Raw genomic sequence first — 57,671 nt, 5'->3', positions numbered from 1 at the left:
AATCAAAATTTAATTGATAGAATAGGAAAAGTTTTAGGAAAAGATTTAAATGATCTTACTTTATCATTTGAAGAACAAGCTTACAAAGAGGAAAAGGAAAATAAGTTTAGCTATGAACCTAAGAAGGAAAAAGTAAGTGAAGTATGGAATGAGGCTTTTGGATCAGTTCTTAAAAATGTTCCTATTTATAAATATGATTTAAATAAAGCTGTAGGCTCAAAGCAGCTTCCATTAGTAGGAAATAAGATTGAAGGATATGCTCAAGATAAAGTGTTCTATGTAGAAATACAGGATGATGATATGATAGGGTTTAGAATAACTAAAGGTGATTTAGCTTTTGCTCATATAATTCATGAAGTTGAAAACAACTCTATATGTTTAATTGAGTATGGTAATGAAAGAAAGATTAGACAGGTGAAGAAGTTAGATAGTAATAAGGTACTTCTTATAAGCAACCCTAACAGTGTAAGAGCAGAAACTATTGAGCTAAGGGATATGAAAGTTATAGCGAGACTTGATAAACTTGAAATAATTTTATAGACATGAAACAATAACTGAAAAGCCATGATGCTTAAAAAATCATGGCTTTATGATTAATATATTTTATCTATACTTACGTCTTTATAAAACTTATTCAATATTTCGTTGTATTTTTTACTGTTTTTTGAAAGTTCTATGGCCCCAAACTGGCTCATACCAACACCATGGCCATATCCTCCACCGTATATTTTAAAGCCATCCTTAACCTTGTCTACAGAAAAAAATGATGAGGGAAGAAAGTTGTTATTCAATAGGGGATCTTTTTTGTGCCTTACTATTGGAATTGTTTCTCCAGAGAAATCTTTGTTACATCTTATAGCATTTCTTATGTTAAGATCTCCCTTTACATTTACTGTAGCATTGGAAAATTCAAAGGATATACAAATTATATTACCAAATTTACTTCTTTCTGCAATAGATATGTTTTTTAAATTACTTAGTTCAGGTACATTATCTATTTTTTTATTATTTTGAATTACTTCAATAAAATCTTTTCTTTTATTAAATATCATTTTTAAGGACTTATTTAAGCTTTTTTCCAAGTTCTTTTTAGGGAAATAAGCATACCATCTAAAATAAGGTGAGTCACTATCTATTGTTTTTAAATCTTTGTTTTTATAGAAATTTAACCAGTCAGCTTCGGATGCAGGAATTTTATTTTCTCCATAAACATAACTTCCATTAAAATAATATTTTTTGTTTTCACTAGTACCATCAGAATTAAACCAAACGTCCTCATAGGCAGTAGCCATGCCACTAGAAGATGAATAGTATTTTGCATCAATTGGGGTGTTATTATAAGTCATTATAAGCCCAGAAGTAGTCCTTACTGCGTCATTAGCTAGTGTATTAGTTTCTATGTTATTATAAACTTGACTTTGTGTGCTATCATCAACATAAAATCCTAAGTTAGAAAATCTATTTTGAAGCATATCAGATATGGCATATGTTCTAGCAGCGATAGCTTGACATTTGAGAGATTCAATGCCTCCAGAAGAAGGCATCTCAGAAGGAACAACTTTGCATAAATAATCTTCAATGTTAACTTCATTAGTCATTAAAATTCCATCTTTAGATGATGTAAATTCTATAATTCCAGAGTAACAAGGTATAAAGTGAGGATTGCCTCTTTTTAAGCTATCTATCTTAAGATTATTACCTTTTAGATAAGATCTAGATTTTAAAACTTTCTTTTCATTATGAACAGTAAATATAATTTCATCATCAGTCTTTTTTAAATTAACTTTAGAGCTTTTAGGTAATTTTAAAGAAAAGTTCTCTCTAAAGTTATAAAGTAAGGAGTCTTCCATACAAGTTATTTCTATATCATCATGATAAAGAGAATTAAAGTTATTATTAGAGATTCCTACTCTCATATATGAAAAATCTACAGGAGTAATTATAAAAGTTTTTAAATTATTTTTTTTATCTGTATAACTTTTTATATTATTTTGACCTACTATTAATTTCTTATCTGTGCAAGTTGTAAGTCTATTATTTTTATCTAAATAATAGTAATATGGATGCTTTGATAATTTTAGTTGCCCTAGTTTTTCCAAATCGTAAAAATCTCTATTCTTTATCATAATTCTTTCTTTTAAAGGAGAGACCTCTGTTACTTTTAATATCCTAAAAAAATTATATTTATAATCGATAATTGTACCAATAGGATATTGTTTTTGAAGTTTAATTTTATATAATTTATCTCCTAAATATACTTTTGAATAATCGGAAGAACTCTCGCATATTACTGCATGTTCTTTTGTTGTAGGTACAAATAGTATAAATAGTAGTAGTAAGGTAAGAAAAAATACTATGGTATAAAATTTTTTCATAGATATATCCCCCTTATTTTATTATATCTTTAATTTAACAATATTTAACACTTGTTTAAATTATAACATTTTATATTTTAAAAAACACATATAATGAGGTATAATCAAAATGTACTTAAATACTCCACAATATAAAAAATAATCTAAATTATAATAAAAATGTATTATTAAAGGAGGAAAGATGATGAAGGGAACAGTAGTTTCTACATGGCTAAGAACATGTAGAAAGCTTTATGATGATGACACAGTAAGTAAGGCTATGGAATCTATAGGATGGGATAGAAATAGGATATTTACTCCTATAGAAAATGTAGATGATAAAAGTGTAAAAGAAGTAATGGGATATATAGCAAAACAAAAGAATATAGATATAAAAAATCTTTGGAGAGAAATAGGAAAGGATAATATAACTGCTTTCCATAGAGATTTCCCTGCTTTCTTTGAACATGAAAATTTATATTCTTTTTTAAAATCAATGTTTGATGTACATGTAGTTATGACTAAAAAATTTCCAGGAGCTAAGCCTCCTTTGGTAACAATTGAACCAATATCTAATAGAGAAGCTATTTTTTCTTATAAATCTGACAGGGGAATGTTTGACTATTTTCTAGGTTTATTGGATGGTAGTATAAATTACTTTAAAGAAAATATAGATTTAGAGGAAGTGGAGAGAACAGGAAATTCCCTTAAGTTAAAACTAAAATTTCAAGAAAATATATATTTTAAAAAAGTATTTAAATTCAATAAGATAATGTCTTTGGGATTCATAAAAAGTGTAGGTGGAAAAATAGCTGTACTTACTTTTTTAATATCATCTATTTTTAATATTAGCATTATGGGATTGGATGATATTATTAAAGCAATTGCATCTTCTTTGGTAACAGCATTAGTAGCATATATATCAAGTTCTTTATTAATGAGGCCAAATGAATATATAAAAACTGAACTAGAAAGAATTCTAGAAAATAAATACCAAGAAGATGGAGAAATTGTAACTGGAGATTTTTTTGAGGAAATATTTAAATTAGTAAAAAGTCATAAGGATATTATTAAAACAGATTTTGTTGGATTTAAGGGTGTAACTGATGAAATGAACACATTTGCGGATAATTTAAATGTAATATCGGCATCAATGAATCATACATCAGAAGAAATATCTGGAGTAGTAGAACAGGTAGCAAATTGTGCAGTTAATCAAGCAGAGAATACAGAACATGCAGTTTCTGTTTTGAATAACAATATAGAAAACTTAAAGAATATAGTTAATAGTGAAAATAGTAATAAAGCGGAGTTAGAAGAGGCATTAAATAAAATAAATAATAGTTATCAATATGTTAAAGATACTAGTAAAAATATAATGGACACTCTTGTAAAATTCCAGGAAGTAAGAGATAAGGGCTTAGATTTGCAAAATAAGGCTAAAGATATAACTAACATAGTTTCCATAGTGTCCCAGATTTCAGAACAAACAAATCTTTTAGCATTAAATGCTTCTATAGAAGCAGCACGTGCTGGAGAACAAGGCAAAGGGTTTGCTGTAGTTGCAGAAGAAGTAAGAAAACTCGCAGAACAAACTAAAAATGCTGTAGAAGAAATTAATTCAAACTTAATAACTTTTGCAGAAGAAACAAAAATATTATCAAATAGAATAGATGCCCAGTATGACGTATTAGAAAATGAAACTAAGAGTCTTGAAAATGTTAGAGATATAAGTTACGAGGCCACCACTTCGGTACAAGCTGTTGCTGCTTCAATGATTGTTACAATAAATGATTTAAATAAGGAGGCAGACTCTATATCAAGTATATTTGGAAATATAGAATCCTTAGCAGCAATTGCAGAAGAAAATTCAGCTTCTTCAGAAGAAGTAAGTGCTAATGTTTCAAATTACACCAATGAAATAAAGAAGTTAATGGTTAACATAAATGAATTCAAGAAAATAACTGAATCATTTAAAAATGAATTAGGTAAGTATAAAATTTAATGTCTACATGATAAAAGGGCTTTTTTAAAGCCCTTTTATTTAAATTCCATTTAAATTGAATTTAGGTATAAAACTCTCTTTGACTGTACCATCTTCCTGTATGAAGCCATTTTTAATTCCAATAGATAAACAATAGTCAATAAAGGCCTCGTAATGTTTTGGATTTACAGGTTTGTTTATCTCCGGAAAGTTGGTTGCTTTATTTAAAGGAGTATACTGATTCATAATACTTACATATACAGTATTTCCAAAGGTAGTATAAATATAATCAACTACTTTTTTTGAATCAAATAGTAACCCAGGAAGCATCATATGTCTAATTATTACTCCTTTTTTCATCATACCATTGCTGTCGAATTTGCAAGGACCTACCTGACAAACCATCTCTTTTATGGCATCTGAGGCATATTTAAAATAATTTCTTGCCCCTGAATATTTTTCAGCATATTTATTATTATAATATTTAAGATCAGGTAGATAGATATCTACATATCCTTCTAATAATCTGATAGTATCAATATTTTCATAACTATTTGTATTATATACTATTGGTAAAGTTAATCCATTATCTTTAGCTATTTTTAGTGCTCCTATAATTTGAGGTACATAATGAGAGGGTGTAACTAAATTTATATTATGAGCTCCTCGTTTTTGTTGTTCTAAGAAAATTTCAGATAATCTCTCTATAGAGACTTCTTTACCAATATCTTCTTGACTTATCTGATGATTTTGGCAGAAAACACAACTTAAATTACAATTTGAGAAGAATACAGTTCCTGAACCATTAGTTCCAGAAATACAAGGCTCTTCCCAGTAGTGCAATGAAGCTCTAGCTACTTTTATACTTTTTCCACTTTTACAAAAACCTAATTCTCCATTTAGTCTATCTACCCCACAGCTTCTAGGACATAACTTACATTTGGATAGAATATTTAGCAAAATAACACCTCATTTGTTTAAAGGATAATTGGCCAAAACATGGTCAAAAAAATTTTTATTAAATTCCAATCATTATTTTATTCCATATGCCTAACTCTAAAAAATAATTATACAACTATATAGGTTCTTTCTCAATGAAATTAAAATAATGATTATCTATCTTTGATATAAAATATAATACATTGTATTATAAAAATAAAACTTATCAATCCAAAAGCAGGGTATAAAAATGTAATTAGATTTACAAAACCTACTTGAGATATAGGAATTGCTATAGCAAGTATTAAAATACAGCCCACTTTGTAAGATATTTTAAAAGTTTGCTCTAAGGTTTTACTTACACTAAATATATCAGAAACCTCTGTGGAGAACATTTCAAGCCAAATTATAACTAATAGCATAATTTGAATTAATCTTCCAAATCTGTTTGCTACATATAGTAAAGGTATTTCATATTCAAAAATATAGGGAATGTTTAGAAGTAATAGTAGATTTATTATAAGTGATAATATGGTTAGTCCTATAGAACCTAATGTTATTCCAGTAAAAATATATTTTTTGTTAGGGATTTCTTTAGTTAAAGGAACTATAACGCCAGTAGAAGAAAGAATGTTAAAACTGGAATATAAAAAACTAGAAAAAACCCAATGATTTTTATGATAGGGAACAGTTTTTACATAGGCAAAGCTCATATTTTCATAAAAAAATATATACAAGATAAATAAAGTAACAATAACTATAGTTAATGTAGGAACTATAACAGAATTAATTTCTATAAGACCTTTTGTATCTCTAAAAAGAACTATAAGTGATATAGTACTCATTACAAATATACCTATCCACTTATTTAATCTAAAGTATTGATGAATTAGAGCACCACTTCCAGCTAAAATTATGGCAGAGCTACTTATCAAAAACATTCCTGTTACTATGTCAGTAACTTTTCCTAGAAAGCCAGGACTAACAAGAGCAATAAGATCATTATAGGAATTTAGTTTGTATTTTATACTTAAATGAGCAACTATGTATCCTGTTACTATATAAAGAATACAGCAAATTATTATGCCTAGGAAGCTTTTGTATCCATATGTTGTAAAAAATTGAGTGATTTCTTGTCCAGAAGCTAGTCCAGCTCCTACAATTGTACCAATAAAAACCGCTGCAATTTGGAAAGTTAATCCTATTTTCTTTAACAAAATAATTCTCCTCTCAATCTTAATAAAAAGCTATTCTTTATAAATATATAAAGAATTTAAGAAATAATGATTTTACAAATTAAAAATTTATTTTTGTGACAAACTATATTTAAATATAGAATGGAGGAGTTAAAGATGAGAGGAAAGAAATTTTTGCTATATATTATATCATTATTATTAGTAATAAATTTTGCTGCATGCAAAACGGAAAATAAAAAACAAAGTGAAGAAAAGAAAACAGAAAAAAGTTTTGATATAAAGGCAGCAGAAAATATAATAAATGGATATATGAACTATTTAATAAAAGAAGACTATGAAAATGCAGCAAGATTTTATTCAAAGGAAATAGTAAAAGATGCACCTAATATAAAAAATCAACCTTTAAAGATAAAAGGATTTAATATTCAAGAAATAAATGAGATTGGTAAATCAGGCCTTTTTAAAGTAAAGGTAGCTAGAATGAATACGAAGGAAGCATATGCTTCGTTAGAAGAATATACAATAAAGGTTATAAAAGAAGATACAGATTATAAAATAAATGATGTGAATGTTATTGTTGATAAAGAGTCATTTGTAAAAAATAATAAGTTAAGGATAAGGAGCAAGAATAATGTAGATACAAATTTGCTTATAGATCCAAGTGGAATTCCAAGTTATGCTTTTTCTAAAGATGATAAGACAAAAACAAATAAAATGATAGTTCCTAAGGAAAAGTATGGTCCAATGATTTTTTCATATGGTGGATATACTATGGCAATAAGTACTCATAGTAAGGATGCTTTTGCAGGAATTGTGAAGATTGATGAAAGCATGGCAGTTCAAGGAGGAGGAAAAAGTGGAGGGTCACAAGAAGAAGGAGCTGGGGGAGGAGGAGCAGCTGGAGGAGGAGCAGAAGGTGGTGCACCAAGTGGAGTGCTGAAAGAGAAGCCTGTAGGCAAAGAATTTACTCAGTTGGACTTATTAAAAAACTCTAAAATTGAATATATGGTTTTTTCATCAGATGAAAAGTTTGTATTAATTCAATACACAAAAGAAGGTGAAGGTAAGTGTATTAGACTTTATAACTCAGAAGGTGGGGATATTATTCCTTATGAGTTCGATAAAAAGTTCCCAATAGGAAAAGTAGATGTAGTGTTTTCTTCATTTGATAAGGAAATTTTAAATTTTGAAGTGATTCCTAAATCTGCATCAGATAAAAGTGTGGGAGAATATATAGGTAGATGGCAAATGGACTTAAAGGAATTTAAGGTAAAGAAAATGTAGATATTTCATAGGTTGAAAGAGAAATACCTGTAGACTATAATGTTTATGGGTATTTCTAATTTTTAAAATAAAGGAATGGAGTTAGATACATGATAAAAAAATGGGGAGATAAAAGATACTATAGTTTAAATTACTTTTTAAGAGAAAAGTATGGATCAAAGGTTTTTAAAATATCATTAGATGCAGGGTTTTCATGTCCTAATAGGGATGGAAAAATAAGTAGTGGAGGATGTGTATTTTGTAGTGAGAGAGGGTCTGGAGATTTTGCTGGTGATAGGGAATATTCTATAACTGAGCAATTTAAAGATATAAAATTTATTATGAAAAAGAAATGGAAGGAAGGAAAGTACATAGCTTATTTTCAAGCATATACAAATACTTATGCTCCAATAGATATATTAAGGGAAAAATATGAGGAAGCGCTAAGTCAAGAGGGAGTAGTAGGAATAGCTATTGCGACAAGGCCAGATTGCTTAGAAGAAGAAGTGTTGGATCTTTTAGAAGAGCTGAGCAAGAAAACGTACTTGTGGGTAGAGCTAGGGTTACAAACAGTTAATGATAAAACAGCTAGAATAATAAATAGAGGTTATAAACTAGAAATTTTCGAGGAAGCATTAAAGAATTTAAGAAAAAGAAATATAGATGTAGTAGTACATAGCATATTTGGGTTGCCTGGAGAAAAGGAAGAGGATATGTTTAATACAATAAAATATTTGGCAGCTAATGATATACAGGGGGTAAAATTTCATTTGTTACATCTTATGAAGGGAACACCTCTAGTCAAGTTATATGAAGAAGGAAAGTTTGAATTTTTAGAAGAAGATCAATATGTAAAAATAATATGTAAAGCCATAGGATTATTAAGGGAAGATATAGTGGTTCACAGGCTTACAGGAGATTCGCCAAGGAATCTTTTAATAGGACCTAAGTGGAGCTTAAAAAAGTGGGAAATATTAAATTCCATAGATAAAACATTAGAGGAGAAAAACATATATCAAGGATTGTATTATTGAACAAATTATCTTACACAATATTGTGACCTATGTAAATAGAAATAAGATTATGGAAATGATACAATATTGGTATAAATATTGTATTAGGGGGAATGTTAAATGGCAAGCTTATCATTAAAGCATATATCTAAAGTATATTCTGGGAATGTTACAGCAGTAAAGGATTTTAATTTGGATATAGAGGATAAAGAATTTATTATTTTTGTTGGACCTTCAGGTTGTGGTAAATCTACGACCTTAAGAATGATAGCTGGCTTGGAGGAAATAAGCGATGGAGAATTATATATTGGTGATAATCTTGTAAATGATATAGCACCAAAGGATAGGGATATAGCAATGGTTTTTCAGAATTATGCTTTATATCCACATATGACTGTTTACGATAATATGGCATTTGGATTGAAGTTAAGAAAAGTATCTAAAGATGAAATAGATAAAAAAGTTAAAGAAGCAGGGAAAATACTTGATATAGATCATTTATTAGATAGGAAGCCTAAGGCTTTATCAGGAGGGCAAAGACAAAGGGTTGCATTAGGAAGGGCTATAGTAAGAGAACCAAAGGTGTTTTTGATGGACGAGCCGTTATCAAACTTAGATGCAAAACTTAGAGTACAAATGAGAACAGAAATATCAAAACTTCACAAAAAATTGCAGACCACATTTATATATGTAACTCATGATCAAACTGAAGCTATGACCATGGGAACAAGAATAGTAGTTATGAAAGATGGACTAATACAACAGGTAGACACACCTCAACAAATATATGAACATCCAACTAACATGTTTGTAGCAGGATTTATAGGAAGCCCTCAAATGAATTTTATAGATTCAAAATTACAAGAAGAAAGTGGAAAGGTATGTATAGTATTTGGAGAGGATTCCATATTACTACCTGAAGAAAAAGCTAAGATGGTAAAGAAAAAAGGGTATTTAGGTAAAGAAGTGATAATGGGTATAAGACCAGAAAATATCTATGATAAAGATGAGTTTATAGAACAACATAAGGAGGCTTCTTTAGAAGCAGATGTAGAAGTAACAGAACTTATGGGAGCAGAAACATATATATATCTTTCAAAGGATAAAATTAATTTAACTGCAAGAGTTAATGGAAATTCTAAAGCAAAAGCAGGAGATAGACTGAAGATAGCAATGGATTGGAATAAAATACACATATTTGATAAGGAAAGTGAATCTACGATTCTATAGGGGGCTAGCGAAGTGTACAATTTTTTAAATTATTTGCAGGGATTAAATGCAGAATCTAAAATTAACTTTAAACTAATATGGGAAAATGGAGAATGTATATATAATAGTTTATCAAAGAATGAAGATGAAGAAAACTTATGCTTTCAAGTAGAACTAGGAAATAAAGTAGCTAATATGTATGTGCCAGTAAAATATGAAAATTGTACACTTCTCTTGAAGTTCTTTTTAGAAAGTAAATTTAAGGAGTTAAATTCTGTTGAAGAAGAAATTTTATATAGTTTGTTGGACAACAAGGAAGTATTAGAAGATACAATAAAAGAGAAAATACCTTTTTTATATAATGATAGTAATATTTTTTTGGTAAAAGTTGAAGGTAACTCTATAGAAGCGTTAAATATAATTAAGGAATTATATTTGAATGAGGAGGCATTAAGTATAATTTTTGAAGATAACATAGTAATAGTAGGATGCTTTGATGAGCCGATAGAACATGCAAAGAGCATTAAAAATTCTATAGAGACAGATCTATATTGCAAGTGCATAGTAAGTGTCAATGGAAAGATAAATAATACTTTTGATTTGAGAAAGTGCTATAGTGAAGGAAAAGAAGGTTTATTTTTAAGTGAAAAGTTTTCATTAAAGAGAGATATATTATATTATGACAAAATACTATTTGAAAAGATAGTGTATAATATAAAGCCACAGGTAAAAAATGACTTAATGGGAAGATTTAGTCCTAAATTTAATAATTTTGATGGGGACATAATAAATACTATAGAAGAGTTTGTTAAATGTGATTTAAATATAAGCAATGCAGCAAAAAAATTATTTATTCATAGAAATACTTTAATATATAGACTAGATAAAATATATAAGGAAACGGGATGTGATATTAGAAACTTTAAAGACGCATCTGTGTTTATAATAGCATTTCTTGTATGGAAAGAAATAAATAACAGATAGCAGTATTTGTTTGTATAACAATTTTTAAAGTGTTAATATAATTATTAAAGTACAAAGTCTATTTAAGATGGGGGAATAATTATGAAAATAGATTTAATAATATCAGCAGATGATATAAAAAAAGAAAAGGTAATAGATAAATCTGTAGTAGTAATTGATATGCTTAGAGCTACATCTGTAATAGTAACAGCTATGAATAATGGATGTAATGAAGTTATACCTGTTATAACTATAGAAGAGGCATTAGCCATAGCCAATAATGAAGATAAATATATACTGGGTGGAGAAAGAAAGGCTTTAAAAATAGATGGCTTTCATTGTTCAAATTCACCATTAGAGTATACACCTGAGGTGGTACTAGAAAAATCTTTAGTAATGACAACAAGCAATGGAACTAGAGCTATAAAAGGTAGTGAAGGTGCTAGAAATATAATTATAGGAGCATTAATTAATGCTAAAGCTGTAGCAAAAAAATTGATAAAGTTAAATAATGACGTAGTAATAGTAAATGCAGGTACTTATGGAGAGTTTTCTATAGATGATTTTATATGTAGTGGATATATTATTGATTGTTTATTAAAGAAGCAAAAGGTGGAACTGAGTGATATAGCTAAAACTGCTCATTATATATATACTCAAGGACCAGACTTGAAGTTTATAGAATCCGCATCTCATTTTAAAAGAATAGAAGAATTAAATCTTTATGATGATTTAAAATATTGCTGTAAAAAGGATATAATAAATATAGTTCCAGAGTATAAAGAAGGAACAATAAGGCTATTTAATAATTTAAGTGAATAGATAAGAATGAAAAATAAAGAGAAATTTTTAAATAATAAATAAAAAAAATAAGGAAACTTTGTTTAAAAACAAAGGTTTCCTTATTTTTTTATAATTTAAATTTTTTTGTAGTTCTAACAGAAAAAAGTACAAATAACTATCAATTTAAAAATGTAGATTACTTTTTTAAACCACTTGGAATATATAGAATTTTAAATAATATGACTCGTCTGAATTCCATAGTATAGGATGATCAGAAGATTGAGTTCTAAATTCAACCTGTCTTAAAAGTCGTCTGGCATCCTTTGCAGCATCTGCAATGGTATCTCTAAAAAGCTGAGGATTCATAAAGTGAGAACAAGAACAAGTAACAAAGTAACCACCGGGTTTAACCATCTTAATTCCTCTTAGATTGATCTCTTTATAACCTCTGACAGCATTATTTATTGTAGATCTAGATTTAGTAAAGGCTGGTGGATCTAATATTACTACATCAAATTTTCTGCCTTCTCTATCCCACTTATGAAGTACATCGAAGGCATTATGACATTCAAATTTTACAACATCTGAAAGACCATTTAACTCAGCATTTTTCGTAGCATCTTCTACAGCTAGTTCTGAAATATCAAGACCTAATACACTTTTAGCCCCAGCAATACCAGCATTTAATGCAAAGGATCCTGTATGGGTAAAGCAATCTAAAACATCTGCATCTTTACATATTTTGTGTATAGCGTTTCTATTTTGTTTTTGATCTAAGAAAAATCCAGTTTTTTGTCCGTTTTCTATATCCACATGGTATTTAACACCATTTTCAACTATTTGTACTTTGGTGTCAAAAGGCTCTGTTAAGAAACCTTTAACTTGTTCCATTCCTTCTAATTCTCTTACAGGAACGTCACTTCTTTCATAGATACCTTTAGCGTTATATTCTTCTTTTAGCAATTTAACTATTATATCTTTATATTTATCAATACCTAAAGCAAGAGATTGAATAACATAATAATTTTCGTATTTATCGATTATTAAACCTGGTAAAAAGTCAGCTTCACCAAAAACAAATCTACAGCTAGATGTATCTATTATCTTTTCTCTATATTCCCAAGCATTTCTTAATCTCTTTCTAAAGAATTCTTCATCTATTTCCTCATCTATATTTCTAGTCATTATACGAATAGCAATTTTAGAGGCATCATTAATATATCCTTTACCAATAAAATCGTTTTTAAAATTATATACTTCTACTATATCTCCGTTGGTATATTCACCATCGTAGCCCTCTATTTCAGTAGAATATATCCAAGGGTGACCACCTTCTGATTTTCTTCCCATACCTTTATATAAATAAAATTTACAAGTCATTAAAATACCTCCTAAGTTTTTTCATCATGTAGTATACCACATTTAAATATTTAATAATACAATTTATATTAAATAAAATTAGGGGCTAGTAGAGTCATTCTCGTTACTGATCCATTGGATATTATTTCCTTCAATCCATCCTTTTGAATTTATTTTATCTAAAGAAGGTATTGAAATTTCAAACCATAGTTTATCATTTATTTCTGCACAATCTTGTACATGAACAAACATGTCTTTTTCTAAGTTTAAAATAGTAATAGCATTATCCAATGGATATAAATATAAATTGCATTTAAACTTAATTGATCCAGAAGTATATTGGGGAACTATATATTTTATCTTTAAGTTACTATATAGGTTATTTGTTTTATTAACTTTACATTTTAGTTCATCGTATTGTTTTTTTAAAATAACAAATTGTCTTCTTTGTAAAGATAATTTGTTATTAAAGTAATAAGTAACATATAGGGAAATACATATAAGAATTATTATGAGAAATATTATCAAGCTAATCTCCTCCGAGAAAGTATTTATTACTATTTTATTCATGATTTATATAAAATTACACAAATAAAGGGGATTAATAAAGATTTTATCTTTATTAATCCCTAAAATTATGGTATTAAACTGCTTTGGTTAATTCATCGTATTTAAAAATATATATATCTGCTAAACGTTCAATATCTTCTTTTTGGCTGTCGGAATATAAATCATGAACTCCAACAACTTTCATACCTGCTGCCTTTGCACCAACTACTGCAGGTAATATATCCTCAAAAACAATGCATTCATTAGGATTCACCTCTAATTTCTCTGCACATAACAAATATACATCAGGAAAGTTTTTGCCTCTGTCAACTTCGTTAGTAGTAGTAATACAATCAAAATAATCATATATATTGTTATTTTTTAAGGCTACTTCTAATAACATATTACAATTGCTAGTAGCAAGTCCAATTTTTATTCCATTAGATTTAAGTAAGTCTAAGAATTTTTTAGCGCCAGATTTTAATTTTACATTAGAACTATATTCCCTTAAGGCTATGTAATTCCACTCGTTTGTGATTTCATCTATACTTTCGCTTAAATTAAATCTTTCTTTAAAGTATTTAGCTGTTTCACTAAAACTTAGATGTTCTATATTTTCTTTTAAATCACTTGGAACTTCAATATTCCTTTTCTTTAAGTATTCCACATCTACAGTTTTCCAAACCCACATTGAATCTATGAGAGTTCCGTCCATATCAAATATAGCTGCCTTTATATTTTTTAACATAAATTTATACAATCCTTTCTTAAAAAAATTGTGATCAATCTTTTAGAGTACAGATAAGGAAGATTTTCTTTTTTAACATCATAGAAAATCTTAAATTTAATATTAATTTATTATAGCAAATATTAAATTAAATTACTAAGTTATTTAGTTTGCAATTTATAGATTGAAATTCTAGTATCTGTACTCTTTTTCTTTTGTTCTAAAAAAATTGATCGAAATGCTTTAAAACTCTCTCTCGAATATTTTGATCTTATCTTTATTTTTAAAGTCTTCTATAGAATTAATTCCAATATTGGATAGCACATCCTTCATGCAGTTACTATCTACAGCAACTTTTATGTGTGCTTTATCAGCAAAACTATCTACAGCATCTTTACCTATTTCTTTTTTTATGATAGCTTTAGGACCACCAACGCAACCACCAACACACCCCATACCTTCTATAAAATTAGCAGTGATTTCTCGACTTTTAATTTTCTCCAGCATATCCTTACATTCTTTAACTCCGTTGGCCTGAGTAGTTTTCAATAGTTTATATTTGTTTGGAAATAACCTTTCAATAGCCTCGCTAACTGCTATAGAAACGCCGCCTGTTCTACCGTAAAGTCTTCCTCCTTTAGAAGCGTATTCCGAAAATAAATCTTCTTCTAGTTCTTCTGGACAAATACCCAAAGAATCAAATATGTCTTTAATTTCTGTAAAAGTAAGAACGAAATCTATATCTCCCAATAGATCTTTTTCTTTTGCTTCACCTTTTTTTGCTACACAAGGTCCTACAAATACAACTTTACAATCAGGATTAAGCGTTTTTAATACCCTTCCAGAAGCTATCATTGGTGATATTGATGGAGATACATGTTTTATGAGGTCATTATAGACTTTTTTTAACATTCCAACCCACATAGGACAACAACAAGAAGTTATCATAAAGTCATCTTCACTTTTTACAAAGTGATCATATTCAACAGCTTCCTTCAGAGTTAGCATATCAGCAAAAAATGCCACTTCTACCATGTCAGAAAAACCTATTTTCTTAAAAGCTGTTCTTAGTTGATTTATAGTTACATCTTGCCCAAATTGCCCAATTATTGCAGGAGCTACAGCAGCAACTACTGTAGATTTACCTTTAAGTAAATCCAAAAGAGGTAAGAATTCAACCTTATCTAGTATGCCGCCATTAGGGCAGCTTTCAAGGCACATACCACAATCCATACATAATTCATTGTTAATGTATATATTGTTATCCTTTGGGTTTCTAAATATGGCGTTTATTGGACATGATTTTTGGCAGAGAGTTTCACCAGATTCTTCTACACAACTCCCTGAACAACAACTAAACTTATTAACTACTTTGTGATCTGGAGTATATTTTTTTATGGCTTCTTTTAAATTAATTGCAAAGTTTTCACTTGACTGAATATCAACCCCACAAAGGGAAGAGATAACATAGGCAAGTTTATCCTTATCAAAGTCCTTATGTGAAAATAAATCATTAACCTTTGCATCAAAGTTATCTTCATAATAAGCTTTTACAAGATCTTTGAAGATTTTTCTATAATCATCCCTCATGATTAATCTCTCCTTTTTTATCTATAGTTAATAATTATTGCTATTATATCATAAAAATAAATAAAGTGAATGTATAGTCCATTCACTTTATTTTGTAGAAGATTTATAAAAAATATTCAAATATTTTGGTCGGGGTAACAGGGATTGAACCTGCGACCTCATGGTCCCGAACCATGCGCGCTCCCATCTGCGCTACACCCCGTTACCAATATTATACATAATTTTGCCATTAACTTCAATACAATGATAATAATAGTGGAATTTATAATAAAAAAAAGCTACTATTTACATAGTAGCTTTTGGTCGGGGTGACAGGGATTGAACCTGCGACCTCATGGTCCCAAACCACGCGCGCTCCCATCTGCGCCACACCCCGAAGAACAAGTACAATTATAAATTATTTGTCCAAAAAAATCAATAGCAAATTTAATTTATTTAATAAAATAAAAAAGGGGCATCACCAAAAAGTAGTTACCCCTTATTTTTATTGTTGTTTTTATCACCACTACCTCTAGTTGGCACAGTAGACATTACAAACCCGACTAATATAGATACTAAGGCTGGTGCAACTACGTTCACATATGCTATGAATCTAGTTTTATATAGTGCAAATGCCGTTAAGCCAGTTATTAGTACTGTAATGATAAAAAGATATATTATAAATTTTGCAAAAGAGCCAAAAAAGTTCTCGTATAACCTATGCCTTGTAGGCCCACTAATTATACCTTTAAATACAAAATAAGATGCAAAGATTAATACGATGTTTGCAGCTGATGAAATTAAAAAATTTCTCACAAAAAACACCTCCAATAATACTTGTATTTAGTGTTACCATATTGAAGGTGTTTTACACAGGTAATATAAAAAATATATATTAAAAAATTACTCTTTAATAAACATTTCGCCTACTTTATATATGTCGCCTGCACCAACTGTTAATAATAAGTCTCCTGATTTCAGAGTGTCTTTTAAATATTTTACTATATCATCAAAGCTATGAAGATTTATACAATCTAAGTTTTTTTCTCTTAAATTATCGCCTAAAGTATCAGAACTTACTAATCCGGTATCTTTTTCTCTAGCAGCATAAATATCTGCAAGTATTAGTTTATCTACTCCAGAAAAACATTCAGTAAATTCCTTAAATAAAGTATAGGTTCTTGTATAAGTATGTGGCTGGAAGACACAAAATATTCTATTATGTGGATAGTTTTGGGAGGCACTTAAAGTTGCTTTTATTTCAGTAGGATGATGGGCATAATCATCTACAACAGTAACTCCATCTTTGATGCCTTTAAGTTCAAATCTTCTGTGAGTTCCATAAAAGCTTTCTAAACCATCTACGATGAATTCTTCTTTTATATTAAGTGTCAAAGCAATACTAATACTAGCTAATGCATTTAATATATTGTGATTTCCAGGAACATTGAGTTTAATTGAAAATAGTTTTTTGGTATTTTTAATTACATCAAATGAAGAACAACCTTTATCATCAAAAGTTATATTTTCTGCTCTTATATCTCCATGGTTTATGCCATAAGTAATTATGTTGCAGTTAGCTTCTGATAAAACTTTATCCATTTTATCATCTTCTGAGTAGGCTATTAAATATCCATCTTTAGGGATAATTTTTGCAAATTTTATAAATGTATTTTGTATATCATCAATATCCTTATAATAATCTAAATGATCTGCATCTATATTTAGTATTACACCAATATAAGGGAAAAATTTAAGGAAAGAAGCTTTGTATTCGCAAGCTTCAGTTATGAAATATTCACTTTTGCCAGTTCTAACATTACCATTTATAATATCAAGTTCTCCACCTACTAATATGGTAGGATCAAGATTTGCTTTTATAGTTATATGAGAAACCATAGATGTAGTGGTGGTCTTTCCATGGGTTCCTGAAATTGCTATGTTAAATTTATGGCCTTTCATTAATTGTCCAAGAAAATCTGCCCTGTCCATAATTGGAATATTTGCTTCTAAGGCCTTTATAAGTTCAGGATTATCTTTTGATATGGCTGCAGTATAAACTATAAGATCTACATCTTTTATATTTTCACTTTTATGGCCAATATAAATTTCAGCACCCATTTTTGAAAGTTTATTAGTTATTGGGGATTCATTCATATCAGATCCAGATACTTTGTAACCTCTTTCTAGTAAAATCTCAGCAAGTCCACTCATACTTATTCCGCCTATACCAATAAAATGAATTTTGCTATTTGCATTCTTTATAAAATCAAATGACAACATAATCAACTCCTTATAAATTAACTCCATTTAATAATTATATACAAAAAAGAAGTAAAAAAACACTTTTATATTATTTATATTATATTTTTTGCTAAGTATTGATTATAATTATGTTTTAGAATAGAATATGAATAATAAGATTATTTGACTATAAAATAATTCGTAAATTTAATAGATAGGTGATTTGAATGGAGAAGTTTACAAGAAACCAAAGGATATCTGCTATAACTAAAATGTTAATTGAAAATCCCAATAAGATAATTAATTTAAATAAGTTTACTGAGATGTTTAATGCTGCAAAATCTACTATTAGCGAAGACTTAATCGCAATAAAGGATATTTTAATTAAGCTTTCTATAGGTAGAATAGAGACTATACCAGGGGCTGCAGGTGGAGTTAGGTATGTATGTGGTATATCAAAAGAAGAAAGTATAAAATTTGCAGAAGAATTATGTATTATTTTACAAGATAGAGAAAGAATAATACCAGGGAACTTTCTCTACGTTACAGATTTGATGTTTAACCCAGAAGTAATACATAAGGCAGGAACTATACTAGCCGCAGCTTTTAATAAATTGGATGTAGATTATGTAGTAACTGTTGAAACAAAAGGTATTCCATTAGCTTACGAAGTTGCCAGAATGATTGGAGTTCAATTAGTGGTTGTAAGAAGGGAGAACAAAGTTACTGAGGGACCTACTGTTAGTATAAATTATGTATCAGGATCTACTAATAGAATACAAAATATGTCTCTTTCTAAAAGAGCTATTAAACCTAAGAGTAATTGTATATTTATTGATGACTTTATGAAAGCAGGAGGTACGGCTTTTGGCATAATAGATCTTTTAAAGGAATTTGATAGCCAATTAGTAGGAACAGGAGTACTTGTAGATAACATAGATATAAAGCAAAAGCTAGTGAGTGATTATGTATCTATTATCGAGTTTAATGGATTAGATGAAAATAATAATGCTGTTCTACAACCATCTAAAAAAATCAAATTATAAAATTTTCGAAAAATTTAATAATTTTTTTAAAATAAAGAAGGAAAAAGCAAAAACGTAGAGAATATTATATGTACATAAGCATCTCGGAGGTGGATTAATATGGAAATAACAGATGTAAGGGTTAGAAAGATAACTGCTGAAGGAAAAATGAAAGCCATTGTTTCAGTAACCTTTGACAATGAGTTTGTTGTTCATGACATAAAGGTTATAGAAGGACAAAATGGTCTGTTTATAGCTATGCCAAGCAGAAAAACTCCTGATGGAGAATTTAAGGACATAGCTCATCCAATAAATACTCAGACAAGAGAGAAAATACAGAAGGCCATTTTAGATGAGTATGAAAAAGTAAAAGATGAAGTGGAAGTAGTAGAACAGAATCCAGAACAATAAAAAGGAGTAGAAATACTCCTTTTTATATTTGGGGAATTTTCTGAAAATGCGCTATAAGGTTGCAAATATTATACATATAAAATATAATATTATAGAATGATTTTGAAATGAAAAAGCAGAATTATGTAAATAAGTGCCTATGAAGAGGTGGTAAAATGTATAATTGTGCTGTATTATTAGCAGCCGGTGAAGGAAAAAGAATGAAATCTGCTATACCAAAAGTTCTGCATAAAGTATGTGGAAAAGAAATGGTTAATCATGTTATTGATGTTTTACGTAGAGCTGATATTGATGATGTGAATGTAATCGTTGGTAAAGGAGCAGAAAAGGTAAAAGAAAGTACAAACTCTAGAAATGTATCATATTCACTTCAAGAAAAACAGTTGGGTACAGGGCATGCAGTTAAATGTGCAAAGGAATTTTTAATGGATAAAAAAGGAACCGTTGCAATATTTACTGGGGATGCACCTTTAATAACTGCTGACACAGTAAAAAAACTAATTGCTTTCCATGAGAGCAACAACTATAAAGGGACAATGCTCACTTCAATAGTCGATAATCCCTATGGATACGGAAGAGTAATAAGAAAAGATAATGGTGAAGTAAATAAAATAGTAGAACATAAAGATTGTTCAGAAGAAGAATTAAATGTTAAAGAGATAAATGCAGGTATGTATTGCTTTGATATAGAGGCTCTTTTAAATAGTATTGATAAATTATCTAATAATAATGCTCAAGGTGAATATTACTTAACAGATGTAATTGAAATACTAAAAAGTAATGGCAAAAAAATAGGTGCTATTTCTGTAGATTTTGAGGAAACTATGGGAATTAATTCTAGACTTCAACTAGCTGATGTAGAAAAAATTATGAGAAAAAGAATAAATAATCAGCATATGGAAAATGGAGTAACTTTGATAGATCCAGAAAATACCTATATTGATTCAGAAGTCCAAATAGGAAATGATACTATAATATTTCCTGGAAATATTATAGAGGGAAAAACAATTATTAGAGAAAATTGTATGTTATATCCAAATTCTAGAATAAAGGATAGCGTTATAGAAAAAGGAGTTACAATACAAAGCTCTGTTATATTGGAAAGCTGTGTAGGAGAAAATACAACAGTAGGTCCTTTTGCCTATATAAGGCCTGAAAGTGTAATAGGAAAATCAGTAAGAATAGGTGATTTTGTAGAAATTAAGAAATCAGTTATCGGAGATAATACAAAAGTATCACATTTAACTTATATAGGTGACGCAGAAGTAGGAGAAAAGTGTAATTTTGGTTGTGGAACCGTAGTAGTTAATTATGATGGAAAAGTAAAAAATAAAACTATTATTGGTAATAATGCTTTTATAGGTTGTAATACAAATTTAATTTCTCCTGTAAAGGTTAATGATAATTCATATATTGCAGCAGGGTCCACTATTACAGAAGAGGTTCCTGAGAATTCTTTAGCTATAGCAAGAGCAAGGCAAGTAAATAAAGAGGAATGGGTAACAAAAAGAGGATTGAAAAAATAGTACTAAGGAGGTTGATGTAATGATAAGCCATGGAAAAAGTATTAAAATTTTTACTGGTAATGCAAATAAGAAGTTAGCCCAAGATATAGCTGATATATTGGGAGTACCACTAGGGGATGCAAAGGTTGGTACATTTAGTGATGGAGAAATATGTGTAGATATTAATGAAACTGTAAGAGGAATAGATGCATTTATAATCCAATCAACTAATGAACCTGTTAATGACAACTTAATGGAATTACTTATAATGATTGATGCATTTAAAAGAGCATCTGCTGGAAGAATAACAGCAGTAATTCCTTACTATGGATATGCAAGACAGGACAGAAAAGCAAAGGCAAGAGATCCTATTACTTCAAAATTAGTTGCAGATCTTTTAACAGCAGCAGGTGCTGATAGGGTTTTAACTATGGATTTACATGCTGCTCAAATTCAAGGATATTTTGATATACCAGTAGACCACTTATTAGGAGTACCTATATTAGGAAGATACTTTGCTGAAAATGGTTTTGATCAAAGAGAAGATGTAGTAGTAGTATCACCAGACCTTGGAAGTGTTACAAGAGCTAGAAAGTTTGCAGATAGAATTCATGCACCAATTGCTATTATAGATAAAAGAAGACCAAAGCCAAATGTATCAGAAATCATGCACATAATAGGAGACATAAAGGATAAAACTTGTATATTAATCGATGATATGATAGATACTGCTGGAACTATAACAAATGGAGCTAATGCACTAGTTAAAATGGGAGCTAAGGATGTATACGCTTGTTGTACACATGCAGTTTTATCTGGTCCAGCTATAGAAAGAATTAATGAATCAGCTATAAAAGAACTTATAATGTTAAATACAATTGACTTACCAGAAAATAAGAGAAGCGATAAGTTTAAGACTTTATCTGTAGCACCTGTTTTCGCAGAAGCTATAAGAAGAATATATGAAGAAATATCTGTAAGTAAATTATTTGACTAATAGATAAAAAGCATGGAGGAATTAGAATCCTCTATGCTTTTTTATTATAAAATATTAAATTTCATCTAAGTAGTAAATAATTTGTAACATTTTGAGAATATACTATTAAAGTAATGATAATATGTGATAAATTAAATGTGAATGTTATTTAAAATAAAATTATATAATTAAGTGGGAGGGTTATAAAATGGAAGGAAAAATAGGTAAAATATTAATAGTAGATGATGATGAGAATATATGTGAAGTAATAAAAATGTATTTGGAAAGTGCAGGATATGCAACTAAAGTTAGTAATGATGGAAAAGAAGCACAGGAAGAGTTTTTAAAATATAAGCCAGATTTAGTATTGTTAGATATAATGTTACCTCACATAGATGGCATAGATGTACTTAAGTGGATAAGAAAAGATTATGGAACTCCAGTTATAATGCTTACAGCGAAAGGAGAAACTTTTGATAAGGTTTTAGGATTGGAGCTAGGAGCAGATGATTATATGGTAAAACCTTTTGAACCTAAGGAATTACTTGCAAGGGTAAAGGCAGTTCTTAGAAGATATAATACTGATAATGAGAATAGAGAAATTTTAAAATTTGAAGATTTAGTTATAGATATAAATTCCTATATTGTAATTTATAATGACCAAGAAATAAAAATGCCTCCAAAAGAATTCGAATTACTATATTATTTAGCAAGTAATAAGAATAGAGTATTTACTAGAGAACAGCTTTTATGTGAAGTTTGGGGGTATGATTATCCAGGCGATTCAAGAACAGTAGATGTGCATATAAAAAGATTAAGAGAAAAGTTGGAAAAGGGATCAAATTGGCAGATAGAAACAGTTTGGGGTGTCGGTTATAAATTTGAGGTGAAATAAAAAATGAGGAAAGGTTTATTCTCAAAAATGGTAGCCACATTTACAGCTATTATTGCTATAAGTTTTGTAATCACAGCTGCAGTACTTTCTTATTGGTTTGAAGGATATTATTTTGAGCAAAGAAAAACTCAGCTAATAAAGGAATCAGAATTTATAAGTGTAGTAGCTGTAAAATACTTAGATGGTAATATGTCTCATGAAAGAGTTGCAGAAACATTAACTAGTATAGGAAATTATCTGTCAACTAATATTTGGCTGGCTGATAATTATGGAATTGTATATGCAGTATCTAATAATAAATATAAGAATTTAATAGGAAAACAAGTTTTAACTGATGAACTAGGGGACCTTAGGTTTGGTAAGGATATTGAGAAAAGAGGAGTATATGCAAATATACTCGCCGCACCGGTTCATACTTTTGTAGTACCTATATTTTTTAAGGATATGTTTAAAGGTGCCATAATAATGCATACTTCGTTAAGTGAAATACGTGAGCCATTAAAGAGGGTTTATAGCATTATCTGGATATCAGCTATATTGGCTATAATATTATCTTTTTTTGTTATTTATTATTTATGTCAAAAAATAATAATAAATCCATTAGGAAAAATTAATCACGTGGCGGATAAAATTTCAAAAGGAGAAGTGGATAAAAGAGTTTATATTCAATCAAAAGATGAAATAGGGGAGCTTGCAAAATCTTTTAATTTAATGGCTGAATCTTTAGAGACAATAGAGGATAATAGAAGGCAATTTATATCAAATGTATCACACGAAATTAGATCGCCATTAACTTCAATAAAGGGATTTGTAGGTGGAATATTAGATGGAGTTATTCCAAAAGATAAGGAAAAGTATTATTTATCCCTAGCTTATGATGAAACTCAAAGATTAACTAGATTAGTTAATGACCTCTTAGATTTATCTGCTATTGAAGCGGGACAATTGAAGCTTAGAATTGAAGAAGTAAATATAAATGAAATCATAAGGCTTGCAGTGATTAAATTTGAACAAAAGATAAAAGAGAAAAAATTAAATGTAGATGTGTGTTTACAGGAAGATGATTTATATGTAGTAGGTGATAAGGATAGGTTAATACAGGTAGTTACAAATCTAATTGATAATTCTATAAAGTATGCTAATGAAGAGGGAAATGTGAAAATAAAAACCAAGATAAGGGGAAACAAAGTATATGCATCAATATATAATAGTGGAGCGTTAATAAGCGATGAAGATATAAAACACATTTGGTCTAGATTCTATAAAGCAGATAAGTCAAGATCATCCAAAGTAAGTACAGGGCTTGGGCTTTCTATCGTAAGAAGCATTTTAACACAATTAGGAGAGGACGTATGGGTAGAAAATAAGCAAGAAGGAGTTATGTTTACGTTTACTTTAAAAAAAATATAAAAAATAGTAATGGAATAATTACATTTTGTTCACAACTATATAAAATTAGTATTATATAATTTTTATAATAAGTTCAGGAGGTGCTGAAATATGGATGAATTCAAATTTAATGAAGTAAAAGATGTAAAATGGGAGAGTATAACCCCTGAGGATGGAAATATAAAGTTTAGGAAAAATAGGGGTGGAGGTAGTAGAAATTTTTTAAAAGCTATAGCACTTATACTTGTATCAGCTATCACTGGGGGATTGTCAGGAGCTTATGTAGTAAAAAAATATAATACTCCAAAAACAAATTATTATCAAAATGCAAATTTAACACAAAATAATACACCTACTACAGAGTCTCCCAAAAATGCCATTAATAAAGTCTCCGAAACAGTAGGTCCCGCTGTAGTAGGTATAAACAATAAAGGGGAAAGTTTTTGGGGAACTGTTGAGCAAGGAAGTGGTTCAGGAATAATATTTGATGCCAATGGATATATAGTAACAAATTATCATGTTATAGAAGGAGCAACAAATGTATCTGTTAAATTAGCTAGTGGAAATGTGTTTCAGGCAAAGCTTGTAGGTGCAGATAAAAGATCAGATTTGGCAGTTATTAAAATAAACGCTAATAATTTACCAACTGCAAAATTTGGAGATTCTTCTAAAGTAAGAGTTGGAGACTTAGCTGTAGCCATAGGGAATCCTCTTGGAGAGGAATTTGCTGGAACAGTAACTTCTGGAATAATAAGTGCTTTAAATAGAACAATGCAATATGATGGAGCTATATATAAGGTTTTGCAAACAGATGCAGCTATAAATCCAGGTAATAGTGGAGGAGCTCTATGTAATGAGAATGGTGAAGTAATAGGAATCAATAGTCTTAAAATAGGACCAGAAGCTAAAGCAGAAGGAATGGGATTTGCTATTTCTATAAATGAAGCAAAAGGAATTATAGATTCTATCATGAATTATGGTAAAGTAAAAAGACCTGGTTTAGGTGTAAAAGGACAGTCTGTAAGCTCCAAAGATGGAAGTATAAAAGGATTTTATGTAAATGAAGTTATTTTAGGATCTGGTGCAGCTAGTGCAGGAATAAAGCCAACAGATATAATAATTGAAGTAGATAAAACTAAGATAAATAGTTTTGAAGATTTAGCAGAAGTATTAGATAAACATAAGATAGGAGATTCAGTTTCTTGTAAAGTATGGAGAAATGGATCAGAAAAAAGTTTTAAAATAGTATTATCAGAAATGAAAGAAACTGATAAGTAATTATAATTATATAAAAGTGTATAATAATAAAGAGACTTTAAAGTCTCTTTATTATTTGGCCTTTATAGTATAATATATAATTGTTGCATTATTTTATTAGTGGAGGAAAGAGAAAATGTTTCTAATAGTTGGACTAGGTAATCCAGGAAAAGAATATGAACATACACGTCATAATATAGGCTTTGATGCAGTAGATGTAATAAGCCATAAGTATAATATTGATATAAATAGGGTAAAATTTAAAGGAATGTATGGCGAGGGAAACATAGACGGACAAAAGGTTATATTATTAAAACCTTTAACTTACATGAATTTAAGTGGTGAAAGTGTAAGAGAAATAGTTAATTTTTACAAAATTAATAGTAAGAATGTTATAGTAATATATGATGATGTGGATTTAGAAATAGGACGATTAAGAATTAGAGTAAAAGGCAGTTCAGGGGGACACAATGGAATTAAGAGCATAATATATCAACTTGGCACAGAGGAATTTGTAAGATTAAGATTAGGAGTTGGCAAGGCAGAAAGAGATATGGTGTCTCATGTGCTTGGCAAATTTTCTAAGGAGGATAGAGATAGTATAGAAAAAGTGCTTAATTCTGCAGCAGAAGCTACAAGTACTATAATAGATCAAAGTCCAGAAGTTGCTATGAATAAATTTAATAGTTTTAAAGCAGAGTAGTTTAATGAGGTGAAAATAAATGAGATTAAGGGGTATCTTAAAGCCACTAGTAAATAGTTCGGAATTTAAGATAATAAAAAGTAGCATTAAAAAAGACAAATATCCTTTAGGTATATTTGGACTATCTGAATCTTCTAGAAGTTATGTAATAAAGGGAGTGTATGATGAAATAGACAAGCCTTTATTGATTTTAACATATAGTGATGTTGAAGCAAGAAATATATATGAAGATTTGTCTTTGTATATAGCAGAAGTTTATTATTTGCCAACTAAAGAAGTGGTTTTTTATAATATTGATGCTATATCAGGAGATTTACGATGGGAAAGACTTAAAGTAATAAAAAATATGTTGCAGCCAGGGAAAAAGGTAATAGTAGCGTCTATAGAGACAATTGCAGCAGCATACATACCTATGGATTTATATGAGAAATACTCCTTCAAACTTCAAGTAGGAGATATTTTAGATTATAAAGATTTAGGAGAGAAACTTATACATTGTGGATATGAGAGAGTAGATTTAGTAGATAGTAAAGGACAATTTTCTATAAGAGGGGGGATTTTAGATATATACCCTCCTACATCTATAGAACCATATAGAGTAGAGCTTTTTGGAGATGAAATAGATTCTATACGAAATTTTAATCCAGAGTCTCAAAGAAGTATCGACAAAGCAGAATTTTTAGAAATATTTCCGGCTAAGGAAATTATAATTAATAAGGAAAATATAGAAAAGGCATATAATAATATAGAAAAGGACTTAAAAACAGTTCTTGATAATTTAAAAAATGTAAATAATAAGGAAGCAGCTGACAAGTTGCAAACCATAATAAGTAAAAATGTGGAAGGTTTGAGAGAAAGTTGGAATTTTGAAACTATTGATAGTTACTTGCCTTATTTTTATGATAATCCGTCTTCTCTTTTAGATTATTTTAAAGAATGGTTTGTAATCATGGATGATGTGCAAAGATGTGAAGGAAAGTTAAATAGTGTATATTTTGAATTTGAAGATAACTATAAAAGTTTTCTTCAGAGGGGAGATATATTACCTAAACAAGCAGAATTACTTATACCTAAGAATAGAATAATAAATAGTTTAGAAGAAGGTAAGTTAATAATATTAAGTTCAATCCCTAAAACAGTAAAAATATTAAAACCGCAGTCTATAGTCAATTTTCAAGAGATAACTTTACATAACTATCATGGTCAGATGGAATTGCTAATGGAAGATATAAGAGGGAAGAAGGCTTTAGGGTATAAAACTGTAATACTTTCTGGTACAAGGCCTAGAGGGGAAAGGCTCGTAAATACATTAAGGGATAATGATATTGAAAGTGTATACAAGGATGTAATAGAAGATATTTTACCAGGTGAGGTAATAATTACCTTTGGGAGTCAGATAAAAGGTTATGAATATCCAGAATTAAAAATATGCATAATATCAGATAAAGAAGTTTTTGGGGAAGCTAAAAAGAAATCAACTAAAAAAGCAGCTAAAAAGGGATTAAGTAAGATTAAAAGTTTTACAGAGTTAAAGCCTGGTGATTATGTAGTTCATGTAAATCATGGTATTGGAGTATATAAAGGAATAAAACAGTTAGATATAGCCGAACATAAAAAAGATTATTTAGAGCTAAGTTATTATGGTGATGATAAGCTTTATGTACCTGTAGAACAATTAGATATGGTGCAAAAATATATAGGTAGTGAAGGAAATGCACCTAAAATAAATAAGCTAGGCAGTGCAGAGTGGACAAAAGCTAAGAATAAAGTAAGAAAGTCCATAGAAGAAATAGCTGAGGATTTGGTAAAGCTTTATGCAGTTAGATCTACTTTAAAAGGATATAAGTTTAACAAAGATACTGTGTGGCAAAAACAATTTGAAGAAGAATTTCCATATGAGGAAACGGCAGATCAAATAACAGCAATAAATGATATAAAGAATGATATGGAATCTGATAAAGCCATGGACAGGTTGCTTTGCGGTGATGTTGGCTATGGAAAAACAGAAGTGGCAGTAAGAGCTGCGTTTAAAGCTGTTATGGATGGAAAACAAGTTGCTTTTTTAGTACCAACTACTATTTTAGCGCAACAACATTACAATAATCTAGTACAAAGATTTTCAGATTTTCCTGTTAGGGTGGAAATGATAAGTAGGTTTAGAACTCCTGCGCAACAAAAAGAAACTATAAAAGCAATTAAAGAGGGAAATGTAGATGTTGTAATAGGAACTCATAGGATACTGCAAAAGGACATACAGTACAAAGATTTAGGATTACTTATTGTTGATGAAGAGCAAAGATTTGGAGTAAAGCATAAAGAAAAAATAAAGTCTTTAAAGAAAAATATAGATGTTCTTACTTTAAGTGCTACACCTATACCTAGAACCCTTCATATGTCCTTGGTGGGAGTTAGAGATATAAGTGTCATCGAAACACCACCAGAAGAAAGACATCCGATTCAAACTTATGTAGTAGAATATAATGATCAATTAATAAGGGATGCTATATTAAGAGAAATAAATAGAGGTGGCCAGGTTTACTTTGTATATAATAGAGTAGAAAATATAAAAGATATAGCTGCATATATAGCTAATCTTGTTCCAGAGGCTAGAGTTGGAATAGCACATGGACAAATGCAAGAAAGAGAATTAGAAACGGTTATAATGGATTTTATGAAGAATGAGTATGATATTTTAATAGCTACTACCATAATAGAAACGGGAATGGATATACAAAATGTAAATACAATGATAATTTATGATGCAGATAAGATGGGGCTATCACAATTATATCAGTTAAGAGGTAGGGTAGGCCGAAGCAATAGACTAGCTTATTGTTATTTAACTTATAAAAAGGATAAAATTTTAACAGAGGTAGCAGAGAAAAGATTAAAAGCTATAAAGGAATTCACTGAATTGGGTGCAGGATTTAAAATAGCATTAAAGGATCTAGAAATAAGGGGAGCTGGAAATATGATGGGATCATCCCAACATGGACATATGGCTTCTGTAGGATATGATTTATATTGTAGGATGTTAGAGGATACTATAAGTAAATTTAAAGGTGAAATAGATAAAGAACCTATAGAAACAACAGTAGAATTAAAGGTGGATGCATTTATTCCTGAGAATTACATAAAGGATGAAACTCAAAAGATAGCAATATACAAAAAAATTGCAGCTATAAATTCATATGAGGACTTTATTGATGTTCAGGAAGAGTTGGAGGATAGATTTTCTGATATTCCACCTTCTGTGCAGAATCTCATGGATATTGCATATATAAGAAGTATAGCCAAAAAATTAAGCATAGAAGATATAAAGGAAAAGGGTAGTGAGGTCTTAGTTCAATTTGAAAATATTGATGCTTTAAATGAAGCTATAAGAAATGGAGTAAAAAGTAAGTATAATAGAATTATAGCTTTTAGATTTGGAAGTAAACCAATATTAGCATATAACTTAAATAATATTAAAAAGGAAGAACTATTAAATAAACTAAAGGAATTTATTCTATTTATAGAAAGTATTTGCAAGGGGTAGACATATTAAATTTATATTAATATGATTCTAGAAGATTTGCAATAAATTGAAAACATTATTATAATTATTAAGAATAAATATAGAGTGGGGGAATAATAGTGAAGAACATAAGAAAATTAATTATTACATCTATTATAGGTATGTTTGCAATCTCAACAGTAGGATGTACTATGATAGAAAAAACACCGGAGGCAATAAATAAAAGTACAGTTGCACAAGTTAACAATGAAAAAATAACTAGAGGGGAATTGGATTCCTATCCTATGTTAGTTGGACAATTACAACAAATGAAACAACAGTATGGAGAAAATTATGCTAGTAACCCAGAAGCAAAGGAACAACTTTTACAAATTAAAAAGCAAGTACTTGATCAAATGGTAACAGAAAACCTAGTATTACAACAAGCTAAAAATAAGAAGTTAGTGGACGATAAAAAAGTTAATGAAGAAGTAGAGAAGGCTATAAATAATGTAATAAAAACTAATTTTAATAATGACAAAAATAAGTATCAAGAAGAGTTAAAAAAATCAGGAGTGTCAGAAGAAAACTTGAAAAATTATTATAAGACTCAGCTTATAATAACAAAAGTAAGAGATGAATTAGTAAAAAGTGTAAAAATAGATGATACAGCAGCTAAGAAACAATATGACAGTAGTATTTACACATATTTAGAAAAACCAAGTAAATTCCATGCTTATCATATATTAGTTAAAACTGAAGATGAAGCAAAGAAAGTAAAAGAAAGATTGAATAAAGGTGAAGATTTTGCTAAGGTTGCAAAGGAAGTTTCTACTGATCCAGGTTCAAAGGATAAAGGTGGAGATCTAGGAGCAGTTGAATACGGACAATTTGTTAAGCCATTTGTTGATGCTGTAGTAAAATTAAATAAAGGTGAAGTATCTGAACCAGTTAAAAGTGATTATGGTTATCACATTATAAAAGTTATAGATAAAGAACCTTTTAAAATTAAAAGCTTTGATTCTGTAAAAGAACAGATTAAAAAGGATTTATTACCACAAGAACAGCAAAAGGTATTTAATGATAAGATAGAGCAGTGGAAAAAGGAAGCTAAAATAGAAACTAAAAAATATGAAAAGAATCTTATATAGATAAAAAATCCCGAAATTTTAAATTTCGGGATTTTTTTAAATTACAAATGTGTATAAAATTTCATAAATAGAAAGATAATATTAATACAAGTTGTATTAAACAAATATTTATTTAAGGGAGGAAAGCTTTATGAAAGCAACAGGAATTGTTAGACGTATAGACGACTTGGGAAGAGTAGTTATCCCAAAAGAAATAAGAAGAACTTTAAGGATAAGAGAAGGAGATCCTTTGGAAATATTTACTGACAGAGAAGGTGGAGTAATACTAAAGAAGTATTCACCAATAGGAGAATTAAGTGAGTTTTCAAAAGGTTATTCCGAATCTTTGCAGCAGACAATTGGGAACATAGTGCTTATATGCGATAAAGATAGTATAATTTCTATTAGCGGAGCACAAAAGAAGGAATATGTAGACAAAAAAATAAGCCCAGAATTGGAAAAAATAATAGAAGATAGAAGAACAGTATATTTTGCTGATGCTTCAGAATTCATTCCACTTTATGACGATGAAGAAGTAGAAGGAAAGTATAAAGCAGAAGTTATATCACCAATAATAGCAGAAGGAGATGCAATTGGAGCTGTTATTATAGTATCTAAGGAAGAAGGGAAGAAATTCGGTGATGTAGAGATAAAATTAGCTGAAACTGCATCATCCTTCTTAGGAAAGCAAATGGAACAATAAATTATTTATATAAACAAATTTTAAAATGGCAGCATGTCTGCCATTTAATTTTTTTGTACTTTAAAATTATTGACGTATGTATGGAAAAATATTCGATAAAAGGTAATAATATTTCCAAGTTTTAAATAAATAATACTTAGAAGCATTTCGGAGGTATTAATAATGAAAAAACAATCCCTTATGAAAGGTACCATTATTTTAGGTGTGGCGGGGGTCTTTGCTAAGTTTCTTGGACTTTTTTTTAGATGGCCATTGATAATGCTTATAGGTGACGAAGGTGTAGGATATTATCAAATGTCATACCCCTTATACATGTTTTTTGTGGCCATAGCTTCTGGAGTTCCAGTAGCCATATCCAAACTAGTGTCTGAAAGAAGAGCTGTAGGAGACAATGAAGGAATTATTCAGGTTTTTAGAAAATCTATGTTACTGATGATTATGTTAGGTGGAGGATTTACATTTATTATTTTGACATTTTCAAAAGGATTAATTGGATTTTTTAGATGGGATAACAAGGCATACTACTCCTTAATAGGTATTGCTGTAGCGCCAGTATTTATTTCTGTAATGAGCGCATTTAGAGGCTTTTTTCAAGGATTACAAAATATGAGTCCAACGGCAGTATCCCAAATTATTGAACAGATTGGAAGAGTGATTTTTGGTATAGGACTAGCTTTTATCTTATTACCTAAAGGAATAGAATACGCTGCAGGTGGAGCTGCTTTTGGCGCAGCTGCCGGAGGGATACTCGGAGGAATATATTTATTTATAAAATATATATCAACAAGAAGAGAAATACATGTGAGAAATGTAGGAGACAATGTAGAGGTGTTAAGTAGGTTAATATATATATCTATACCTATATCATTAGGAGCAACAGTAGGAAGTATAATGAGCTTAATTGATTCAGCTTTGGTACCACAAAAACTTTTAAAGGCAGGATTTGATTTTAAGGAAGCAACTATATTATATGGACAACTTACTGGTAAAGCTTTTGTACTTGTAAATGTGCCTCTTACTGTTTCTATAGCATTATGTTCCTCACTAGTACCTATAATAGCTGAATGTTATATATTGAATAGAAGACGTGAATTAGTTGAAAAAACTCATATGGCTATTAAATTTGCTATGGTTATAGCAATTCCATCATTTTTAGGATTATTTTTTCTTGCATATCCAGTATTAAAGTTATTATTTCCTGGGCACAGCGAAGGGTATAAAATATTAAAGTATTTATCTATTTCAATACCTTTTATAGTTCTTTGTCAAACTTCAACTGCTATATTACAAGGAGTTGGAAAATATATAAGACCAGTAATAAATCTTTTAATGGGATGTGTAATAAAAACAATATTAACAATTATACTTGTTCCAATACCAGAAATAAATATCTATGGAGCAGTAATAGGTTCTATAATAGGCTATTCTATAGCAGCCTTGTTAAATATGAGATCATTAAGGAAAGTTCTTGGTGTATCTATAAATTATTATAATATATTAATAAAACCTTTGTATGCTGGAGTTTTAATGATAATAGGAGTAATGTTGATTTTTAATTATATCTATGATAATACTTTAAGTAATATGGTAGCATGTTTAGTATCAGTATTTTCTGGTATGTTAATATATAGTATACTAATTATAGCAATGCGTATATTCAGTTATGATTATTTTAAAAGCAAATTTTTAAAATACAAAAGGAGAGGTATAAAATGATAAAAGTTGTAGGTTTAGGACCTGGTTCTAAAGAAGCACTTACTTTAGGTACTATAGAGGTTTTAAAAAGTACTAAAAAAGTTTATTTAAGAACGGAAAAACATCCTACAGTGGAAGATTTAAAAGGATTTAATATAGAATTTGAAACCTTTGATAAAAAGTATGATAGTATGAATAGCTTTGATGAGGTTTATGATTCAATTGCAAGGGATATAATAGGGAAATATAAGGAAATAGGTGATGTTGTATATGCCGTTCCAGGGCATCCATTAGTGGCTGAGAAATCTGTAAATAACCTGATAAGGCTTTGCGAAGAAAGTTCTATAGAATTAAAAATTTATCCAGCAGTAAGTTTTGTAGATGCTATGATTGAGAGTTTAAAAATAGATCCTATAGATGGTATCAAGATAATTGATGCGTTTGATATAAAAAATCAAGTATTAGATAAAAGATTAGGAACTATAGTAACTCAGGTTTATAATGGATTTATAGCTTCAGAGGTTAAGTTAGCTCTTTTAGAGTATTATGGAGATGAGGAAGAAATTTATTTTGTAAGGGCTGCAGGGGTAGAGGGATTAGAAAGTATAAGAAAAATAAAATTATACGAATTAGATAGGCAGCCAGATATAGATTATTTAACATCAATATTTATACCTAAAAATTTAAATAACACTAAAGATTTCTATGACTTGTTAAGTATAATGGAAAAGTTAAGAGGAGAAAATGGATGTCCGTGGGATAGGGAACAGGGTCATGATTCATTAAAAAAATATCTTATAGAAGAAAGTTATGAAGTTTTGGAAGCAATTGACGAAAAAGATGACGATGCGTTGATAGAGGAACTAGGAGATGTGTTACTTCAAGTAGTGTTCCATGCTCAAATTGGAAAGGAAGAAGGATTTTTTAATATAAATGATGTAATTAAGGGAATTTGCAATAAAATGATAGAAAGGCATCCTCATGTATTTGGAAAGCTTCAAGTTAATTCTTCTGATCAAGTGTTATATAATTGGGATAAAATAAAAAAAGAAGAAAAGGGATATACTTCTTATACAGAGGAGTTAAAACATGTAGCAAAAACTCTTCCGTCTTTAATCAGAGCTGAAAAAATACAAAAAAAAGCTGCCAAGGTTGGATTTGATTGGAAAAGGGTAGAAGATGCATTAAATAAAGTTTTAGAAGAATTTTATGAGGTAAAAGATGTATATAAAAATAATAATAGGGAAAAAATATTAGAAGAACTTGGTGATTTAATATTTTCCGTGGTAAATGTAGCAAGATTTCTTGACATAGACCCCGAAAATGCATTAAATTATACTATAGATAAGTTTATTAATCGCTTTGAATACATAGAAAGATCTGCTAAAAATATAGGAGTGAAAATTGAGGAAATGACTCTAGATGAAATGGATCAGTTGTGGGAAAAAGCGAAAAAAACTAATTAAATTTCTTTTATAAAAATTAACAAATAAAAAAGAGGAATTTTAAAATCAGTGAAGAATATGCTATTCTATAGAAAATAAGCTATCTTATAGCATACTCAATATTAAGGAGGTAAACAAAGGTGAACAAATCAGAATTAATTACAAGCATGGCTGAAAAATCAAAACTAACAAAGAAGGATGCTGAATTAGCTTTAAAGGCATTTATAGAAAGTGTTCAGGATACACTTGAAAAAGGAGAAAAGGTTCAATTAGTTGGATTTGGAACTTTCGAAACTAGAAAAAGAGCTGCAAGAATAGGAAGAAATCCAAAGACTAAAGAAGAAATAACTATTCCAGAATCAACAGTTCCAGTATTTAAACCTGGTAAGGAATTTAAAGATAAAGTTAATAAATAAGGGATCTTTTGTATTCATTCGAAAAACCTAGGTGTAAATCTAGGTTTTTTGTATTTTAGGAGGTGGAGAGATTATGAGATTAGATAAATACTTAAAAGTGTCAAGAATAATAAAAAGAAGAACTGTGGCAAAGGAAGCTTGTGAAAGTGGACGTGTATTTATAAATGATAAGGTAGCTAAACCAGGTACAGAAATAAAAGAAAATGATATTATAGAAATTAAATATGCCGAAAGATCTCTAAAGGCAAAAATAATAAATATATCAGAACATGTAACTAAAGAAAATGCAAAAAATATGTATGAAATAATATCTGGAGTAGAAGACAGTGAATAAAAAAGATAGGCTGAAGATGAGACAATCTTCAGCCTATCTTTTTTATGTTTGTACTATATAAGAACTATAAAGCATATAATACTATAAGGTTAGGGGGGATATTATATGGAAAAAAAGGAGATTAAAATAGAGGAAAAAAGTACATTGACAATGGAAAATAGGAAACGACTTTTTTTAAACGGAGTCGTTGAGGTAGTTAGTTTTAATGAAGGGCAAATAATATTAAATACAAATTTAGGCACATTACATATAAAGGGAGAAGAATTAAAAATGAATAAATTAGATGTGCAAAATGGTGAAGTTATTATAAACGGTATGATAAATTCTTGTGTTTATGTAAATAAAGAAAATAAAAAAGAAAAAGAAAAATTATTATCAAAGTTATTTAAATAGGTGGGATTATGTTAATTTCTATAAATCATCAAGTGAAGTTATTAGTGTTTAGTTTAATTTCTGGAATTATGATTGGTGTTTTATTTGATATATACAGAATAATTAGAGGATTTGAAAATCCTAATAAGGTTATAACTTTTATTGAAGACACTTTATTTTGGATATTAACAGGTATAATAGTATTTGTATTTTTATTATATACAAATTATGCTTATATAGGTTTTTATGTGTATTTATTTATTATATTAGGCACATATTTTTATATGAAATTAATAAGTAATGTATTTATAACTGTTCAATACAAAATTTTAAAAGGTCTTGGAAAGTTACTAAGAATGCTCATAAATAATATAGTTTTCCCTATTGAAGTTATAATATATAGAATTAGAAGAAAAAAGTAAATTAAAATTTAAAAAATCACTTGAACAAAGTTAGAAATCACATTAGAATATAACTAAAGGATAAAATGAATTCGAAAGGAATTGTTTTTATCATATGAAGAAGATATTGAATTTTAAAAAAGCATTTTTTATTACACTGATCTTTTATGTATGTTACGTATTTGTAAATCAACAAATAACAATTAATAATATAAAAGCTCAGATAAATGAAAAAAACGTTGAAATGGAAAAATTAAAAGAAAAGAACAGAAAATTACAAGACGAAGTAAATATGTCTAAAACCGACTTGTATATAGAGAAACTAGCTAGAGAAAAACTAAAATTAATAAAGCCAGGGGAAAATCCCGTGGTGAACAGTAATTAAATAAAGGTTTATTATTTTAATATTAATATACATTTTTAAGGAGGAATTTTTTTAATATGACCTTAAAAGCAGGAAACATACTAGAGGGTACAGTGGTGAATATCACGAATTTTGGTGCTTTTGTTGATATCGAAGGCAAAACAGGTCTAGTGCATATATCTGAGGTATCAGATAGTTATGTAAAAGACATAAGAAATTTTTTAAAGGAAAAAGACAAAGTAAAGGTAAAAGTAATATCCGTAGATGAAAACGGAAAAATAAGTTTATCAATTAAACAAGCAACGCCTCAGAAAAAATCAGCAAAACCTATCGAAATTGATTGGAGCAAGGAAAAGGAAAAACAATCACCAAAGGATTTTGAAGACAGAATGCTTAAGTTTTTAAAGGAAAGTGAGGAAAGGCTTCAAGACGTAAAAAAACACCAAGATTCAAGAAATCGTGGGTATAGAAAAGGTTCAATGTAATAGATAATAAGAGGCTTTACGCCTCTTTTTATAAATTATAAAAAAAATGTTGACATATGATAATAGTTAATATATAATAGATTATGTCGTTAAGACGTAGCAAGTATTTGGAGAACTTGCCGAAGTGGCGGAACTGGCAGACGCACAGGACTTAAAATCCTGCGGTGCTAAAACACCGTACCGGTTCGATTCCGGTCTTCGGCACCAATATCGCGGGGTGGAGCAGCTGGCAGCTCGTCGGGCTCATAACCCGAAGGTCGTAGGTTCAAGTCCTATCCCCGCAACCAAATTAAAAATATGGCGGAATAGCTCAGCTGGCTAGAGCATTCGGTTCATACCCGAAGTGTCGTAGGTTCAAGTCCTATTTCCGCTACCATATAAATTTTGCCGAAGTGGCGGAACTGGCAGACGCACAGGACTTAAAATCCTGCGGTGCTAAAACACCGTACCGGTTCGATTCCGGTCTTCGGCACCAATATCGCGGGGTGGAGCAGTTGGCAGCTCGTCGGGCTCATAACCCGAAGGTCATAGGTTCAAGTCCTATCCCCGCAACCAAATTAAAAATATGGCGGAATAGCTCAGCTGGCTAGAGCATTCGGTTCATACCCGAAGTGTCGTAGGTTCAAGTCCTATTTCCGCTACCACATAAGTAACTCACAGAATGTTCTGTGAGTTTTCGTTTTTTTATCTCTAATTTTGCATTTCTAACATAAACTTATATAATTTCTTATTTATCTCAATAAAATATAAATCTTTCCCTTAAAATTACTTTTATGAGTAAATAGGAGAGATAAATGTCCTAAAAAAAAATTACAACATCCCCAGCAAATGACAATAATTTCCAGTTGTGTTTGTTATAATTATTACAAATAATCTATAAGGGTGGTGGGGTTGTTATGCAGTATGGAGCAGAAATATTTCCATATGAAAGAATTAAAAAAGTTGATAGAGATCAACGTAATAAGAAAGAGTACAATATGGTGATAATACGTAAAACTATTTTTTATTTTTGTACAAGTTTTCTAATTAGTAGAGTAATTATGGTTAATTTAATGGCGCCTTTTGGATTGGCATTTTTGATGACTAGTATTAATAATAAAGAGAAAAGAGTTTCGCTAATTGTAGGTGGGGGTTCTCTTTTAGGGTATATATCATTATATAGTAGCATCAAGAATGTATGGATATATATTATAGGAGTGTGTAGTATAACAGGTATAGCTTACATATTGGATAGAGTTAATGCGAATAAAAAGTTGTATGCTGCATTTGGAAGTATATTTTTAGAAATAATACTTTATAATAAGTTCTTACTTCATATTACAACATATGTAGCTCTTTTTAACGCTATATTTCAAATTGCTTGTATATTTCCAATATATTATATTCTTAATTATTCTATAATATGTTTAAAAGAATATAAGACAAAACATATATATAGTAGTGAAGAAATAATAAGTATGGCAATAGCGTTATCTTTAGTTATTGCAGGAACTTGGGGAATTAATATATTTGGTATGGCATTTAGAAATATATTAGCTTTAACATTTATAGTTGTAATAGGTTATATTAAAGGAAGTTCGGCAGGGGGAGCTTCTGGGGTAGCTATGGGAGCTATAATAGGTATTTCTACAAATAATATGGTTACCTTTATAGGAACTTATGGTATATGTGGTTTGATATCAGGAATATTTAAGGAAACAGGAAAATGGGTGAGTGGAATTGCGTACATGATTATGTTTTCTATACTAAAATTATATTCAGAGATAGGAGTTCAATTTCAAATAAAAGAGGCATTAGTTGCATTGATAATATTTTATATAATACCTAGTAAGGTTTATAGAAAAATGGAATTAGAATTAGATTGGGAAATGAAAGGAGAGAATTTAAGGGAAAACTATATTGATAAAGTAAAGGAATTGTATAATGGTAAGCTTAATGATTTTTCTCAATTATTATTGGACATGAAGAAAACATTAGTAAACTTGGCTGATAACGATAGATTAAGACTAAAAACCAAAAGCAGTGGAATAATAGAAAATCTAGCGGATAGGGTTTGTAGTAACTGTAACATGAAATCTATGTGTTGGAAAAGGGAGAGCTTTTATACCTATTCAGCATTTTCAGAGCTTATAGAAAATTATCAAAGTAAAAAGGAAGTTATTCCTTATGAAATAGAAAGAAAGTGTATAAAGAGATCAGCATTAATAAAGAATACAGAAGATATAATAAAGAATTATATAATAGACGAGATGTGGAGAAATAGGTTAAGTGAATGCAGAGAATTTTTAGCTACTCAAATAAGTAATATTTCTCTTTCTGTAGATGAAATGATAAAGGACTTTGGATCTGATATTCAATTTAATAAGTATATAGCAAATGATATAAGGAGAATATTAAATAAAAATAATATAAAATATAGAGATATTTTTTGTTACAATGATAAAAAGCAGAGGCTTATAGTGAAATTATCCATGGATGCTTGTGGAGGAAAACAGAAATGTGTAAAAGAAATATTGCCATTAATAAATTCTGTTACAGGTAAGGTCATGAGTGTAGGTGATGAGGGATGTAATTTAAATATGGATACTAAGGTTTGTAATATAACCCTAGAAGAAACTCCTAAATATCATGTGGCGTCCTATGCTGGAAGAATTTGTAAGGAAGGGGAAAAATATAATGGCGATAGCTATAGTTTTAATAAATTAAAGGACGGAACTTATATAACTGTTATAAGTGACGGAATGGGGTCAGGACCTGAGGCAGGTCAAGAGAGTAGTGCTGCTGTAGAATTGATTGATGGGTTTGTTAAAGCTGGTTTTAGTAAGATCACAGCAATAAATACAGTGAATTCTCTTATGACTATTAAATTTTCTCAGGACGAAAAGTTCTCTACATTAGACTTAAGTAGTATAGATTTGTATACAGGTGAAGTTGATTTTATGAAAGTAGGAGCAGTGGCTAGTTTCTTAAAGTCTAAAGATAATGTAGATGTAATTAAATCTAAAACATTACCTATAGGTGTTTTAGATAAGGTGGATATAGATGTTATAAAAAAGGAAGTAAAAAACGGTGATATGATTGTAATGCTAAGTGATGGTATATTGGATTATGATAATAGTGAGGCTGGAAAAGTCGATTGGCTGGTAAAATATCTACAGCAGTGTAATGAAAACAATCCAGAAGAATTATGTAAAGGAATTATTAATAAAGCACAGGAACTATGTAAAGGTAAAGTTAAAGATGATATGACTGTGGTTGTTTCAAAAGTTTATGCACTATTTTAGTTTTTATACCAGAGATCAGTATTTATTATTTGATTTCTGGTATTTTAATTTTTATTTATGTTATAATAAAAACTATAAATTTTTTAGGTAATAAACATTTTAAGGAAGTGGTCAATTACAATGATGGAAAAAATTTTAAATACTATAGAAGAAAATAATATGATAAAAAAAGGTGATAAGATAGTAGTTGGAGTATCCGGGGGTCCAGATTCCATGTGTTTATTACATATTCTAAATTCTATAAGTAAAGAATATTGTATAGAAGTAGTGGCAGCGCATATAAATCATTGTTTACGAGGAGAAGAAGCAGATAAAGATGAAGAATATGTAAGGGAATTTTGTAAAATTAATAACTTAGATTTTTATTCTACTAAAGTAGATATAAATAAATTATCAAAAGAAAAGAATTTATCATGTGAAACTGCTGGAAGAGAAGCGAGATATTCCTTTTTTAAAAAGATAATGAAAGATGTAAATGGTACTAAGGTTGCATTAGCCCATAATGCTAATGATCAATGTGAAACAATTCTTATGAGAATTATGCGTGGAACAGGGATTGAAGGTCTTGCAGGAATAAAGCCTGTAAGAGATAATATATATATTAGACCATTAATAAATACCACAAGAAGTGAGATTGAGGAATATTGTATTTTAAATAAATTAAACCCTAGAATAGATAAGACAAACTTAGAGACTATATATACTAGAAATAAGGTAAGGTTAGAACTTATACCTTATATAAGAGAAAATTTCAATAAAGACATAATCGGGGTAATTAATAGATTGTCTATGAATGTAGATGTAGATAGAAGTTATATAGAATCTATGGCAGAAAAAAGCTTTAAACAGTATACTAAAATGAAGGAAAATAGGATAATAATATTAAAAGATGCTTTTTGTGAACATAGGGCTATTGTTACTAGAATTATAAGGTATAGTATAAATTATATAAAGGGGAATTTATATAATTACGAAAAAGTACATATAGATGGAATTATAGATTTGCAAAAGAATGAAACAGGAAAAGAAATATTGTTACCTGGAGCTATAAAGGTTATAAATAATTATGGAGATATTCATATTTTTAAGTATTTCCCAAGAAATGATATAAAACAGAAAGATGAGTATATACTAAGGCTAGGGAATAATTATATAAATAATGATTTCACAGTAGAATTAGAGTTATTAGATGCTAAAGAGATAACTGAATTAGATAAAAATGATAACATTAAATATTTTGATTTTGATAAAATTAATGGTAATATAGTGTTAAGATATAGAAAGGATGGGGATAGATTTACTCCTATAGGAATGAAAGGAAGTAAAAAGCTGAAAGACTTTTTTATAGATTTAAAAGTACCTAAGGAAGAAAGAAATAAAATACCACTTATTTGCTTTAATAACGACATTGCATGGATAGTAGGTTATAGGGTAAGCGAAAATTTTAAAGTTAAAAAAACTACAAAAAATATATTGAAAATTAAAATAGAAAGAGAGGAAATAAAATGAGGGAAGATATTAAAGAGGTTTTATTTGACGAACAGAAATTAAGAAGTAGAATTAAAGAAATAGGTAAGCAAATAAGTAAAGATTATGCTGGAAAGGATTTATTTTTAATTGGAGTATTAAAAGGTTCAGTGCCATTTATGGCGGATCTTATGAAAGAGATAGATATTCCTTGTACTATGGATTTTATGGCGGTATCAAGTTACGGAAACTCTTCAAAGACTTCTGGAGTAGTAAGAATTTTAAAGGATTTAGATTTTGAAATAGAAGATAAACATGTTCTTATTGTAGAGGATATAGTAGATTCTGGAGTAACTTTAAGATATTTAGTAGATTATTTAAAAGGAAGAAAGCCTGCAAGTATAGAAATTGCAGCATTATTAAATAAACATGAGAGAAGAATGGTAGAAGTAAATGCTAAGTACATAGGCTTTGAGGTGCCAGATTACTTCTTGGTAGGATATGGGTTAGATTATGCAGAAAAATATAGGAATTTACCTTATATTGGTATATTAAAGGAGAAAATATACGAATAATTAGTATTAAATAATATTGTAAAGAAATATTTCATATGATACAATTTTACAGTATAAACTAGAAAGAGAGGGGGGCCAATAATGAATAAAAAATTTTCAAGTGCAACGGCCTGGGTTATTATATTTGTATTTGTTATTTTTTCAGCATTATTTTTAGCTCGAACCAATGAAAGTGCAACAACTATAAATTTTAACCAATTTCAGAAGTATTGGATAGGTAACGAAATAAAGAGTTTTGAAGTTAAGGAAGATAAAATGACGGTAGTAGGTACCTTAAAAAATGGCACTCAATATGAAACAATAGTTCCATTTGAAAGATTGAATCAATTTATAAGCACTCACGATAAAAATGGAGAGGTTGTTGAAACATATGTATTACCAGCAAGAACTCCTATGTGGCTAAATTGGTTACCTACAGCCTTATTAATATTGATGTTTGTAGTATTTTGGTTTATGTTTATGCAGCAATCCCAAGGTGGAGGCGGCAACAGGAATGTAATGAATTTTGGAAAGAGTAGGGCTAAGATGGCCACTCCTGATAAGAAAAAAGTAACTTTTAACGATGTAGCTGGTGCGGATGAAGAGAAGGCAGAGTTGGCGGAAATTGTTGATTTCTTAAAACAACCTAAAAGATATATAGAGATGGGAGCAAGAATTCCTAAAGGTGTTCTTCTTGTAGGACCTCCAGGAACAGGTAAAACATTACTTGCAAAAGCTATAGCAGGAGAAGCAGGAGTACCTTTCTTTAGTATATCAGGTTCCGACTTTGTTGAAATGTTTGTAGGAGTAGGTGCTTCAAGAGTTAGGGATTTGTTTGATCAGGCTAAAAAGAATTCACCTTGTATAGTATTTATTGATGAAATAGATGCGGTAGGAAGACAAAGAGGTGCAGGATTAGGCGGCGGTCATGATGAAAGAGAACAAACTTTAAATCAGTTGTTAGTTGAAATGGATGGCTTTGGAGCTAATGAAGGAATAATAATGATAGCTGCTACTAATAGACCAGATATATTAGATCCAGCATTATTAAGACCTGGTAGATTTGATAGACAGATTTTAGTAGGAGCACCAGATGTTAAAGGAAGAGAAGAAATACTTAAAGTTCATTCAAAAAATAAGCATTTATCACCAGAAGTTAAGTTGGATGTATTAGCAAAGAGAACTCCAGGATTTACTGGAGCGGATTTGGAAAACTTAATGAATGAATCAGCACTTTTAGCTGTTAGAAAAAATAAAAAAGAAATAGGCATGGAAGAGCTAGAAGAAGCTGTAACGAGAGTTATAGCAGGACCTGAAAAGAAAAGTAGGGTAATAGACGAAGAGGATAGAAAGCTTACTGCTTATCATGAAGCAGGGCACGCAGTAGTTATGAAATTATTGCCTCATGCAGATCCTGTTCATCAGATAAGTATAGTTCCAAGAGGTATGGCAGGTGGATATACTATGCATTTGCCGGAGAAAGACAGTTCATATATGTCAAAATCTAAACTTGAAGATGAAATAGTTGGACTTCTTGGAGGAAGAGTTGCGGAAAAACTAATTTTAGGAGATATAAGTACAGGTGCTAAAAATGATATAGAAAGAGCAACTACTATAGCAAGAAAAATGGTTATGGACTATGGAATGAGTGAAAAGCTAGGTCCAATAGCATTTGGTAGCGGACATGAAGAAGTTTTTATAGGTAGAGATTTTGGAAAGGCTAAAAACTTTAGTGAGGAAGTAGCTTCAAAGATTGATGAAGAAGTTAAAAGGTTTGTGGATACAGGATACAATAAGGCACAAAACCTTCTTACTGAAAATGTAAATAAACTTCATGCAGTTGCTCAAGCTCTTTTAGAGAAGGAGAAACTTGAAGCGGAAGAATTTGAACAAATATTTGCAAATAGTTAAAACAGAGGAGATTCCTCTGTTTTTTCTTTTTATTAGCTAAAAAGTATTATTTAATGATATAATAAAGTCGTAGTGTCAAAAACTTAGTAGAAATGGGATGATGTTATGGAGTTTAATTTAAAAGAGGGAATAAGTTCCGTTATGGAAATAAAGGTTACAGAAAAAGAAACTGCTATTAATTATGGCTCTGGAGATTTACCAGTGTATGCAACGCCAGCTATGATAGCGCTTATGGAAAATGCAGCTAAAAGTTGTGTAGGATTACATTTACAATGTGGTTATACTACTGTAGGTATAGATGTTAATGTCAAACACATTAAAGCTACACCTATAAATATGAAAGTAAAGTGTGAAGCAACGCTTACTAAAATAGATGGGAAAAGGCTATTTTTTGAAGTAAAGGTTTGGGATGAAAAAGGTAAAATAGGGGAAGGCACCCACATAAGATACGTAGTAAGTAATGAAGAGTTTATGAATAGATTAAAGTAACACCAAAAGATATGGTTTCATGTAGGACCGTATCTTTTTTTTAATCACTATAACTTTCGTAAGCAATATACAATTTTGATAAAATATGGTATTATATCATTAATACTTCATTATGAAAGGGGTGCAAAGAATGAGCGAAAATTTAAAAGTTCATGATAAGTTAATACAGCATAATTTAGTAAAGTTAACGTCAGTAGAAAGAATAAAATTACTTTTTGATGAAGATTCCTTTGTGGAACTAGAAGGGTTAGTGGCTAATAAAAGTTCTGGAGTTATAATAGGGTATGGTACAGTAAATGGAAGATTAGTTTATGCTTATAGTATTGATGGAGGAGCAATAAATAAAATAAATAGTAAAAAGATATGCAATATTATAGATATGGCAGTAAAGATGGGTGCTCCCCTTGTACAGATATATGAATCTATAGGCGGAGAATTGTCAGAAGATTTAAATATATTTAATTGTTATGGCGATATAATTAATAGAAATGCTAAGTTATCTGGAGTTATACCCCAAATGTCAATAATATGTGGAACATGTACAGGATTATTAGCTTTAAGCGCTGCTATAAGCGATTTTACAGTAATGGTTAGTGGACAGGCTGAAGTTTATATAAATGAACCAGAGGACATTATAAAAAATGAAGGTAAATATGTAGATATAGATATGTATGGTTATAGTAAACATTGTGCTAACATTGGTAACGCACAGATAATTGCACAAGATGAGAAGGAAGGCATAGCAATAACTAGAGAAATCTTATCTTATTTGCCATCAAATAACATTGAATTGCCTTATAAAGATTCAGATATAATAGAAAGTTTAGATCTAATAAATGATGAAAATGGACAATATAGCTTAGAGAAAATTTTAGGTCATTTATGTGACAAAGAAAGCATTATTGAAGTAAATAAGGATTTATCTCAAGGTATGAAAACATTTATAGGAAAAATTAACGGTTCGGTAGTTGGAATAGTTGGTAATAGTGAAAATAATAATAAATTGACTATAAAAGATTTTAATAAAATTACTAAGTTGATAAAGATATGCGATTGTTTTAATATTTCAATTATATCTTTGGTCAACTGTGAAGGATTTATGGAAAGTCTAGAAGAAGAAACGGGAGGAATACTTTTAGAAGGGGCAAAGACATTAGCTTTAATATCTCAGGCAACAATTCCTAAGATATCATTGATATATGGCTCTTGTTATGGAGCTATTTATACTATGTTAGCTGGGAAAGGAAGTAGTTTTGATATAGTATATGCATGGCCTAGTTCAAGAATATGTGTTACTAGACCTGAGAAGTTATTAAAGATTATTTATAGAGAAGATATATTAGCCAGCGAAATTCCTTCTAAAAAGGAAGAAGAAATAATAAAGGGAAATATAGATAATATAACTAGTCCACATAAGGCCGCAGATGAAGGTTATGTAGATGATATTATATTACCTAATGAAACAAGAAATAAAATTTCTAATGCTTTAGAGATGCTTCAAAGCAAAAGAGAATTAAGTTACCCTAAAAAACATGGCAGTGTTTTGATTTAAGATTTAGGAGGGAAAGTTATGCTTGATTTACTTTTAGAAGGGTTAAAGGTAACTATATTTTCAATGGCTATAGTCTTTTTTGTTCTAATAATACTAATGTATATCATTAAATTTCAAAATAGATGTTTGAAAAATATAGGAAATAAGAAAACTACAAATAATATAGAAAAGAAGAAAGTAGAGAAGGAAACAATAACCCAAGAAGTTGAACAGCCTTCCTTACAAAATGATAAGGAACTAGTTGCAGTAATAGCTGCTTCATTGTCTATGTATATGGATAGGCCTATTAGTGATATAAAGATAAAGAGCATAAAAAGGATAGAAAATAGTTTAGATTGGAGAAAATCTGGTATTAAGTTTATAAACATATAGGGGGAATGCTTTGTGAAAAAGTTTTACGTTACCGTAAATGGTAATAAATATGAAGTGGAGGTAGAAGAGGTAGGGGGAAGTTTTAAGGAAAGTCATGGTACGGAAAGTGTTAATAAAGAAATGCATAATAATACTTTGATAAAAGAAGTTAATAACAGTAAGCTAGAGGGAGCAAAAGCAACATCAGCTAAAGAGGTTGCAGGAGAAAAAATAGAAGCTCCTATGCCAGGAACTATACTTAGCATAAATGTTAATGAAGGAGATAAGATTACTAAAGGACAAATAATGTTTATATTAGAAGCTATGAAAATGGAAAATGAAATTATGGCCCCAAGGGATGGAAAGGTATTAAGCGTTGATATTGGTAAGGGTGGTAAAGTTGATACGGGAGATTTACTTGCAATTATAGAATAGGGCTTAATACACAAAATTTAAAGGGGTGTTAATGAATGGATTTGGCTAAGTCGCTTGAAAATTTATGGCTTTCATCTGGATTTATGGCAATCACTGGTAAACAAGTTATAATGATTTTAATATCTTGTTTTCTCATATATTTAGCTATAAAAAAAGAATTTGAACCTTTATTATTGTTAACTATTGCTTTTGGAATGCTTGTAGCAAATTTACCTCTTGGTGGATTGGAGAAACCCCCCATATACGAATTTAAAAATGGACAACTTATTACTAAAGAAATAGGAGGACTATTTTATTATTTATATAAAGGAGTAGAGTTAGATATCTATCCTCCTCTAATATTTTTAGGTGTAGGGGCTATGACTGATTTTGCTCCATTAATTGCAAATCCATCAAGCATATTAATGGGGGCTGGTGCTCAGTTTGGAGTTTTTTTCACTTTTATATGTGCTCTTCTTTTAGGGTTTGACAGCAGACAAGCAGCTTCAATTAGTATAATTGGAGGAGCAGATGGACCTACAGCTATATATTTAACATCACAACTGGCAAAAGAATTATTAGGACCTGTGGCTGTGGCAGCGTATTCCTATATGGCATTAGTTCCTTTGATTCAGCCACCTATCATGAAGGCATTAACCACTAAGGAAGAAAGAACTGTTAGAATGGGACAACTTAGACAGGTGAAAAAGGTGGAAAAAATAATATTTCCTATAGTGGTTACAATATTAGTTACACTTTTTCTTCCTTCAATTGCTTCATTGATAAGCATGTTGATGCTAGGAAATTTGTTTAGGGAATCCTTAGTAGTAGATAGGTTATCTGATACAGCGCAAAATGCTTTAATAAATATAATAACTATTTTTTTAGGTCTTACAGTAGGTGGAACTGCAAGAGCAGAGATATTCTTAAGAGCAGATACTATTAAAATAATTGCTCTAGGAGTAGTTGCTTTTTCTATAAGTACTGTAGGAGGAGTAGTTATTGGTAAAATAATGTACAAATTAAGTGGAGGAAAAGTAAATCCTTTAATAGGTTCTGCAGGAGTATCGGCGGTACCTATGGCAGCTAGGGTTTCTCAAGTAGTTGGACAAGAAGAAGACCCAGGAAATTTCCTTCTTATGCATGCTATGGGACCAAATGTAGCAGGGGTTATTGGTACGGCGGTAGCAGCAGGAGTTTTGCTAACTTTATTCAAATAGTTTATTATATAAGAGTATCTGTATTTTTTAATTTACAGATACTCTTTTTTAACTTATAATTGGTGGTATGTAAATATTTATGAATAAATATTATTATAATTTACATAATACAAAGATATAAATACATTTTATATATGAATAACGTTTAAGAAAGTGGTGGTATTGTGATTTTAGTTCTAGATGCTGGTAATACTAATATTGTTCTTGGATTGTATGAAGGTAAGGAGCTTATAGCAGATTGGAGATTATCTACTGATCCAATAAGAACCGCAGATGAATATGGTATTCAAGTTATACAGTTATTTTTACAAAATAAACTTGATCCTTCTGATGTAGAAGGTGTTATAATTTCTTCTGTAGTACCTAATATTATGTATTCAGTAGAGCATATGATATTAAAATACTTTGAAGTTAAACCTATAATAGTTGGACCTGGAGTAAAAACAGGTATAAATATTAAATATGATAATCCTAAGGAAGTGGGAGCAGACAGAATAGTTAATGCAGTATCTGCTCATGAAATATATAAGAAGCCTCTTATAATAATAGACTTTGGCACAGCTACAACCTTTTGTGCAGTAACTGCTGCAGGTGATTATTTAGGTGGCACAATTTGCCCAGGGATAAAGATATCTTCTGAAGCTTTATTTCAAAGAGCAGCAAAACTTCCTAGAGTAGAGCTTGTAAAACCACATACGGTTATATGTAAAAATACTGTATCAAGTATGCAGGCTGGTATAATATATGGATATGGCGGTTTAGTAGATTGTATAATCAATAAAATGAAAAAGGAAATGCAGGGGTTAGGAGAAAGCGAACCATTTGTAGTTGCTACAGGCGGTTTGGCAAAACTTATAAGTGAAGAAGCAAAAAGTATAGATGTAATAGATCCATTTTTAACATTAGAAGGCTTAAGAATTATATATGAGAAAAATAAGGAGCAAAGCTTTTAATGAGGATAGCTAATTTAGAATTTGAAAACAACGTATTTTTAGCACCTTTGGCTGGAGTTACAGATATAGCTTTTAGGGGTATTTGTAAGAGAATGGGTTGTGGATTAGTATATACCGAGATGGTAAGTGCTAAGGCACTTTATTATAATAATGATAATACAAAATCTATGTTACAATTCTCAGAAGAAGAAGTACCAGCAGCAGTACAGATATTTGGAAGTGAACCAGAAGTTATGGCTAGGGCTTGTGATTACTTTAATGATGATCCTAATATATGTTTAGTTGATATTAATATGGGATGTCCAGCACCTAAAATAGTAAAAAACGGAGAAGGATCAGCCTTAATGAAAAACACTAAGTTAGCTGCTGAAATAGTGAGAACTGTAAAAAGAGCAAGTGTTAAGCCTGTAACGGTAAAGTTTAGAAAAGGCTTTGATGATAATAATATCAATGCTATAGAATTTGCTAAAGCGTTAGAGGATGCAGGAGTAGATGCAATAACAATACATGGAAGAACAAGGCAACAAATGTATGAGGGAAAGGCAGATTGGGACATAATAAGGAGAGTAAAAGAGGCAATAAAAATTCCTGTAATAGGCAATGGTGATGTTTTTACTCCAGAAGATGCTATAAGAATTGTTGAAGAAACCAACTGCGATGGAATAATGATAGGTAGAGGAGCCTTAGGGAATCCGTGGATATTTAGGCAAATACAACAAAAATTAAGTGGAGCACCTATAAGTTATCCAATGCCAAAGGAAGTAATTGATGTTTGTATTGAACATTTTAAAAGAGCTGTCTCTTATCATGGAGAACATAGAGCTGTTAGAGAAATGAGAAAGCATATAGCTTGGTACATAAAAGGATTAAAAAATTGCACTAAGATAAAGAATATGATAAATTATGAGCAGCAAGCAAGTAAAATTATAAATATACTAGAAGAGTACAAAGAGGAGTTAACAAAGATTTGAATTTATTAAATTATGGAGCATATAATTTAATAATATTAATTTTCAGGATGTAAAGATGAATCCTATTTTATATGTAACGCCCTCAAGTAAAAGCAAGGTTTATAATAAATATAATATTATAAGTAAGGTTAAGGATAGATTTAAGATTAATATATTGGAGGAAAACTTTATTAAGGATCTTAATGTTAAAATAACTAGAGTAAGTTTTCCTCTTAATTTAAATAAAGCTGCTTATATTAATAATATAGGTATTACTAAAAGTTTTATAAAAGATAATAGTATGTATATGGCACTAAAGGTATGGCGGAAGATAGATTACAATTTTTTTAATACATTTCAAAAAGAACTATTCGGTTATAGTCTAGCAAAAAGTGTTCAATTGATACTAAGGGTAAATAACAAAAGTATTAAGAATAGCTGTATAGTAGTATATGATGCAGCAGATGATGAATTATTTGAAGGGATTTTATATTTATGTAAATTAGCTAAGTATATAGTGTTTCTAACTGATGATATAGAAAAAACTTCAATAATTGCTGACTATGTTATGGCTAACTATGGAGTATCTCCAATTGTTACTAAGGATAAGAATTTTGCATTAAACAATTGTGACTTTATATTTACTTCTAGGGAAATTGAAATAAAAACTTTAACTCCTATATGGTATTTTAATAATTTATACACACCAAAAGAATTTAAGGCAATAAAGATAAATGACATAGAGTATAGTGTACCTGGATTAGACCAATTAAAAGAAGTATCCCTAGAATTGTTAGGGGCTATTTTATGTCAAATGAACGAGAAAGATGTTGAGAAATCAATTAAGTACAATGGCGTTATTTTAAGCAGTATAAAGTATAATGATGATATTTTACATTTTAAAGATCTAAAAAGTTGACATTGAAATTATGCTGTTTTATAATAACTTAAATGATTAATGGGGAAAGTATATAATTAGTGCATAAATTTTTAAGAAATATAATAATATATAAAAAGTAACCATAGCAAAAAGATTTTAAAGGGGAGAAAAAAATGAGCGATTCAAAAAAGTATGTTATGACTTGCGAAGGAGTTAAAAAACTAGAAGATGAGTTAGAATACCTTAGAACAGTTAAAAGAAAGGAAATAACTGAGAAAATAAAGGTTGCTCTTTCCTTTGGAGATTTAAGTGAAAACTCTGAATATGATGAAGCTAAAAATGAACAAGCTTTTGTAGAAGGAAGAATAATTCAACTTGAAAATATGCTAAAAAATGCTACTATAATAGATGAAACTGAAATACCAGCGGATACAATTAATGTTGGATCAACAGTAAGGGTTAAAGATTATGATTTTGATGAGGAAGTTGAGTTTTATATAGTAGGTTCAGCAGAAGCGGATCCTATAGAAAATAAAATATCTAACGAATCACCAGTTGGTAAAGCGCTAATAGGTAAAAAAGTAGGAGATACAGTGGAAGTAGCTGTGCCAGATGGCGTAAGCAAATATGAAATACTAGAAGTAAGAAGAGATTAATGGAGGAATGCAAGTATGTCAAATGAAGAAAAGAATTTGATAAATGAAGAACACCAGTTTAATCAGCTAATCAAGGAAAGAAGACAGAAATTTTTTGATCTTCAGGAAGCTGGGAAGGATCCTTTTGATGTATATAAAGTAGAAAGAACTCATACATCAAAGGAAGTAAAAGAAAATTATGAAGAACTTGAAGGAAAAACAGTTACTGTAGCTGGAAGACTTATGTCTAAAAGAGTACATGGTAAGGCTGGATTTTCTGATATTCATGATAGATATGGTAAAATCCAGTTATACATAAAGATTGATGATGTAGGAGAAGAAAGATTAAAAGAATATAAATCTTTTGATATAGGAGATTTAGTTGCTATAACAGGTAGAGTATTTAAAACAAAAACAGAGGAAGTTTCAATACACATCACTGATTTTGAACTTACAGCTAAGTCTTTAAAACCACTTCCAGAAAAGTGGCATGGTCTTAAGGATCCGGATTTAAGATACAGACAAAGATATGTTGATTTAATAATGAATCAAGATGTTAGAGATACATTTATGAAAAGAACTGCTATAATAAAAGCCATGAGAGAGTTTTTGGATCAGAGAGATTTCTTAGAAGTTGAGACACCAATATTATCTCCTATAGCCGGTGGAGCTGCAGCAAAACCATTTACAACTCACCACAATGCACTAGATATAGATATGTATTTGAGGATAGCAACAGAATTGTATTTAAAAAGACTTATAGTTGGTGGATTTGAAAAGGTATATGAAATTGGTAAAAACTTCAGAAACGAAGGTATAGATGTAAGACATAATCCTGAATTTACTGCTATAGAATTATATCAGGCTTTTGCTGATTATAATGATATGATGGAGATTACAGAGAATATGGTTGCTTATATATGTGAAAAAGTTCTTGGTACTACCAAGGTAACATATCAAGGAACAGAAATAGATTTCACACCACCATGGAATAGAGTGACTATGGTTGAGGCTGTTAAAAAATATGCAGGTGTAGATTTCGATGAAGTAAAATCTCATGAGGAAGCAAGAGAAATTGCTAAAGAAAAGAAGATTGAATTAAAGAAGGAACTAAAAGATTGTGCAAAAGGTGATATATTAAATGCTTTATTTGAAGAATATTGTGAGCATGAATTAATTCAACCTACATTCATAATGGATTATCCAGTAGAAAATTCACCTCTTACTAAAAAGAAGAGAGGAAATGAAGAATATACTGAAAGATTTGAAGGATTTGTTTTTGGTAGAGAAATATGTAATGCTTATTCTGAATTAAATGATCCAATTGTGCAAAAAGATAGATTTGTACAGCAGTTAAGAGAAAGAGAATTAGGTGATGATGAAGCATATATGATGGATGATGACTTCATAAATGCACTAGAAATAGGTATGCCACCAACTGGAGGATTAGGAATAGGAATTGACAGACTTATTATGTTCTTAACAGATGCTTATTCTATAAGAGACGTAATTTTATTCCCAACTATGAAACCAAGTAATAATAATCAGTAGTTAGAATTATATTATAGTAAAAGGTATTATGCATGCATATGTATAGTACCTTTTCATTTATAACAAAAAAATAAAAAAATGCTTGCATTTATAAAATTAAGTGATATAATAATAAATGTAGCAAACGTTCCGTGGTAGCTCAATGGTGGAGCATTCGGCTGTTAACCGAAGGGCTGGAGGTTCGAATCCTCTCCACGGAGCCATTTTTATTTTTTGTTTTATATTGACAATTTAAATTTATTTGGTACAATATATGTTAAAACGAATAAATCGCGATGATAAAGAAGAGTAGTAATAATACTTTTTAAGAGAGACTATGGGTGGTGAGAATAGTTAAGGTTTTATTATGAAGGGAGCTTTTGAGTGTAATATATTGAGAGTAGGGCTGTTGCCAAAAAGGGTGGAACCGCGGAAGTTATCTTTCGTCCCTTGTGGTAACTGCTTTTTTTTTATAAAAAATTATAAAAACAACTAAATTATACATAAAAAAGGAGGAAACAATAATGGCTTTTGAAAAGACTATGGATAAAATAGTTGCATTAGCAAAGAATAGGGGTTATGTTTTTCCTGGATCAGAGATCTATGGTGGATTAGCTAACTCGTGGGATTATGGTCCACTTGGTGTTGAGTTTAAGAACAATGTAAAAAAGGCATGGTGGAAAAAGTTTATTCAAGAAAGCCCATATAATGTAGGTCTTGATTGCGCTATACTTATGAATAGCGAGGTATGGGTAGCTTCAGGTCACGTAGGTGGTTTTTCAGATCCATTAATGGATTGTAAAGAGTGTAAAGGAAGAGTTAGAGCAGATAAACTTATAGAAGATTATATGACTGCTCATGGAGCAGAAGTTGCAAGCGCAGATGGTTGGACTAATGAGCAATTAAAAGATTATATAGATACTCATGAAATAGTTTGCCCAAAATGCGGTAAAAAGAACTTTACGGATATAAGAAAGTTCAACCTTATGTTTAAGACTTTCCAAGGAGTTACTGAAGATGCTAAGTCAGAAATATATTTAAGACCAGAAACTGCTCAGGGTATTTTTGTTAACTTTAAAAATGTACTTAGAACATCAAGAAAAAAATTACCTTTCGGTATAGGACAAATTGGTAAATCATTCAGAAATGAAATTACTCCTGGTAACTTTACATTTAGAACAAGAGAATTTGAACAAATGGAATTAGAATTTTTCTGTGAACCAGGAAAGGATTTAGAATGGTTTAAGTATTGGAAAGATTATTGTTGGAAGTTCTTATTAAATCTTGGTATGAAAGAAGAAAACTTAAGATTTAGAGATCACTCTAAAGAGGAATTATCTTTCTATAGTAATGCAACATCTGATATAGAATATTTGTTTCCATTTGGATGGGGTGAATTATGGGGAGTTGCTGATAGAACAGATTATGATTTAAAACAACACACGAAGCATTCAGGAGAAGAATTAACATATTTAGATCCTACTACTAATGAAAAATATGTACCATATTGCATTGAACCTTCATTAGGAGCTGACAGGGTAACTCTTGCGTTCCTAGCAGATGCTTATGATGAAGAGGAATTAGAGGGCGGAGATGTAAGAACAGTATTACACCTACATCCAGCTCTTGCGCCATATAAAGCTGCTGTACTTCCTTTAACTAAAAAGCTTTCTGAAAAATCTACAGAAGTTTATGCGATGTTAGCAAAGCATTTCAATGTAGATTATGATGAAACAGGAAGTATAGGAAAGAGATATAGAAGAGAAGATGAAATAGGAACTCCTTATTGCATAACTATAGATTATGATACACTTGAAGATAATACAGTAACTGTAAGAGATAGAGATACAATGCAACAGATTAGATTAAGTGTAGATGAGTTAGTTAAGTTTATAGAAGGTAAATTAGAGTTTTAATAAAAAATAGGTTTTTACCTAAGGGTAAAGACCTATTTTTTATTCTATACTTTATTCTATATAAAAAAATCGCCGGATGAAATCATCCGGCTTAAATAGGGTTTAATCATGGGGATATGTTATATGTTCAATTAAAACTTGGGGAATTATATTAATGTTTCCTTACGGCACACATAAATTATAACATATATATGTATAATTTTGCAATAGACGATAATAAAGTCTTTAAATTAAATATATTCTCACAATTTCGACCTTATTACACACGACAAATAAAGATATTTGTAGATATTTAAATATTAAAAAACTTTGCAATTTTTGATGTGGAGATGGTAAAGGTGATATAATAATTTATATTTAAAGTTTATATTTTTATATAGTGGAGGTAGTAAATGAATAAAGACTTTAAGGAATTTAAAAATTTTATAAAAGGAAAGAAGACTGCCGTAGTTGGTATAGGTATAAGTAATAGGCCGTTAATAGATTTTTTGGTTAAGCTGGGAGCAGAGGTAACTGCTTTTGATAAGAAAAATAAAGAACAGTTGGGAGATGCAGCGTTAGATTTACAAGGTAATAGTGTAAAATTAGTGTTAGGAGAAGATTACTTAGATAAGCTTAATGGATTTGAAGTTATATTCAAGACGCCTTCTATGAGAATAGATAGTCCAGCGTTATTAAAAGCAAGAAAGGAAGGAGCCTATATTACTTCCGAAATGGAGGAGTTCATAAAATACTGTCCAGCAAAGGTTTTTGGAATAACAGGAAGTGATGGCAAGACCACCACAACTACTTTAATCCATCGTATATTAAAAGAAGAAGGATATACTACTTGGATAGGTGGAAACATAGGCAATCCATTATTTTCAAGGATTGAAGATATGAAGAAAGAAGATAAAGTTGTATTAGAGTTATCTAGCTTTCAATTAATGACTATATGTGAACCTATAGAAATTTCTCTTATAACTAATTTATCTCCTAATCATTTAGATATCCATAAAGATATGGAAGAGTACATTGATGCAAAAAAGAATATTTTTAAATATGGAAGAAAAGAAGATTTACTTGTGATTAATAGGGATAATGATATAACTAATTCTATGGTAGGGGAAGCAAAAGGTAAAGTTCTTCAATTCAGTATAAAAGAAAAAGTTGAAAATGGAGCTTACTATGATAATGGTGAGTTATATATATTAGGGAAAAAGGTATGCAATATAGATGAAATAAAATTAAAGGGAATGCACAATGTAGAAAACTTACTAGCTGCATTCTGCTGTGTAAATGAAGATGTATCTATAAATAGCATGAGGAATGTTGCTATATCATTTGATGGAGTAGAACATAGAATGGAATTTATAAGAGAAGTAAATGGAGTAAAATATTATAATGATTCTATAGCATCAAGTCCTACGAGAACTATAGCTGGACTTAAAGCGTTTAATAAACAGGTTATATTAATAGCAGGAGGATATGACAAAAAGATTTCTTTTGTACCATTAGCAGAAGAAGGGTATAAATATGTTAAAAGTTTAATACTTTTGGGATTGACTAAAGACAAAATTAAGGATGCTTTTGAAAATGTGGCAAATGAAAAGGGAATTAATATACCTATTTATATTGTAAATTCTCTTGAAGAAGCAGCTGAAAAGGCAAGGTCTATTGCAGAAGACGGCGATATAGTTACACTTTCACCTGCTTGTGCAAGCTTCGACATGTTTCCGAATTTTGAAGTTAGAGGAAATAAGTTTAAGGAAATAATAAAAAAACTGTAGGTTATTTAAGGAAGAGGATTCAAAATGAGATATCCTCTTCTTTTTTAATTTTGTTTTAGTATATTAAATAAGGAACTAAAGTAGAGTAGAGTGCCATATAGTGTTTAATATACTGTTACATTCAACTGTATCTGGTGTGTCTTTATGAGGTAGAAAAAGAAATTTTAAGAAAAATAAAGGTGGAGTGAGATAAAATAAAAATTTAAAATGTACAAGCCATGATAGTGTAATAAATTGTGATAAAATAACACATGTCGCTGAGAGATGCGACAGCACAACAGTTTAAAATTGCATTAGTAAGATTTGATTTTTTAATAATTCTAAAGAATTATTAAAACAGCTTTAAAAAATATAAAAAAGTTGTTGACAAAGAAAAACTGATGTGATATTATGAATAAGCTGTCAGATGACAGCGACATGGTCTTTGAAAATTAAACAGAGAAGAGAAACCAGTCAATTCAAACAGGAAACTGTTTAAAATAGCGATGAGCTAAAAAGATTAAACTTTTAAATTGAGAGTTTGATCCTGGCTCAGGACGAACGCTGGCGGCGTGCCTAACACATGCAAGTCGAGCGATGAAGTCTCTTCGGAGATGGATTAGCGGCGGACGGGTGAGTAACACGTGGGCAACCTGCCTCAAA

General features: G+C 29.8%; 51 protein-coding genes, 9 tRNA genes, 1 rRNA gene and 1 other annotated feature (1 of these 62 running past the window's edge). Of the genes, 50 read left to right on the top strand and 11 right to left on the bottom strand.

What is annotated here, in order from left to right; all coding sequences use genetic code 11:
- Positions 1 to 540, top strand: partial view of a helix-turn-helix transcriptional regulator gene (locus T514_RS0114290; protein WP_027625408.1) — the 3' portion only. 129 nt of this gene lie to the left of the window's left edge; 540 of the gene's 669 nt are visible here — the last part of the coding sequence; the start codon falls outside the window, past its left edge; its stop codon occupies positions 538 to 540.
- A gap of 53 nt (positions 541 to 593) precedes the next feature.
- Here the strand turns inward: T514_RS0114290 and T514_RS0114285 are convergent, their stop codons facing one another.
- Complete coding sequence (locus T514_RS0114285) at positions 594 to 2,375, bottom strand: SpoIID/LytB domain-containing protein (RefSeq protein ID WP_027625407.1); 1,782 nt, start codon at positions 2,373 to 2,375, stop codon at positions 594 to 596.
- Between the two features lie 184 nt (positions 2,376 to 2,559).
- Here T514_RS0114285 and T514_RS0114280 point away from each other — a divergent pair, with 184 nt between their 5' ends.
- Positions 2,560 to 4,359 carry a heme NO-binding domain-containing protein gene (locus tag T514_RS0114280; protein WP_027625406.1) on the top strand — a complete coding sequence of 600 codons (1,800 nt, stop codon included), beginning with the start codon at positions 2,560 to 2,562 and terminating at the stop codon, positions 4,357 to 4,359.
- Between the two features lie 39 nt (positions 4,360 to 4,398).
- Here T514_RS0114280 and T514_RS0114275 read toward each other — a convergent pair whose 3' ends face one another.
- Both T514_RS0114275 and T514_RS0114270 read right to left on the bottom strand, forming a co-directional pair.
- Positions 4,399 to 5,289 carry a radical SAM protein gene (locus T514_RS0114275; protein WP_034869254.1) on the bottom strand — a complete coding sequence of 297 codons (891 nt, stop codon included), beginning with the start codon at positions 5,287 to 5,289 and terminating at the stop codon, positions 4,399 to 4,401.
- A 161-nt stretch (positions 5,290 to 5,450) separates the two neighbouring features.
- Complete coding sequence (locus T514_RS0114270) at positions 5,451 to 6,497, bottom strand: YkvI family membrane protein (protein ID WP_423219360.1); 1,047 nt, start codon at positions 6,495 to 6,497, stop codon at positions 5,451 to 5,453.
- Between the two features lie 132 nt (positions 6,498 to 6,629).
- Between T514_RS0114270 and T514_RS0114265 the strand changes: the two genes are divergently transcribed.
- From T514_RS0114265 to T514_RS0114245, 5 genes are all read left to right on the top strand, one after another.
- On the top strand, positions 6,630 to 7,757 hold the full coding sequence (locus T514_RS0114265) for a hypothetical protein (protein ID WP_027625403.1): 1,128 nt from the start codon (positions 6,630 to 6,632) through the stop codon (positions 7,755 to 7,757).
- 89 nt (positions 7,758 to 7,846) lie between these two features.
- Positions 7,847 to 8,770, top strand: a complete 924-nt coding sequence (gene mnmL, locus T514_RS0114260) for a tRNA modification radical SAM protein MnmL/YtqA (protein ID WP_027625402.1) — start codon at positions 7,847 to 7,849, stop codon at positions 8,768 to 8,770.
- 99 nt (positions 8,771 to 8,869) lie between these two features.
- Entirely contained in the window at positions 8,870 to 9,979 is a 1,110-nt protein-coding gene (locus tag T514_RS0114255; RefSeq protein ID WP_027625401.1) for an ABC transporter ATP-binding protein, read from the top strand.
- A 12-nt stretch (positions 9,980 to 9,991) separates the two neighbouring features.
- The gene (locus T514_RS0114250; protein ID WP_027625400.1) at positions 9,992 to 10,942 is read left to right on the top strand and encodes a PucR family transcriptional regulator; all 951 of its coding nucleotides are present in this window, start codon (positions 9,992 to 9,994) and stop codon (positions 10,940 to 10,942) included.
- 81 nt (positions 10,943 to 11,023) lie between these two features.
- Entirely contained in the window at positions 11,024 to 11,743 is a 720-nt protein-coding gene (locus T514_RS0114245) for a 2-phosphosulfolactate phosphatase family protein (protein WP_027625399.1), read from the top strand.
- A gap of 165 nt (positions 11,744 to 11,908) precedes the next feature.
- On the opposite strand, the gene T514_RS0114240 is transcribed toward T514_RS0114245, so the two are convergent.
- The 8 genes from T514_RS0114240 to murC all read right to left on the bottom strand — a co-directional run bounded on the left by T514_RS0114240 (position 11,909) and on the right by murC (position 18,188).
- Complete coding sequence (locus T514_RS0114240) at positions 11,909 to 13,084, bottom strand: class I SAM-dependent rRNA methyltransferase (RefSeq protein WP_027625398.1); 1,176 nt, start codon at positions 13,082 to 13,084, stop codon at positions 11,909 to 11,911.
- A gap of 78 nt (positions 13,085 to 13,162) precedes the next feature.
- Positions 13,163 to 13,591 (bottom strand): hypothetical protein, encoded by a 429-nt coding sequence (locus T514_RS0114235; RefSeq protein ID WP_027625397.1) that lies wholly within the window; start codon positions 13,589 to 13,591, stop codon positions 13,163 to 13,165.
- A gap of 115 nt (positions 13,592 to 13,706) precedes the next feature.
- Positions 13,707 to 14,360, bottom strand: a complete 654-nt coding sequence (locus T514_RS0114230) for an HAD family hydrolase (RefSeq protein WP_027625396.1) — start codon at positions 14,358 to 14,360, stop codon at positions 13,707 to 13,709.
- A gap of 222 nt (positions 14,361 to 14,582) precedes the next feature.
- Positions 14,583 to 15,929, bottom strand: a complete 1,347-nt coding sequence (locus T514_RS0114225; protein WP_027625395.1) for a [Fe-Fe] hydrogenase large subunit C-terminal domain-containing protein — start codon at positions 15,927 to 15,929, stop codon at positions 14,583 to 14,585.
- A 126-nt stretch (positions 15,930 to 16,055) separates the two neighbouring features.
- A tRNA-Pro gene (locus tag T514_RS0114220) sits at positions 16,056 to 16,131 on the bottom strand.
- A gap of 98 nt (positions 16,132 to 16,229) precedes the next feature.
- Positions 16,230 to 16,305, bottom strand: a tRNA-Pro gene (locus tag T514_RS0114215).
- Between the two features lie 95 nt (positions 16,306 to 16,400).
- A complete protein-coding gene (locus tag T514_RS0114210) occupies positions 16,401 to 16,724 on the bottom strand; it encodes a hypothetical protein (protein WP_027625394.1) in 324 nt (107 codons plus the stop codon).
- An 87-nt stretch (positions 16,725 to 16,811) separates the two neighbouring features.
- Entirely contained in the window at positions 16,812 to 18,188 is a 1,377-nt protein-coding gene (gene murC / locus T514_RS0114205) for a UDP-N-acetylmuramate--L-alanine ligase (RefSeq protein WP_027625393.1), read from the bottom strand.
- A 191-nt stretch (positions 18,189 to 18,379) separates the two neighbouring features.
- Here murC and purR point away from each other — a divergent pair, with 191 nt between their 5' ends.
- From purR to T514_RS0113990, 43 genes are all read left to right on the top strand, one after another.
- Positions 18,380 to 19,198, top strand: coding sequence for a pur operon repressor (purR, locus tag T514_RS0114200; RefSeq protein WP_027625392.1), 819 nt, complete (start codon positions 18,380 to 18,382; stop codon positions 19,196 to 19,198).
- Positions 19,199 to 19,297: 99 nt separating this feature from the next.
- Entirely contained in the window at positions 19,298 to 19,588 is a 291-nt protein-coding gene (spoVG, locus tag T514_RS0114195; RefSeq protein WP_027625391.1) for a septation regulator SpoVG, read from the top strand.
- A gap of 155 nt (positions 19,589 to 19,743) precedes the next feature.
- A complete protein-coding gene (glmU, locus tag T514_RS0114190) occupies positions 19,744 to 21,114 on the top strand; it encodes a bifunctional UDP-N-acetylglucosamine diphosphorylase/glucosamine-1-phosphate N-acetyltransferase GlmU (protein WP_027625390.1) in 1,371 nt (456 codons plus the stop codon).
- A gap of 19 nt (positions 21,115 to 21,133) precedes the next feature.
- Entirely contained in the window at positions 21,134 to 22,090 is a 957-nt protein-coding gene (locus tag T514_RS0114185) for a ribose-phosphate diphosphokinase (RefSeq protein ID WP_027625389.1), read from the top strand.
- A gap of 187 nt (positions 22,091 to 22,277) precedes the next feature.
- Entirely contained in the window at positions 22,278 to 22,964 is a 687-nt protein-coding gene (locus T514_RS0114180; protein WP_027625388.1) for a response regulator transcription factor, read from the top strand.
- Between the two features lie 3 nt (positions 22,965 to 22,967).
- Positions 22,968 to 24,374 (top strand): sensor histidine kinase, encoded by a 1,407-nt coding sequence (locus T514_RS0114175; RefSeq protein ID WP_027625387.1) that lies wholly within the window; start codon positions 22,968 to 22,970, stop codon positions 24,372 to 24,374.
- Positions 24,375 to 24,464: 90 nt separating this feature from the next.
- Entirely contained in the window at positions 24,465 to 25,631 is a 1,167-nt protein-coding gene (locus T514_RS0114170; RefSeq protein WP_027625386.1) for a S1C family serine protease, read from the top strand.
- A 115-nt stretch (positions 25,632 to 25,746) separates the two neighbouring features.
- A complete protein-coding gene (gene pth, locus T514_RS0114165) occupies positions 25,747 to 26,313 on the top strand; it encodes an aminoacyl-tRNA hydrolase (protein ID WP_027625385.1) in 567 nt (188 codons plus the stop codon).
- Between the two features lie 19 nt (positions 26,314 to 26,332).
- A complete protein-coding gene (mfd, locus tag T514_RS0114160; RefSeq protein WP_027625384.1) occupies positions 26,333 to 29,851 on the top strand; it encodes a transcription-repair coupling factor in 3,519 nt (1,172 codons plus the stop codon).
- A 98-nt stretch (positions 29,852 to 29,949) separates the two neighbouring features.
- Positions 29,950 to 30,960 carry a peptidylprolyl isomerase gene (locus tag T514_RS0114155; RefSeq protein WP_027625383.1) on the top strand — a complete coding sequence of 337 codons (1,011 nt, stop codon included), beginning with the start codon at positions 29,950 to 29,952 and terminating at the stop codon, positions 30,958 to 30,960.
- Positions 30,961 to 31,090: 130 nt separating this feature from the next.
- Positions 31,091 to 31,642: a stage V sporulation protein T gene (spoVT, locus tag T514_RS0114150; RefSeq protein ID WP_027625382.1), complete on the top strand. Its 552-nt coding sequence runs from the start codon at positions 31,091 to 31,093 to the stop codon at positions 31,640 to 31,642.
- Between the two features lie 162 nt (positions 31,643 to 31,804).
- Positions 31,805 to 33,358 (top strand): putative polysaccharide biosynthesis protein, encoded by a 1,554-nt coding sequence (locus tag T514_RS0114145; RefSeq protein WP_027625381.1) that lies wholly within the window; start codon positions 31,805 to 31,807, stop codon positions 33,356 to 33,358.
- A complete protein-coding gene (gene yabN, locus T514_RS0114140; RefSeq protein WP_027625380.1) occupies positions 33,355 to 34,803 on the top strand; it encodes a bifunctional methyltransferase/pyrophosphohydrolase YabN in 1,449 nt (482 codons plus the stop codon). Before T514_RS0114145 ends, yabN begins: the two co-directional genes overlap by 4 nt.
- Before the next feature lie 119 nt (positions 34,804 to 34,922).
- On the top strand, positions 34,923 to 35,198 hold the full coding sequence (locus T514_RS0114135) for an HU family DNA-binding protein (protein ID WP_027625379.1): 276 nt from the start codon (positions 34,923 to 34,925) through the stop codon (positions 35,196 to 35,198).
- Between the two features lie 73 nt (positions 35,199 to 35,271).
- Positions 35,272 to 35,532, top strand: coding sequence for an RNA-binding S4 domain-containing protein (locus T514_RS0114130; RefSeq protein ID WP_027625378.1), 261 nt, complete (start codon positions 35,272 to 35,274; stop codon positions 35,530 to 35,532).
- Positions 35,533 to 35,637: 105 nt separating this feature from the next.
- On the top strand, positions 35,638 to 35,925 hold the full coding sequence (gene yabP, locus T514_RS0114125; RefSeq protein ID WP_027625377.1) for a sporulation protein YabP: 288 nt from the start codon (positions 35,638 to 35,640) through the stop codon (positions 35,923 to 35,925).
- Positions 35,926 to 35,933: 8 nt separating this feature from the next.
- Entirely contained in the window at positions 35,934 to 36,326 is a 393-nt protein-coding gene (yabQ, locus tag T514_RS0114120; RefSeq protein ID WP_027625376.1) for a spore cortex biosynthesis protein YabQ, read from the top strand.
- Positions 36,327 to 36,420: 94 nt separating this feature from the next.
- Positions 36,421 to 36,690: an FtsB family cell division protein gene (locus tag T514_RS0114115; RefSeq protein ID WP_027625375.1), complete on the top strand. Its 270-nt coding sequence runs from the start codon at positions 36,421 to 36,423 to the stop codon at positions 36,688 to 36,690.
- 56 nt (positions 36,691 to 36,746) lie between these two features.
- Positions 36,747 to 37,154 carry a S1 domain-containing RNA-binding protein gene (locus T514_RS0114110; RefSeq protein WP_027625374.1) on the top strand — a complete coding sequence of 136 codons (408 nt, stop codon included), beginning with the start codon at positions 36,747 to 36,749 and terminating at the stop codon, positions 37,152 to 37,154.
- A gap of 118 nt (positions 37,155 to 37,272) precedes the next feature.
- A tRNA-Leu gene (locus tag T514_RS0114105) sits at positions 37,273 to 37,361 on the top strand.
- 4 nt (positions 37,362 to 37,365) lie between these two features.
- Positions 37,366 to 37,441: transfer RNA gene (locus T514_RS0114100), tRNA-Met, on the top strand.
- 12 nt (positions 37,442 to 37,453) lie between these two features.
- Positions 37,454 to 37,530: transfer RNA gene (locus tag T514_RS0114095), tRNA-Met, on the top strand.
- Between the two features lie 10 nt (positions 37,531 to 37,540).
- A tRNA-Leu gene (locus tag T514_RS0114090) sits at positions 37,541 to 37,629 on the top strand.
- Positions 37,630 to 37,633: 4 nt separating this feature from the next.
- Positions 37,634 to 37,709: transfer RNA gene (locus tag T514_RS0114085), tRNA-Met, on the top strand.
- A 12-nt stretch (positions 37,710 to 37,721) separates the two neighbouring features.
- A tRNA-Met gene (locus T514_RS0114080) sits at positions 37,722 to 37,798 on the top strand.
- A gap of 252 nt (positions 37,799 to 38,050) precedes the next feature.
- Positions 38,051 to 40,438, top strand: coding sequence for a stage II sporulation protein E (spoIIE, locus tag T514_RS0114075; protein WP_027625373.1), 2,388 nt, complete (start codon positions 38,051 to 38,053; stop codon positions 40,436 to 40,438).
- A 120-nt stretch (positions 40,439 to 40,558) separates the two neighbouring features.
- Positions 40,559 to 41,947: a tRNA lysidine(34) synthetase TilS gene (gene tilS / locus T514_RS0114070; RefSeq protein ID WP_027625372.1), complete on the top strand. Its 1,389-nt coding sequence runs from the start codon at positions 40,559 to 40,561 to the stop codon at positions 41,945 to 41,947.
- The gene (gene hpt / locus T514_RS0114065; RefSeq protein WP_027625371.1) at positions 41,944 to 42,480 is read left to right on the top strand and encodes a hypoxanthine phosphoribosyltransferase; all 537 of its coding nucleotides are present in this window, start codon (positions 41,944 to 41,946) and stop codon (positions 42,478 to 42,480) included. Before tilS ends, hpt begins: the two co-directional genes overlap by 4 nt.
- Positions 42,481 to 42,561: 81 nt before the next feature.
- Positions 42,562 to 44,370 carry an ATP-dependent zinc metalloprotease FtsH gene (ftsH, locus tag T514_RS0114060; protein WP_034869229.1) on the top strand — a complete coding sequence of 603 codons (1,809 nt, stop codon included), beginning with the start codon at positions 42,562 to 42,564 and terminating at the stop codon, positions 44,368 to 44,370.
- Positions 44,371 to 44,475: 105 nt separating this feature from the next.
- Positions 44,476 to 44,859, top strand: coding sequence for a thioesterase family protein (locus T514_RS0114055; protein WP_027625369.1), 384 nt, complete (start codon positions 44,476 to 44,478; stop codon positions 44,857 to 44,859).
- Between the two features lie 130 nt (positions 44,860 to 44,989).
- The gene (locus T514_RS0114050) at positions 44,990 to 46,411 is read left to right on the top strand and encodes a carboxyl transferase domain-containing protein (RefSeq protein WP_051542046.1); all 1,422 of its coding nucleotides are present in this window, start codon (positions 44,990 to 44,992) and stop codon (positions 46,409 to 46,411) included.
- An 18-nt stretch (positions 46,412 to 46,429) separates the two neighbouring features.
- Positions 46,430 to 46,783 carry an OadG family protein gene (locus T514_RS0114045; protein WP_027625367.1) on the top strand — a complete coding sequence of 118 codons (354 nt, stop codon included), beginning with the start codon at positions 46,430 to 46,432 and terminating at the stop codon, positions 46,781 to 46,783.
- A 12-nt stretch (positions 46,784 to 46,795) separates the two neighbouring features.
- Complete coding sequence (locus T514_RS27565) at positions 46,796 to 47,197, top strand: biotin/lipoyl-containing protein (protein ID WP_027625366.1); 402 nt, start codon at positions 46,796 to 46,798, stop codon at positions 47,195 to 47,197.
- Between the two features lie 35 nt (positions 47,198 to 47,232).
- Positions 47,233 to 48,396, top strand: coding sequence for a sodium ion-translocating decarboxylase subunit beta (locus tag T514_RS0114035; RefSeq protein WP_027625365.1), 1,164 nt, complete (start codon positions 47,233 to 47,235; stop codon positions 48,394 to 48,396).
- 164 nt (positions 48,397 to 48,560) lie between these two features.
- Positions 48,561 to 49,349, top strand: coding sequence for a type III pantothenate kinase (locus T514_RS0114030; protein WP_027625364.1), 789 nt, complete (start codon positions 48,561 to 48,563; stop codon positions 49,347 to 49,349).
- Complete coding sequence (dusB, locus tag T514_RS0114025) at positions 49,349 to 50,320, top strand: tRNA dihydrouridine synthase DusB (RefSeq protein WP_027625363.1); 972 nt, start codon at positions 49,349 to 49,351, stop codon at positions 50,318 to 50,320. Before T514_RS0114030 ends, dusB begins: the two co-directional genes overlap by 1 nt.
- A 55-nt stretch (positions 50,321 to 50,375) precedes the next feature.
- On the top strand, positions 50,376 to 51,218 hold the full coding sequence (locus tag T514_RS0114020; protein WP_027625362.1) for a hypothetical protein: 843 nt from the start codon (positions 50,376 to 50,378) through the stop codon (positions 51,216 to 51,218).
- 134 nt (positions 51,219 to 51,352) lie between these two features.
- Entirely contained in the window at positions 51,353 to 51,835 is a 483-nt protein-coding gene (gene greA, locus T514_RS0114015; protein WP_027625361.1) for a transcription elongation factor GreA, read from the top strand.
- 15 nt (positions 51,836 to 51,850) lie between these two features.
- A complete protein-coding gene (gene lysS / locus T514_RS0114010; RefSeq protein ID WP_027625360.1) occupies positions 51,851 to 53,365 on the top strand; it encodes a lysine--tRNA ligase in 1,515 nt (504 codons plus the stop codon).
- Positions 53,366 to 53,493: 128 nt separating this feature from the next.
- Positions 53,494 to 53,568, top strand: a tRNA-Asn gene (locus tag T514_RS0114005).
- A gap of 63 nt (positions 53,569 to 53,631) precedes the next feature.
- Positions 53,632 to 53,798, top strand: a binding site (T-box leader).
- 70 nt (positions 53,799 to 53,868) lie between these two features.
- Complete coding sequence (locus tag T514_RS0114000; RefSeq protein WP_027625359.1) at positions 53,869 to 55,260, top strand: glycine--tRNA ligase; 1,392 nt, start codon at positions 53,869 to 53,871, stop codon at positions 55,258 to 55,260.
- Positions 55,261 to 55,652: 392 nt separating this feature from the next.
- Positions 55,653 to 57,029 (top strand): UDP-N-acetylmuramoyl-L-alanine--D-glutamate ligase, encoded by a 1,377-nt coding sequence (gene murD, locus T514_RS0113995; RefSeq protein ID WP_027625358.1) that lies wholly within the window; start codon positions 55,653 to 55,655, stop codon positions 57,027 to 57,029.
- Positions 57,030 to 57,537: 508 nt separating this feature from the next.
- Positions 57,538 to 57,671 (top strand): 16S ribosomal RNA (locus T514_RS0113990); the annotation flags it as partial.

It is taken from the genome of Clostridium lundense DSM 17049, assembly GCF_000619945.1.
GTDB classification, from domain to species: domain Bacteria; phylum Bacillota; class Clostridia; order Clostridiales; family Clostridiaceae; genus Clostridium_AO; species Clostridium_AO lundense.
This window is presented reverse-complemented; position numbering and strand designations above follow the sequence as displayed.

Bases quoted from the DNA above. Each gene is read 5' to 3' on its own strand.
- T514_RS0114285 (WP_027625407.1), bottom strand. From the start codon at position 2,375: ATGAAAAAATTTTATACCATAGTATTTTTTCTTACCTTACTACTACTA.
- T514_RS0114280 (WP_027625406.1), top strand. From the start codon at position 2,560: ATGAAGGGAACAGTAGTTTCTACATGGCTAAGAACATGTAGAAAGCTT.
- T514_RS0114265 (WP_027625403.1), top strand. From the start codon at position 6,630: ATGAGAGGAAAGAAATTTTTGCTATATATTATATCATTATTATTAGTA.
- mnmL (WP_027625402.1), top strand. From the start codon at position 7,847: ATGATAAAAAAATGGGGAGATAAAAGATACTATAGTTTAAATTACTTT.
- T514_RS0114255 (WP_027625401.1), top strand. From the start codon at position 8,870: ATGGCAAGCTTATCATTAAAGCATATATCTAAAGTATATTCTGGGAAT.
- T514_RS0114245 (WP_027625399.1), top strand. From the start codon at position 11,024: ATGAAAATAGATTTAATAATATCAGCAGATGATATAAAAAAAGAAAAG.
- T514_RS0114240 (WP_027625398.1), bottom strand. From the start codon at position 13,084: ATGACTTGTAAATTTTATTTATATAAAGGTATGGGAAGAAAATCAGAA.
- T514_RS0114230 (WP_027625396.1), bottom strand. From the start codon at position 14,360: ATGTTAAAAAATATAAAGGCAGCTATATTTGATATGGACGGAACTCTC.
- T514_RS0114225 (WP_027625395.1), bottom strand. From the start codon at position 15,929: ATGAGGGATGATTATAGAAAAATCTTCAAAGATCTTGTAAAAGCTTAT.
- purR (WP_027625392.1), top strand. From the start codon at position 18,380: ATGGAGAAGTTTACAAGAAACCAAAGGATATCTGCTATAACTAAAATG.
- spoVG (WP_027625391.1), top strand. From the start codon at position 19,298: ATGGAAATAACAGATGTAAGGGTTAGAAAGATAACTGCTGAAGGAAAA.
- glmU (WP_027625390.1), top strand. From the start codon at position 19,744: ATGTATAATTGTGCTGTATTATTAGCAGCCGGTGAAGGAAAAAGAATG.
- T514_RS0114185 (WP_027625389.1), top strand. From the start codon at position 21,134: ATGATAAGCCATGGAAAAAGTATTAAAATTTTTACTGGTAATGCAAAT.
- T514_RS0114180 (WP_027625388.1), top strand. From the start codon at position 22,278: ATGGAAGGAAAAATAGGTAAAATATTAATAGTAGATGATGATGAGAAT.
- T514_RS0114175 (WP_027625387.1), top strand. From the start codon at position 22,968: ATGAGGAAAGGTTTATTCTCAAAAATGGTAGCCACATTTACAGCTATT.
- T514_RS0114170 (WP_027625386.1), top strand. From the start codon at position 24,465: ATGGATGAATTCAAATTTAATGAAGTAAAAGATGTAAAATGGGAGAGT.
- pth (WP_027625385.1), top strand. From the start codon at position 25,747: ATGTTTCTAATAGTTGGACTAGGTAATCCAGGAAAAGAATATGAACAT.
- mfd (WP_027625384.1), top strand. From the start codon at position 26,333: ATGAGATTAAGGGGTATCTTAAAGCCACTAGTAAATAGTTCGGAATTT.
- spoVT (WP_027625382.1), top strand. From the start codon at position 31,091: ATGAAAGCAACAGGAATTGTTAGACGTATAGACGACTTGGGAAGAGTA.
- T514_RS0114145 (WP_027625381.1), top strand. From the start codon at position 31,805: ATGAAAAAACAATCCCTTATGAAAGGTACCATTATTTTAGGTGTGGCG.
- yabN (WP_027625380.1), top strand. From the start codon at position 33,355: ATGATAAAAGTTGTAGGTTTAGGACCTGGTTCTAAAGAAGCACTTACT.
- T514_RS0114130 (WP_027625378.1), top strand. From the start codon at position 35,272: ATGAGATTAGATAAATACTTAAAAGTGTCAAGAATAATAAAAAGAAGA.
- yabP (WP_027625377.1), top strand. From the start codon at position 35,638: ATGGAAAAAAAGGAGATTAAAATAGAGGAAAAAAGTACATTGACAATG.
- yabQ (WP_027625376.1), top strand. From the start codon at position 35,934: ATGTTAATTTCTATAAATCATCAAGTGAAGTTATTAGTGTTTAGTTTA.
- T514_RS0114115 (WP_027625375.1), top strand. From the start codon at position 36,421: ATGAAGAAGATATTGAATTTTAAAAAAGCATTTTTTATTACACTGATC.
- T514_RS0114110 (WP_027625374.1), top strand. From the start codon at position 36,747: ATGACCTTAAAAGCAGGAAACATACTAGAGGGTACAGTGGTGAATATC.
- spoIIE (WP_027625373.1), top strand. From the start codon at position 38,051: ATGCAGTATGGAGCAGAAATATTTCCATATGAAAGAATTAAAAAAGTT.
- tilS (WP_027625372.1), top strand. From the start codon at position 40,559: ATGATGGAAAAAATTTTAAATACTATAGAAGAAAATAATATGATAAAA.
- hpt (WP_027625371.1), top strand. From the start codon at position 41,944: ATGAGGGAAGATATTAAAGAGGTTTTATTTGACGAACAGAAATTAAGA.
- ftsH (WP_034869229.1), top strand. From the start codon at position 42,562: ATGAATAAAAAATTTTCAAGTGCAACGGCCTGGGTTATTATATTTGTA.
- T514_RS0114055 (WP_027625369.1), top strand. From the start codon at position 44,476: ATGGAGTTTAATTTAAAAGAGGGAATAAGTTCCGTTATGGAAATAAAG.
- T514_RS0114050 (WP_051542046.1), top strand. From the start codon at position 44,990: ATGAGCGAAAATTTAAAAGTTCATGATAAGTTAATACAGCATAATTTA.
- T514_RS0114045 (WP_027625367.1), top strand. From the start codon at position 46,430: ATGCTTGATTTACTTTTAGAAGGGTTAAAGGTAACTATATTTTCAATG.
- T514_RS0114035 (WP_027625365.1), top strand. From the start codon at position 47,233: ATGGATTTGGCTAAGTCGCTTGAAAATTTATGGCTTTCATCTGGATTT.
- dusB (WP_027625363.1), top strand. From the start codon at position 49,349: ATGAGGATAGCTAATTTAGAATTTGAAAACAACGTATTTTTAGCACCT.
- T514_RS0114020 (WP_027625362.1), top strand. From the start codon at position 50,376: ATGAATCCTATTTTATATGTAACGCCCTCAAGTAAAAGCAAGGTTTAT.
- greA (WP_027625361.1), top strand. From the start codon at position 51,353: ATGAGCGATTCAAAAAAGTATGTTATGACTTGCGAAGGAGTTAAAAAA.
- lysS (WP_027625360.1), top strand. From the start codon at position 51,851: ATGTCAAATGAAGAAAAGAATTTGATAAATGAAGAACACCAGTTTAAT.
- T514_RS0114000 (WP_027625359.1), top strand. From the start codon at position 53,869: ATGGCTTTTGAAAAGACTATGGATAAAATAGTTGCATTAGCAAAGAAT.
- murD (WP_027625358.1), top strand. From the start codon at position 55,653: ATGAATAAAGACTTTAAGGAATTTAAAAATTTTATAAAAGGAAAGAAG.